The 42,077-nt window shown below is 61.5% G+C and carries 35 protein-coding genes; 22 read left to right on the top strand and 13 right to left on the bottom strand.

Annotated elements, in window-relative coordinates; all coding sequences use genetic code 11:
• Positions 1-193: 193 nt before the first annotated feature.
• Genes cas2 through cas9 form a run of 3 tightly spaced genes read right to left on the bottom strand, consistent with a single transcriptional unit; the run spans position 194 to position 4,784 of the window.
• Positions 194-502, bottom strand: a complete 309-nt coding sequence (cas2, locus tag E6O51_RS14485) for a CRISPR-associated endonuclease Cas2 (protein ID WP_136385703.1) — start codon at positions 500-502, stop codon at positions 194-196.
• A 24-nt stretch (positions 503-526) separates the two neighbouring features.
• A complete protein-coding gene (gene cas1 / locus E6O51_RS14480) occupies positions 527-1,429 on the bottom strand; it encodes a type II CRISPR-associated endonuclease Cas1 (protein WP_211091416.1) in 903 nt (300 codons plus the stop codon).
• Positions 1,416-4,784: a type II CRISPR RNA-guided endonuclease Cas9 gene (cas9, locus tag E6O51_RS14475; protein WP_136385702.1), complete on the bottom strand. Its 3,369-nt coding sequence runs from the start codon at positions 4,782-4,784 to the stop codon at positions 1,416-1,418. The genes cas1 and cas9 overlap by 14 nt, the downstream gene beginning before the upstream one ends.
• A gap of 332 nt (positions 4,785-5,116) precedes the next feature.
• Here cas9 and E6O51_RS14470 point away from each other — a divergent pair, with 332 nt between their 5' ends.
• Positions 5,117-6,157 carry an IS630 family transposase gene (locus E6O51_RS14470; RefSeq protein WP_136385701.1) on the top strand — a complete coding sequence of 347 codons (1,041 nt, stop codon included), beginning with the start codon at positions 5,117-5,119 and terminating at the stop codon, positions 6,155-6,157.
• Positions 6,158-6,932: 775 nt separating this feature from the next.
• Here E6O51_RS14470 and E6O51_RS14465 read toward each other — a convergent pair.
• The 3 genes from E6O51_RS14465 to E6O51_RS14455 form a co-directional block, all read right to left on the bottom strand.
• Positions 6,933-7,151 (bottom strand): hypothetical protein, encoded by a 219-nt coding sequence (locus E6O51_RS14465; RefSeq protein ID WP_136385700.1) that lies wholly within the window; start codon positions 7,149-7,151, stop codon positions 6,933-6,935.
• Positions 7,152-7,248: 97 nt separating this feature from the next.
• Positions 7,249-8,217, bottom strand: a complete 969-nt coding sequence (locus tag E6O51_RS14460; RefSeq protein ID WP_136385699.1) for a helix-turn-helix transcriptional regulator — start codon at positions 8,215-8,217, stop codon at positions 7,249-7,251.
• 123 nt (positions 8,218-8,340) lie between these two features.
• Complete coding sequence (locus tag E6O51_RS14455; RefSeq protein ID WP_211091415.1) at positions 8,341-8,763, bottom strand: hypothetical protein; 423 nt, start codon at positions 8,761-8,763, stop codon at positions 8,341-8,343.
• A 112-nt stretch (positions 8,764-8,875) separates the two neighbouring features.
• On the opposite strand from E6O51_RS14455, the gene E6O51_RS14450 reads away from it, so the two are divergent.
• Positions 8,876-9,427: a hypothetical protein gene (locus tag E6O51_RS14450; protein WP_230976804.1), complete on the top strand. Its 552-nt coding sequence runs from the start codon at positions 8,876-8,878 to the stop codon at positions 9,425-9,427.
• A gap of 15 nt (positions 9,428-9,442) precedes the next feature.
• Here E6O51_RS14450 and hemW read toward each other — a convergent pair whose 3' ends face one another.
• Genes hemW through E6O51_RS14425 form a run of 5 tightly spaced genes read right to left on the bottom strand, consistent with a single transcriptional unit; the run spans position 9,443 to position 13,907 of the window.
• Positions 9,443-10,672, bottom strand: coding sequence for a radical SAM family heme chaperone HemW (hemW, locus tag E6O51_RS14445; protein ID WP_136385698.1), 1,230 nt, complete (start codon positions 10,670-10,672; stop codon positions 9,443-9,445).
• Positions 10,669-11,274 carry an RdgB/HAM1 family non-canonical purine NTP pyrophosphatase gene (gene rdgB, locus E6O51_RS14440; RefSeq protein ID WP_136385697.1) on the bottom strand — a complete coding sequence of 202 codons (606 nt, stop codon included), beginning with the start codon at positions 11,272-11,274 and terminating at the stop codon, positions 10,669-10,671. Before rdgB ends, hemW begins: the two co-directional genes overlap by 4 nt.
• A 29-nt stretch (positions 11,275-11,303) precedes the next feature.
• Positions 11,304-12,020 (bottom strand): ribonuclease PH, encoded by a 717-nt coding sequence (gene rph, locus E6O51_RS14435; protein ID WP_136385696.1) that lies wholly within the window; start codon positions 12,018-12,020, stop codon positions 11,304-11,306.
• A gap of 10 nt (positions 12,021-12,030) precedes the next feature.
• Complete coding sequence (locus E6O51_RS14430) at positions 12,031-12,948, bottom strand: PP2C family protein-serine/threonine phosphatase (protein WP_136385695.1); 918 nt, start codon at positions 12,946-12,948, stop codon at positions 12,031-12,033.
• Positions 12,949-12,959: 11 nt separating this feature from the next.
• Positions 12,960-13,907: a serine/threonine protein kinase gene (locus tag E6O51_RS14425; RefSeq protein ID WP_136385694.1), complete on the bottom strand. Its 948-nt coding sequence runs from the start codon at positions 13,905-13,907 to the stop codon at positions 12,960-12,962.
• A 92-nt stretch (positions 13,908-13,999) separates the two neighbouring features.
• Between E6O51_RS14425 and E6O51_RS14420 the strand changes: the two genes are divergently transcribed.
• From E6O51_RS14420 to E6O51_RS14400, 5 genes are all read left to right on the top strand, one after another.
• Positions 14,000-14,866 carry a YicC/YloC family endoribonuclease gene (locus E6O51_RS14420; protein ID WP_136385693.1) on the top strand — a complete coding sequence of 289 codons (867 nt, stop codon included), beginning with the start codon at positions 14,000-14,002 and terminating at the stop codon, positions 14,864-14,866.
• 210 nt (positions 14,867-15,076) lie between these two features.
• Positions 15,077-16,315 (top strand): tyrosine-type recombinase/integrase, encoded by a 1,239-nt coding sequence (locus E6O51_RS14415; protein ID WP_136385692.1) that lies wholly within the window; start codon positions 15,077-15,079, stop codon positions 16,313-16,315.
• 199 nt (positions 16,316-16,514) lie between these two features.
• Positions 16,515-16,712 (top strand): hypothetical protein, encoded by a 198-nt coding sequence (locus E6O51_RS14410; protein WP_136385691.1) that lies wholly within the window; start codon positions 16,515-16,517, stop codon positions 16,710-16,712.
• A 99-nt stretch (positions 16,713-16,811) separates the two neighbouring features.
• Positions 16,812-17,279: a helix-turn-helix domain-containing protein gene (locus tag E6O51_RS14405; RefSeq protein WP_136385690.1), complete on the top strand. Its 468-nt coding sequence runs from the start codon at positions 16,812-16,814 to the stop codon at positions 17,277-17,279.
• On the top strand, positions 17,276-17,851 hold the full coding sequence (locus tag E6O51_RS14400; protein WP_136385689.1) for a PIN domain-containing protein: 576 nt from the start codon (positions 17,276-17,278) through the stop codon (positions 17,849-17,851). Before E6O51_RS14405 ends, E6O51_RS14400 begins: the two co-directional genes overlap by 4 nt.
• On the opposite strand, the gene E6O51_RS14395 is transcribed toward E6O51_RS14400, so the two are convergent.
• Positions 17,792-18,976, bottom strand: coding sequence for an integrase domain-containing protein (locus tag E6O51_RS14395; protein WP_136385688.1), 1,185 nt, complete (start codon positions 18,974-18,976; stop codon positions 17,792-17,794). The two genes, E6O51_RS14400 and E6O51_RS14395, sit on opposite strands and share 60 nt — an antisense overlap.
• Before the next feature lie 1,137 nt (positions 18,977-20,113).
• On the opposite strand from E6O51_RS14395, the gene E6O51_RS14390 reads away from it, so the two are divergent.
• The 10 genes from E6O51_RS14390 (at position 20,114) to E6O51_RS14340 (ending at position 36,045) form a co-directional block, all read left to right on the top strand.
• Positions 20,114-20,629: a hypothetical protein gene (locus E6O51_RS14390; protein ID WP_136385687.1), complete on the top strand. Its 516-nt coding sequence runs from the start codon at positions 20,114-20,116 to the stop codon at positions 20,627-20,629.
• 841 nt (positions 20,630-21,470) lie between these two features.
• A complete protein-coding gene (locus E6O51_RS14380; RefSeq protein ID WP_136385686.1) occupies positions 21,471-23,312 on the top strand; it encodes a GNAT family N-acetyltransferase in 1,842 nt (613 codons plus the stop codon).
• Positions 23,287-24,687 carry an ATP-binding protein gene (locus tag E6O51_RS14375; protein WP_136385685.1) on the top strand — a complete coding sequence of 467 codons (1,401 nt, stop codon included), beginning with the start codon at positions 23,287-23,289 and terminating at the stop codon, positions 24,685-24,687. The genes E6O51_RS14380 and E6O51_RS14375 overlap by 26 nt, the downstream gene beginning before the upstream one ends.
• A complete protein-coding gene (locus E6O51_RS14370) occupies positions 24,665-25,840 on the top strand; it encodes a hypothetical protein (protein WP_136385684.1) in 1,176 nt (391 codons plus the stop codon). The genes E6O51_RS14375 and E6O51_RS14370 overlap by 23 nt, the downstream gene beginning before the upstream one ends.
• Before the next feature lie 3 nt (positions 25,841-25,843).
• A complete protein-coding gene (locus E6O51_RS14365; RefSeq protein WP_136385683.1) occupies positions 25,844-26,755 on the top strand; it encodes a phospholipase D-like domain-containing protein in 912 nt (303 codons plus the stop codon).
• Entirely contained in the window at positions 26,755-27,918 is a 1,164-nt protein-coding gene (locus E6O51_RS14360) for a hypothetical protein (protein WP_136385682.1), read from the top strand. Before E6O51_RS14365 ends, E6O51_RS14360 begins: the two co-directional genes overlap by 1 nt.
• A gap of 199 nt (positions 27,919-28,117) precedes the next feature.
• Positions 28,118-28,447 carry a winged helix-turn-helix domain-containing protein gene (locus tag E6O51_RS14355; RefSeq protein ID WP_136385681.1) on the top strand — a complete coding sequence of 110 codons (330 nt, stop codon included), beginning with the start codon at positions 28,118-28,120 and terminating at the stop codon, positions 28,445-28,447.
• A 212-nt stretch (positions 28,448-28,659) separates the two neighbouring features.
• Positions 28,660-35,103, top strand: a complete 6,444-nt coding sequence (locus E6O51_RS14350) for an ATP-binding protein (protein ID WP_136385680.1) — start codon at positions 28,660-28,662, stop codon at positions 35,101-35,103.
• 22 nt (positions 35,104-35,125) lie between these two features.
• A complete protein-coding gene (locus E6O51_RS14345) occupies positions 35,126-35,689 on the top strand; it encodes a hypothetical protein (protein ID WP_136385679.1) in 564 nt (187 codons plus the stop codon).
• Positions 35,690-35,865: 176 nt separating this feature from the next.
• Positions 35,866-36,045, top strand: coding sequence for a hypothetical protein (locus E6O51_RS14340; protein WP_136385678.1), 180 nt, complete (start codon positions 35,866-35,868; stop codon positions 36,043-36,045).
• A gap of 260 nt (positions 36,046-36,305) precedes the next feature.
• On the opposite strand, the gene E6O51_RS14335 is transcribed toward E6O51_RS14340, so the two are convergent.
• Positions 36,306-38,120 (bottom strand): sigma-54-dependent Fis family transcriptional regulator, encoded by a 1,815-nt coding sequence (locus E6O51_RS14335; RefSeq protein WP_136385677.1) that lies wholly within the window; start codon positions 38,118-38,120, stop codon positions 36,306-36,308.
• 294 nt (positions 38,121-38,414) lie between these two features.
• Between E6O51_RS14335 and E6O51_RS14330 the strand changes: the two genes are divergently transcribed.
• From E6O51_RS14330 to E6O51_RS14310, 5 genes are read left to right on the top strand one after another with little or no spacing between them, the layout of a single operon-like run.
• Positions 38,415-38,684, top strand: coding sequence for a phenol hydroxylase subunit (locus E6O51_RS14330; RefSeq protein ID WP_230976802.1), 270 nt, complete (start codon positions 38,415-38,417; stop codon positions 38,682-38,684).
• A 20-nt stretch (positions 38,685-38,704) separates the two neighbouring features.
• A complete protein-coding gene (locus tag E6O51_RS14325; RefSeq protein ID WP_136385676.1) occupies positions 38,705-39,700 on the top strand; it encodes a ferritin family protein in 996 nt (331 codons plus the stop codon).
• Between the two features lie 3 nt (positions 39,701-39,703).
• The gene (locus E6O51_RS14320; RefSeq protein ID WP_136385675.1) at positions 39,704-39,973 is read left to right on the top strand and encodes an MmoB/DmpM family protein; all 270 of its coding nucleotides are present in this window, start codon (positions 39,704-39,706) and stop codon (positions 39,971-39,973) included.
• 24 nt (positions 39,974-39,997) lie between these two features.
• Positions 39,998-41,524 carry a YHS domain-containing protein gene (locus E6O51_RS14315; protein ID WP_136385674.1) on the top strand — a complete coding sequence of 509 codons (1,527 nt, stop codon included), beginning with the start codon at positions 39,998-40,000 and terminating at the stop codon, positions 41,522-41,524.
• Between the two features lie 32 nt (positions 41,525-41,556).
• Positions 41,557-41,916 (top strand): phenol hydroxylase subunit P4, encoded by a 360-nt coding sequence (locus E6O51_RS14310; protein ID WP_136385673.1) that lies wholly within the window; start codon positions 41,557-41,559, stop codon positions 41,914-41,916.
• The last annotated feature ends 161 nt before the right edge of the window (positions 41,917-42,077 follow it).

Genomic DNA, 42,077 nt, shown 5'->3' with positions numbered 1-42,077 from the left:
AAGGAGCAAAAACGGAGGGCAACAGCCCGAGGACGACCCGATCGGAAGCGAAAAACGCCATCAAAGTCGAAAGCCCGTCACTGATACGCGCTCGAAATCGGTCCGCGGGCATTTGTTCAGCACTTCCCTAGACCTCGCCTTAACCCCCACCCGGCTTCGGTCGGGGCGGGGGCTTCTCTTTTTCATTCCTTGCTCAGAAGAGCAGCATCTGAGCCGCCGCGACCTTTTTTTCCTGAAAAAGGGGCATGCCCACCATGAGGCGCATCCCGGCATACTGCTTCTCGGTCACTGTCATGCAACGCACAGAACCTTCCGGCGGTAGGTTGTCGGCCAACCTTGCCAAGTGCTTCTTTTCGGCGTCGCTGCCGTTGAGGATGCGTCCATAGACCGACCACTGGATCATGTCGTAGCCATCGTTGAGCAGGAACTTGCGGAATTGCGCGTAGGCGCGTTTTTCCGCCTTAGTGACCATCGGCAGATCGAAGAAGACGAGCAAGCGCATGTATCGCCTCGTCTCGTGGCTCACTCAGTACTCCAGTCGGTGTGCCCGCAAGCCGACGAGAGTGGGTAGCTCAAGAGCAGATTCGCCATCTTCATAAACCCGTACGAGACTTTCGACGGCGTACTCGATGGCTGAAAGTACCGACATCTTTCCTTGTGGCATGGCGACGTCTACGTTGAGCAACGCTATCAGCGCCTGTTTGTCTGCGGGGATCAGATCGCCCTCGGTGGAGGCTGTATGCTTAACGACATGCAGGTCGACCAGCGGACGAAACGGCTCTATCAGGTCATCCGCGAGATTGAATGCGTTCTGTTCGCTGCCGTGAAACAGGCCGATGGTCGGATGCAGGCCGTGGGCTATCAGTCCGCGGGCGATGGCGCCGCGCAACACAGCATAGCCATAGTCCAAGGCCGCATTCATCCAGCGTTCGTCTGACCGATGGAAATCCGAGCCGAACAACTGCACAAAATAGAACGCTGCGGCTTGGGCCTCCAGGTTATCGGGGTCGCCCGAACGTATCCGCCGGGCGTAGGAGGCGAGCCTATCTTCGCCTGGCTTGCCGCACAGCCGCAAGCAAGTGGCTTGGTTCTCGATCTTGCGGCGGACGATACTGGCCCACGCACGTTTTGCTGTGGGACGAGTGATGTCCAACTGCTTGCGCAGCATGCGTGTGGTGCGCGAGTGGGACAGAAAGGGCAGGAATACTCCGGCGGGCTGGTGATTTCGACCAGTGGCGTAAAGTCCGATGCCGTACTCCGCACAGGCCGAGAGCACCGGATGGGTCAAGGTGATCTCTTGGTGGTTGAGTACGATGACCGCGATGTCCTCAAGAGGCACAAACGCTGTTTCCTCCTGATCGATCGCCAAGGAGAAATGCTCCCGCCGCAGCCGGGCGGGACGGGAGATCATCACGCTACGCCAGACCACGGCGGGTCTCCGGTTGGGCGGGGTAGATGTTGCCGAGCACGTCGACGTGAAACTTCTCAACCGCTACGGCAGTCTTGATACCGATGCTTTCAATCATTCCTCCTTTGCCCTCCCGCGAGTTGCGATCGTGCAACCAAAGATTGAAGGCGCCAGTAGAACGATTGCAGCTTGCAAAATATCCGAGATGCTTCTCTTTCTTGAGGGTGATTCGCAGCATGTCGTTAGGATGAACGGAAAAATGGAAGTCGAAATCCCCATTCATCACTGTCCATTCATCTTCGTCCTTGAACGCCACGATTGCCCGGTTTGGCAGCGCTCTCGCCACCGCATGATGTACATACACCGGCACGAGATGAAACTTCCCGTCCTTCCTGCTGCGGAAGACGTCCACCCTCAGCATGGAGTCGTTCTTGGCGATCCCGCTTCGAATCTGAATTCCCGATAGCTTGTCGATGACCATCGTCACCGTTCGAACGATGGGTCCAGTCGGGTTGCCATCCCGATCGGGTTTGCATAACGGATTGTCTGGCGGGAAGGCTCTGTCACCCTTGCCGCCGTGAGCTTCGAGCCGGGCACGGATCGCGGCGTAGAGTTTTTCGTTGCGATGAGGGTCGATCAGCTTTTCCATGTCTTTCAGCGCCAAGCTGCTCAGGGGCACCTTCTGCGTCACACTGCCTTGGGGCTTGAGCCGTTCGGGTTGCGCGTAGATGGTGTCCTTGTGTGCCGCGCCGCCGTTACGCCGTTGCGGTGCGCGGGAGACGAACAACGGGCGTACGGCGGCCAACGCCTCCGGTGGGTAGGTATCGAACATGGCCAGCCGTTCGCGCAATTCGTTTTCATCGTCGACGCCGAGGCGTATCTTCAGTTCGGAGCGGAAATGGGGCCAAGGATCGGGGAAATGGGTATGCAACTGCTGATACTTGGCGGGGTCGACGATCTCACCGGTTTCCGGGTCTGGGAATCCGTCGCGGACCTTTTCGAGCTCCCTCGTGCGGGCATAGTCACCAAGGCGTTTGATCATGCCGTGGCTGCAGGCTGCAACTACGGCGGAGTCGAGCGCGTGGTGGCGGTCACTGCCTCCGCGTACTTTGGACAGACCCCAGCGGGCGCGCAAGAAAGCGGTGGCCTGGCCGTTGAGCACTACGCAGCGCTTTGCCGCCGTCCCGTCATCCCCGGCGGCCATTTTCAGATGGCGCTCAACGTAGTTCGTGAAGAAGCGGCAGATGTAGCGGGTGTCATTGAGGTTGCGCTCGCGGAATTCCTCGGCCGCCTTGTCCCCGAAATCCTTGCGTAGCAAGCGCGTCTTCTTGGCCTGCCGGTACGACTTGTTGCTCTCGACCCAAATCTTGAAGTTGTGCCAGCGCTCGCCATCTTCACCGCCAGGGAAAGACGATAGATATTCGTAAGCCGTGCGGTTGCCCTTGTTGCGGTTCTCCTCCGTCAGCACGAGTACCTTGTTGTTCTTGCTGTCGTCGTAACTGCGTGAATAAGGCAGGGCGTGGTCGACTTCGGCGTAGCCGATGTCGCGTAGCACACGGTTCAGATCGAGTGGTTTCAACGAATAGGCACACTTGCCTTGCTGTTCCCGGTAAAGCTGGAAACGTTCGAATTCACGGCTCTTGGCTGGCATGTCGAATTCGGCGGCGAAGGCAGCCTTGTCCTTTTCGTTGCGCTCGCGATACTCGTCCTGAGCTTTCTTGACCTTGTTGCGTTCATCGAGAGGCCGGGAGAGGTCGCGGGCCATTTCGATGTGTACCGCAGCGGGCGAACCATAGGCGCGCACCAAGGCATTCAGTACTTTGCGAGCCTGGTTGAGGGAGCGCAGTACCACCGGGTTTCGAGGTATGTCGAGGTCTTCCTTGAAGACCATGCGCCCGTCCTTGTCCCGGCCGGAGTAGAGCGGTGGCAGATAGGTCTGTTCGCCACCGCCCGCTGCATGCAACTGGCTGTGGTGGTAGCCCGCCGCTGCACAGGCTTCGTCGTAACGCAGTCCCGCTTCCATGTGCGGGACGATCCTGCGTAGTGCTTTCAGAGAAAGGGCGTGGAACTTGTCGAAGCTGATTTCGGACAGTGCGTCGATCATCCTTTCACCGCCGGGCAGCGGGAGTTTTCGCAATTCCGCCGTTACTTCGTCTCCGTCCTTGTACACGGACAGTACCCGCGCGACTTCATCGAGAAGTGTGGGGTCGCCACCAGTCGCCGCGCCGGCCATGCCTTCCCACTCGGTTTCTAGCCCCTTGTCCTTGAGCGTCTTGCGCAGTTCCTGCCAGGCGGGAAGCTTGATGAGCTTTTCCGTTTCCGGGTCTTTGACCTTGGCTTCGTCAGGCTGCTTTCCGTATGGGTAGTTCAGGCCAGCGAACCGGAAACTGTCCGGCAACAGTCCCGCCTTGGTAAGGGCGACGCGCAACTGCTTGTACGTAAGATCGCTTGCCTGCTTGTAGGGGAGCGGTAGCGCGGCACGGCGCTCTTCCTCATCGAGCGGGCGCGTTGCGCCGTCAATGATGATGCGCAGGTTGCTCAGGCGGGTGAGCCAGACATGCCGTTCAGCGGTGAAGCTGGCTTTGGGGGCGCGGTACTCGTCCTTCTCGAACGTGCATTTGCCGAGCATCTTGAGCAGGTCGACGCCGGCCAGAGGCGGCTTCTGCTCCCAGAAAAGGCCACTCTTGCGGTCGCCGACGCCCAGAATCTTCGCTTCCAGTCCGGCGTCGGCGTGGGTGTTGCCAAGTTCGTGTTGCCGCTTGAAGAGCCGGGCAAGCTCCTCTCCGAGCAGGATGCGCGACAGTGCCTTGCTGTAGTCACCCTGCTTGTTGCGCTGGGTATCGGGAAATTCGGCCAGCACCATTTCTGCAGCGCTGCGGTATCCCTTCTCCTGCATGCGCCGCTGGGTGTCGGCAAGCCCCTTCTTGACCCGTCCGCCTTCGCCCTTGGCATCGCCTTCGGCTTTCCGTTCTTCGGCACGGCTGATCCAGTGGAAGCCGCGATGCTTGCAGATGTGGTAGATGACACACGCCCATTCGCCATCGGTCAGGCGGCGGTCGAGCCCCTCGACCCGCAGCCGCCACGGTGAGACAGCGGACGGTTGGTGCAGTTGATCGGTGTCGGCAACCAGTCCGGTGTGCCTGAGTAGTCGTGCGAGTTTGATCAGTCGCCAAGCGCGACGTCGCAGACGGCGGCGCATCAGCCTTGCGGTGCGTCGTGCAAGATTGAGAGATTCGCCCTCTTTGGCAGTTTCCGCCTTGTCAAAACAGCGCACTCCCAGATCGATGATGCGGTTTTCCGCAAGCACACACCAACCGACCGAGGCAATGCCAATGTCGAAGCCGAAGGTCAGTGGGCCAAGCGTCTTGTCAACCATCCCATCCTTCCCCATAATCTGCCCCGTTGTGGCTATCCGGGGTGAGAGCCGTTGCTACAATAAAGGTGAATAACCTGTACCCAGCCCGGCGGTGACCCCGCCGGGCTTTTCATTGTATGTCCATAAAGTCCCCTTGCCTACGCGAGTAGCATCCAACGTCAACCGAACTAGCTATTCATGGTGCAATCTCGGTGGATGCGGAAGAGCGACCCCAACGTTCGGCCCAAACTTAGTACTCTTCATAACCGAATGGGATCGAGTATTTCACGGTTTGTAGTATAGAAGACGTACTATTAACCCGGCAATCAAACAGCTGACGCTATAATGCCGGCATGGAGAAGATCGACGCTAGGAAGCTCCCTCCGGAAGCACTCGAACACATTCGCCGGCAAGCGTTCGTGCTGCGCAAGCAGGGTTACACGTGGGCGCATATCGCTGAGGTTTGTGGGGTTCATGTCGGCACGGTTCTCAAGTGGTCACGCCGAGCTGCCGAAGGCGGTTTCGATGGAGCGGTCAAGGGCGGCCAGCGCGGCCGTCGGCACGGCTCGGGGCGTACGCTGACGCTGGTTCAGGAAGAGCAACTTCGACTGGCGATCGTGGGATCGAACCCGGCGCAGCTGAAGTTGGAGTTCGCACTGTGGAACCGTCGTGCAGTGATGATGGCGATCAAGACGATGTTCGGTATCGAGATGCCGATCCGCACGGTCGGCCAGTACCTGTTGCGCTGGGGCTTCACACCGCAGCGGCCGGTCAAACGAGCCCTTGAGCAAGACGAGGGGAAACTGCGTCAGTGGCTCGAGATCGACTATCCCGCAATCGCCCTGCGGGCCAAGGCCGAGGGGGGCGAGATCTACTGGGCCGACGAGACGGCGATTCGCCAGGACACGCACTGGGTGCGCGGCTATGCGCCGGCGGGCGTGACGCCCGAGATGCGCATCCCGGCTGGCCGCCACGCTGCCACAACGATGATCTCGGCGATCACCAACCAGGGCCTGGTCCGCTTCACCTTCTTCGACGGCGCACTCGACACCGACCGCTTCATCGCCTTTCTGAGCGATCTCATCAAGGACGCGGGCCGCAAGGTGTTTCTGATCGTCGACAACCTCAAGGTGCATCGGGCCAAGCGCGTCACCGAGTGGGCGGCCGAGCGCACCGACAAGATCGAACTCTTTTACCTGCCGCCCTACGCGCCCGAGCACAACCCCGACGAGTACCTGAACCGCGATCTCAAGACGACGTTGCGCTCCGGGCCGATCGCCCGCACGGCACACGCCCTCACCGAAAAGGCAAAGCGATGCATGGTGCGGATTGCCGCGCTGCCTGAGCGCGTGCGGTCGTACTTCAAGCATGAGGCTGTTCGCTATGCTCAATAAAGCTTCTATTTGGTTGCCGGGTTAATAGACGTTCCAGACCAAGGTTGCAGAGCAGGCCGAATTGCGCAGCCGTTCGCGATTTGCGCGAGCGCTTCATGACGGAGTTGGTTGCCGAAACCCGGGCGGCTCACGCCAGGGGGCGTGCACGCGAGGCACGAGCATTGGCGGACGAGGCCATCGAAAGCGGCAATGAGGCGCTTGATATCGCCGAAGGTCGCTGGCCCGGAGAATCGTGGCCGGAACGAGTTGGCAGCCATTGGAAGCAGCACGGTCCACTATGCTGCCTCTGATGATTCACGTATGCCTGTCCTTCGTCGCTGGTACATCGTGCTTGCCTCGCGAGAGGCTTATCAAGGGGTGCCAGGTAGTCATCTGGCCCGGTTCGTTGGATTGCAGCTATATTGGTGACGGCACGCTGACAACGTCCGGCTTTATCGAGCGGGGCGGCGGCCGACGATACCAGTACCTGCGACTCTACCCGTGACGCTACCTGCGCTCCGTCCGGAACCTGCCACTTCCACGGGAGCCGAGCTACGCACCGCATCGTGGAAAAAGCAAAGTTGCTCTCCCGGCAGCGCATGACGATATCCATATAGGTGCTCGTGATCCAGCGCTTGGAGTCCTGTGGAGCAGCGGTACGGCACGTTTGGGCATTCTCACCACGGTGAGCTGCAGGCGCTCTGCAGACCCCATGCGCTGTCGCTACAACGTAAGGGTGCGGTGGCGGCCTGTCCCCATCGCCCGTGCTCCTTGAGGTGTTTGAATGCGACCGGGCTCAAGTACCCGATGCCGGGTACTGTCCGCGTTCGGGAGTCGCATTTGAACCAAACCAGTGAGGCATGGCCTGCAACCCTTCCGATAGCCGACTCAGCTCATCCATCGCTTCCAGCCTCTGCCGTACGGTCATCGCCAGCGCCCTGCGCAACTGCTCCTGGCGGCTGCCTTCAAAACTCGTACTGTCCCAACCTACGGGGGCTTCTTGCGTTTCGTTCATTGCATCTGTTTTCCGTGCTATCCGGCCTCGCTGTGGTGCCGGTTGTCCCGGCAAGCCTCTTGCCTTCCAGGATGGCATGGGGATGAACCTGCGGGTGTCACGTCATGGTCTGGTAACGTGCCGCCGCTGCGCGCAGGCGCTCCGCGGTTTCCCGCCGCAGTTCCCTGGGGGCGAGGACTTCCACCTCCGGCCCATACTTCAGGATGTCCATCAGCAGTTCGCGGGGGTCGGAGTAGGGCACCTGCAGTTCGTAGCTGTCGCCGTGCCATTGGCCGATCTGGTCGGGGTGCCAGGTTTCGTTTTCTATCCAGCGCGCGGCGTGGGCGGTGAAGCGCAGCACGGCCCAGGCGCGGGCTTCGCCAGAGAAGATGCCGAAGCTTGCGTTCATGAAGCGGTCGAGCCCGTCGGCCGGCAGGTCTCTCGCCGGTTCGTCCGTCGGGTGGGCGGTTTCGATGCGGTCCAGGGAGAAGATGCGCGGGTTGCCGGCGGTTTCGCACCAGGCGACCAGATACCAGTTGTCGCGGTAGCGCACGAGGCGCTGCGGATGGACCGTGCGCGTGGTGGTCTCCTCGCGCTCGCGGCCGGTGTAGTCGATGCGGATTTGGCGCTGGCCGAGCACGGCCGAGGCGACGGTGCCGAAGCTCTCGGCATTGACGCCGCGGCGCGCGATGCTGCGCAGGAGCACGCGGGCCCGGACGGTTTCGGCCGAGGCGCCGCCTTGTCCGAGCAGCTTGCGGATGCGCGCACGCAGCGGGCCGATGTAGGGCGAGAGCAGGCCGGGCTGGACTTCTTCGAGCAGTTGTTCGCAGGCCAGCAGCGCATGCAGTTCGGAGTGGTTGAACCACAGACCGGGGAGTTCGAACTCCGGCGCGGCCGGGTCGTAGCGGTAACCGTTGGTGTTGCGGTCGTAGACGATGGGTGCGCCCATGAAGAGGCGCATGTATTCCAGGTCGCGGTTGATGGTGGCGCGGGAAGCGTTCAGTTCTTCCATCAGCCGGGAGAGGGAAGGCGGCTGTCTGGCCTTGAGCAGGCGATGCAGGTGGAAAATACGTTCGGCGCGGTTCATGCGGGACGGTTGCCTGCAATCCTGGATGGATAATGCGCGGATCATCGCCGAGGCGACGGTGAACGGCAAGCGGTTCCCTGAATGTGACGGATCTGCAGCAGCAGATCCATGGCCGGGTGTCCGTCATCGGCCGTTCTGTGCCGGCTGCAGGCTTCTACCCGCTTCCAGAATCGGCAAGCCCGCTTCGGTGGGCACGTAGATGATCTGGTTGGGGGCCTGTTTGAGGGAGTCGATGTACAGGTAGCGCAGGTAGGCCTCGTTGTTCTTGAGGCTGTCGCCGATGATGCGGTTGGCTTCGGCTACACCGCGAGCGCGTTCGATTTCGGCCGCCGCGAGGGCCAGGGCGGCGTCCCTTGTGGCTTCGGCTTCCAGCACGGCCACGCGGCGGCTGGATTCGGCTTCGATCAGTATGGCTTTGCCGCGCAGTTCCTCGGAGTAAACCCGGTAGTGAGGTGCGAGCACGAGGATGACGGCAAATAGTATTCCTGCACCTGCCAACGGCACCACGATGCTCATTTCCATTCTGCCGGCCTGGTGTTCTTTCATGATGTCTTTCCTCCCATCGACGGCGCCAGTTTGGCAAGGGCGGTGCCTCACTGGCTGAGCCTGGGGTTTGGGCGGAAAGGTGTAGCACCATGTTTCCAAGTCGCTGTTCGTCATGCCAGAATCGGCCCATGACAACTACAAACCGGAGACAAACATGGCTGTGGTGTTCACCAAGACCGCCAAGGGGCAGGAAGAGATCAACGGCCGGGCCGGCGCACTGACGCCGCGGCAGCGGCGGGTGCTGATCTTCGTCGATGGCAAGCGCACCGTCGAGGAGCTGCGCGGCATGCTGCAGTCCGATGATCTTCAGCACACGCTGGGCCTGCTGGAGGAGTCCGGATATATCGAAGTGGGTGCCGTGATCGACGCGCAGGGCAAGGCCGGCGCGGCGGCCGGGCCGCTGCCGTCGATCACCGCGTTCAGGAAATTGCCCGCCGCGGGCGATTCGCTGCGCCTGAAGCAGGCGCGCAATTTCATGGCCAACACCGTCAGCGCCTTCGTCGGCCGCGTGGGGGCAAGTTCCCTGCTGGAGCGCATCGAGCAGGCGGCCGATCATGGCGAGCTGCGCGCATTGTTCGACGAGTGGTATCACTCGCTGGTCGGCAGCCGCGAAGGCCGGCGCGAGGCCGAGGCGCTGCGCGCCAAGCTGCTCGAAGTGATCTGAGCCGCGCGTCGGCGGTCAGGGCTCGTCGCGCAGGAAGATCTGCAGCAGGTCGTTGAGGAAGCGGCGGCCATGTTCGGTCGGCCGTATCGTTTCGGCATCGATTTCCAGCAGGCCGCGGTTGCGTGCGTCCCGCAGTCCGGCCTCGACCGCACCCAGGGGCAGGCCGGTGCGGGCCGCGAACAGGCCGCGGGGGAATCCGTCCGTGAGGCGCAGGGCGTTCATCATGAATTCGAAGGGCAGTTCATCCACCCCCACTTCGCGCCGTTCCTGGACGAAGTCGCTGCGCGCGGCGGCGGCGAGGTAATGCTCCGGGTACTTGTGGCGCATCTCGCGCACCATGCCTTCATGGCTGGAGAGCTTGCCGTGGGCGCCGGCACCGATCCCCAGGTAGTCTCCGAAGGTCCAGTAGTTGAGGTTGTGGCGGCACTGCTGGCCCGGGCGGGCAAAGGCCGAAGTTTCGTAGTGCATGAAGCCGGCGGCGGCCAGTTCCGCTTCGATGGCATCCTGCATGTCGGCGGCGAGGTCGGCGTCGGGCAGGGGCGGCGGGTGGTGGGCGAAGGGGGTGTTGGGCTCCAGCGTCAGGTGGTAGCAGGAGAGATGCCCGGCGCCGCTGGCGATGGCGGTACGCAGGTCGGCGAGGGCCTGATCCAGCGTCTGGCCGGGCAGGGCGTACATCAGGTCCAAGTTCACGCGATCGAAGGTTTCCAGCGCCAGATCGGCCGCGGCGCGCGCCTCGCGTCCGCCGTGGATGCGGCCGATGGCGGCCAGCATGCGGTCGTCGAAGCTCTGGATGCCCAGCGACAGGCGGGTGACGCCGGCGGCACGGTAGTCGCGGAAGCGGGCGGCTTCCACCGTACCGGGGTTGGCTTCCAGCGTGATCTCGGCCTGGGGGTCGAGGGGCAGCAGGGTGCGTACCGCGGTGAGCAGGCGATTGAGCGCCGCGGCCGGCAGCAGGCTGGGGGTGCCGCCGCCGATGAACACCGTGTGGACGCGTCGGCCCCAGACCTGGGGCAGTGCGGCCTGCAGGTCGGCGATCAGGGCGTCCACGTAGGCTTCGTGGGGCGGTTCGGCGGCACGCGCGGTGTGGGAGTTGAAATCGCAGTAGGGGCACTTCCTGACGCACCACGGGTAGTGGATGTAGAGCGCCAGCGGCGGTGGGGCCGTGAGCTGTGGATGTTGCGGCAGGGGCTGGGTGCTGGGGGGAAGCGGCGCGGGGATGAGCGGAATGGTGCGGCGTGCGCTCACAGCGGTTCGATCTTCAGGCGGGCGAGCAGGTGGCGCATGGCGGCGCCGCGGTGGCTCAGGGTGTTCTTGAGCGTGGCGTCGACTTCGGCTGCGGTCTGGCCGAGTTCCGGCAGCCAGAACAGCGGGTCGTAGCCGAAACCGCCCTCGCCGCGGGGCGCTTCGAGGATCTGGCCGTGCCATTCGCCGTCGGCGATCAGCGGCTGCGGGTCGTCGGCGGAACGCACCAGCACCACCACGGAGTAGAAATGCGCGCGCCGGTCGGCGACGCCGGCCAGGCGCTGGAGCAGCAGCGCGTTGTTGCGGGCGTCGGACTTGGATTCGCCGGCATAGCGGGCCGATTGCACGCCCGGCGCGCCGCCCAGCGCGGCCACGCACAGCCCCGAGTCGTCGGCGACGGCCGGCAGCCCGGTGGCCATGGCAGCGTGGCGCGCCTTGGCGAGCGCATTCTCGACAAAGGTGGCATGTGGTTCGTCCGCCTCGCCCACGCCCAGCTCGCCCTGGGGAATCACCTGCACGCCGAGCGGGGCGAGCAGGGCCTGCATTTCTGCGGCCTTCTTGGCGTTGTTGCTGGCGAGGACGAGGCGGGCAGCGGGGGTGCTCATGGCTCGGGTTCCGGCGATTTCAGGCGAACTCAGGCGGCGATCGCGGCCTTCTGGATTTCGATCAGGCGGGCGATGCCGCGTTCCGCGAGGCCGAGCAGGGCGTCGAGTTCGGCGCGGGTGAAGGGAGCGCCTTCGGCCGTGCCCTGCACTTCGACGAAGCCGCCGGCGCCGGTCATCACCACGTTCATGTCGGTGTCGCAGTCCGAGTCTTCATCGTAGTCGAGATCGAGCACCGGTGTGCCGCGATACACGCCCACCGAGACGGCGGCCACGAAGTCGCGCAGCGGGTTCGCGGCGAGCTTGCCGTCGGCCACGAGCTTCGCCAGTGCGTCATGCACCGCCACGCAGGCGCCGGTGATGGCCGCGGTGCGGGTGCCGCCGTCGGCCTGCAGCACGTCGCAATCCACGGTGATCTGGCGTTCCCCCAGGGCGGCCAGATCGACGACCGAGCGCAGGCTGCGGCCGATCAGGCGCTGGATTTCCTGGGTGCGCCCGCTCTGCTTGCCCTTGGCCGCCTCGCGCGCGTTGCGGGTGTGGGTGGCACGGGGCAGCATGCCGTATTCGGCGGTCAGCCAGCCCTGGCCCTTGCCGCGCAGGAAGGGTGGCACGCTGTCCTCCACGCTGGCGGTGACGAGCACGCGGGTGTGGCCGAATTCGACCAGCACCGAGCCTTCGGCGTGGCGGCTGTAATGGCGGGTGAGGCGGACCGGACGCAGTTCGTCCGGCCGGCGCTGGCTGGGGCGCATGGGGCGGGTCCTACTTGCTGAATTTCTGGATCGCGGCGTTGATCTCGGCGATCGCGCGTTCGATCTCGTCGTCGGTGAGGTCCGGCGCGGTGGTCGGACTGCGGCTCTGGTCGAAGGTTTCGAGCTGGGTGGTGAAGTCGTTCAGGGTCATGGTCTGGGTGGACACCCCGTCCGCCGACAGGGGCGCGCTGTCGTCGTGCCAGCGCACCGCGATGAGGGAGAGGTTGTCGCAGCTCGGACCGCCCAGTTCCTCGGCCTTGTCCATCAGGCGCGGCACCGCTTCCTGGACGAACTGGTCGGTGAGGCCGAGCAGCACGCCGGTGTCGCCCAGCGGCCCCCACAGCCCGTCGCTGCACAGGGCGATGGTGTCGTTGTCACGCAGCGGGATGCGGGCGGAGAACTCGACCTGCGGCGGGTGATTGCCGCCCAGGCAGGAGTAGATGCGGTTGCGCCCCGGGTGGCGGGCCGCGCTCTGGGCGTCGAGCAGGCCCTGGTCCATCATTAGTTGCACGCGGGAGTGGTCGCGGGTCTGGGAGACGATCTTGCCGCCGCGCAGCAGGTAGAGGCGTGAATCGCCGGCATGGGCCCAATGGGCGTGGCCTTCCTGCAGCACGCAGGCCACCACCGTGGTGCGCGGCGCCTCCGGCAGGTCCTTGTCGAAGGCATAGTCGAGGATCGCGTTGTGCGCGTTGGTCAGCGCGCGCGACAGGAACATGGACGGGTCCTGCAGCATGGGCTGGGCTTCGCGCTGGAAGGCCTGGGCGACGAACTGCACCGTGATCTGCGCGGCGATCTCGCCGTGCAGGTGTCCGCCCATGCCGTCGGCCAGCACCAGCAGCAGCGCGTCGCGCGTGTAGCAGTAGGCGATGCGGTCCTGGTTCGATTTGCGCCGCCCGATGCGGCTTTCCTGGTAGATGGTGAATTTCAACGCGATGTCCCTCAGCTACGGCCGATGAACGACCGGAGTCGGCTGCCCAGATCCGAGAACCAACCCGCCGGCATTGCATCGCCGGGTTCCTTGCGCATCAGCGCCTTCTGCAGCGAATAAACGCTCTGCGGGCGCTCCAGCGGGTCCAGTTTCAGGCACCAGTCTATGGTTTCCAACAGTTGGCTTGAATATCGTCCGGCATGGCTGCGGGTGGCGGGCTGCAGCGTCTCCTTCTGCTGCCGCTCGTCCGAGCGCGGCGGCGCGCAGCCCTCGATGCAGGCGTAGAGGCTGGCGCCCACGCTGTAGATGTCGCTCCAGGGGCCCAGCGCGTCGCGGTTGTTGAGCTGCTCCGGCGAGGCAAAGCCCGGAGTGTACATCGGCTTGAGCATGGGCTGGTCGGTCATCAACGTCTGCCGCGCGGCGCCGAAATCCAGCAGCACCGGCGTGCCGTCGTTGCGCAGGTAGATGTTGGAGGGCTTGATGTCCAGGTGCAGCAGCTTGTGCGCGTGCACCTCGCGCAGGCCGTTGAGCATCCGGGTGAACACGCCGCGGATGAAGCGTTCGCTCACCTGCCCGCGATGGCGCTGGATGTAGTCGTGCAGCGTGCGGCCACGCTCGAACTGCATCACCATGTAAACAGTGCCGTTGGCGCGGAAGAAATTCATCACCCGCACCACGTTGGGATGCATCAGGCGGGCCAGCGAGCGCCCTTCCTCGAAGAAACACTTCATGCCGTAACGGAAGGCCGGCATGCTCTCCTCGGGCACCTGGGGCTCCAGTTCGCCATCCTTGCGCACGGCAAGCGAATTGGGCAGGTATTCCTTGATCGCCACCGGCGTGTCGTCCTCGTCGTAGGCGAGGTACACGATGGAGAAGCCGCCGAGGGAAAGCTGCCGGTCGATGCGGTACTGATCGAGCTGGAAGCCGGTCGGCAGAGGAGCGTTCGCTTGAGGCGGCATCTGCGGGCGGGTTAGGATGGGCGTTTCGTCGCACGGGGTCGGGCAGAAGTTGCAAAGTGTAAACGATCCCGACATTTCCCGGAGATTTACCCATGGTTCATAGCATGACCGGCTTTGCGGCGCAGACCCGGGATCTGGGGCGCGTCAGCCTCCATCTGGAGCTGCGCAGCGTCAATTCGCGCTACCTCGACCTCGCCTTCCGCATCACCGACGACCTGCGCCAGGCCGAGCCGGCGATCCGCGAGCTGATCTCCGTGCGCCTGGGGCGCGGCAAGGTGGAATGCCGCCTGAACCTGCAGACCACCGAAGCCGCGCCGCGCAGCCTGGCGCTCAACGCCAGCCTGCTGGAACAGTTGCGCGAGGCCGAAGCCGCAGTGCGCGAGCGTCTGCCCGAGGCCGCCCGCCTGACGGTGGGCGAGGTGCTGCGCTGGCCCGGCATGCTGGCCGACGACAGTCCGGCCTTCGACGAGCTGCAGCCGGCCATCGTCGAACTGGCGCGCGCCGCGCTGGACGAACTCGCCGCCGCGCGCCGGCGCGAGGGCGACAAGCTCGCCGACATGATCCGCGAACGCACCGTGCGCATGCGCGAACTGGTCGATCAGGCCGCACCGCGCATCCCCGCCATCGTCGCCGAGCACCAGGAAAAGCTCGCTACCCGCCTGCGCGACGCGGTCGCCAGCCTGGACGAAGACCGCATCCGCCAGGAGGTAGCCCTCTTCGCCCAGCGCGTCGACGTGGCCGAGGAGCTGTCCCGCCTGGCCACCCACCTGGACGAGGTGGACCGCATCCTCAAGGCCGGCGGTGCGGCCGGCAAGCGCCTGGACTTCCTGATGCAGGAACTCAACCGCGAGGCCAACACGCTGGCGTCGAAATCCGCCGCCACTGACGTCACCGGCGTGGCGATGGAGATGAAGGTGTTGATCGAGCAGATGCGGGAACAGGTGCAGAACATCGAGTGAGGTTTCTGGGGGTCTCACGCCATCCCAAAGACTCCTTGAAAATCAGTTGATTAGGGTGGTTTTTCGGGTCATGACGTAGCAGGCGGTTTCAGTGTAGCGCACGATTTCTGTGGGGTAAATTGTGGGGTAAATCTATGCCCTGCGATTTCCGGGCTCCGGCCCGAATTTTTACCCCACAGTTTCTTCGTGAATCGCTGTGGAGACCGCGCCATGACTGAGATTGAGCACATCACCGACAAGACGCTACGGGCCTGGCTGAGCAGGGGGCCGACGGACCGCGGCATCGGTGGCGGGCTGACTTTTGTAGCCACCGCCGTCGGTGCCCCAAAAGGGTATGCATCCTGGATTTTGCGGTACCGCTTCGGTGGCATGAGCCGGGAGAAGGTGCTCGGCCGCTATCCCGACCTGTCGCTCAAGGATGCCCGCGAACTGGCTCGCCAGGACCGGGCGCGCATCCAGCAGGGGGTGGATGTCGCCGCCGAGAAACGCGCCGAACGGCTCAAGGCCCGGGAGCGGACCGACGTGGCGGCCCTGGCCCAGGCCTGGTACGACCGCCATATCGCCAGAGCCTACAAGCATCCCGAGGTCGTGCTGCGCGTCATCCGCCGGCACATCAACCCGGTGATCGGAAAACTGGCTGTGGAAGAAGTACGGCCGTTGCACATCGACAGGGTGCTCACCCGCATCCTCGATGCCGGCGCGCCCACGGTAGCCAACGATGCACTGCGCTACCTCTTCCGCATGTTTCACTTCGCCGTGAAGCGCCGGTGGATCGAAGCCAATCCGGCCTCCGGCTTCGAGATCTCCGATGCGGGCGGCACCGAGCCTGCCCGGCAACGCTGGTTGAACCGCGACGAACTCGCGGCGCTGGCCAAGGCTATGCGCGACACCCCGAACTTCGGCCGGGAAAACGAACTAGCGGTCTGGCTGTTGCTTGCGCTGTGCGTGCGCAAGATGGAACTGCTGTCGGCCAGGTGGGCGGAGTTCGACCTGGGGCGCGGCGTGTGGTCACTGCATCCTTCCCGCACCAAGACGAACCAGCCCATCGACATCCCGCTGGTGCCCCAGGTGCTGAAGTGGCTGGGGGAGGTGAAGGTGTTCGCGTGCAACAGCGAATACCTGTTTCCCGCCCGCCGGCGGATCCACAGGAAGGGCGGTGTGGCGAGGCGGAACCGCTTCGGCCACGTCAGCCCCGACACGCTGAACGTCGCGTTGCGCCGCCTGCCGCTGGACGGCGTGGCGCACTTCACCGTGCATGACATGCGGCGCACCGCGCGCACCCACATGGCGGCGCTCGGCGTGGATCGCTTCGTCGCCGAACGGGCGCTGAACCACAAGCTGCGCGATGTGGAGGGCGTGTACAACCAGTACGACTACTTCGAGGAACGCAAGGTGGCCTTGGAACGATGGGCGCAACTGCTTGATGCGACGGTACGCGCGGAACAGTGACGGCACCGCCTTCAATCAAGAGCCAGAGTAATGGCACTTATCGGCCAAGAACCGCCCTAAAGACCAGAAAAGCGACCCTGGGCCTGGCTATCGCCGACAAAATCCTTTAGACCTTGGGCCAGCGCCGACATCTGCCCAAGGTCGACGCCCGCCGCAAGCGGTCGGCATGAGGCTGATGGGGACGTCAAGGAGGACCTCCATGCTTCGCACTGCTCAAGGAACGCTGCGTTTCACCCGGCACGAAGTCGATGAGTTCCGCTCGCTCGGCATCGACGTGAGCCACGTGCGTACGGAGGACGAGTTTGCGGATGTCGTGCGTGGCTGGCTCGATCTCATTGCCGAAGAACGTCCAGAACTGTTCGACAAGATCACCCAGGCCATCATTTCGCGCGATTGACGTGACTGTGAAGACCGCTACTGATTCGTTTCGTTTATTGCGATTTACGTTTGTTTCGAATATGGTGTAGGCACCATTCATCAAACGCAGGAAAGCCACATGTCTACCGTTGCCCTGTCCAACGTGTCGCTGCCAGTCGAGCGCGAGGTTCAGGCTGCCGTGGAAGGCCAGCGTGCCTTGGCCGCCTTTCTGGCCACACGCCTCGAAACGCAGCAGATTCAGATCTTCGATGACAAGAACCAAGCCCACCGGGTGGAATTGCCCACGTCCGCGCTACGCCTGCTGGTGGACATCCTGGCCGAACTCGCCGAGGGCAATGCCGTCAAGGTGGTGCCGGTCCATGCCGAACTCACGACGCAAGAGGCCGCCGACATGCTCAATGTCTCCCGGCCGCACCTGGTCAAGCTGCTCGAAGAAGGCGCGCTGCCTTTCCACAAGGCCGGCAAGCACCGCCGTGTCCGCTTTGCCGACCTGATGCGGTTCAAGGCCCGGCGGGAGCAGTCCAGCGAAGACGCGATGGCGGCGCTGGCGAAGCAGGCCCAGGCGTTGGGCATGGGCTACGAATGAGGCAGTCGCCGTTCACAGCCGTCTATGACGCATGCGTGCTATACCCGGCGCCATTGCGGGATTTCCTCATGTGGCCCGGCCTGTCAGGCCGCTTCCGGGCGCGGTGGAGTCTGCAGATCCACGAAGAATGGAAGCGCAACCTGCTGGCCAAGCGGCCGGACCTGACCCGTGAACAGATCGACCGCACATCGGCCCTGATGGATCAGGCGATCCCGGATGGCCTGGTCACGGATCACGAAGACCTCGTTGCCGGGCTGACCCTGCCGGATCCCGGCGACCGCCACGTGCTTGCCGCAGCGATCCGCTGCAGCGCCAGCGTCATCGTGACCTTCAACGAGAAGGATTTCCCGCAAGCCGCTCTTGCGCCCTATGGCATCGAGGCGCAGCACCCCGACCTGTTTGTCGACAACCTGTTCGACCTCGACCCGGCGGCGGTTGTCGCGGCAGCACAGAAACAGCGGGCGCAGTTGAGGCACCCGCCGCTCGACGTGGACCGCTACCTCGACGTGCTTCTACGCCAGGGGTTGGTTCAGACCGTCAAGGCCCTCTCGACCTATCGAGCCATTCTCTGACGGCATCGGTTGCGCCGGTGAGCGCGCCGCGGCGGGCCTGCGGGAGCCGCAATAGGCATTCGTGATTTGCACGCGCCCATGCCCGAGGTGGTCCGCGATGCGTTGCCGGGCCTGGCGGTCGAGTGCGCTATCGACAGGCGTACCGCCGGCCACCGGTGGCCGCTTCCCGGTCATCGCCTCGTAGTCCTCGGCCGCCCCCTGGTGCCGCAGGCCGTGCGGCGTCACGCCGAGCGCGGCGCGGGTGATGCCGTGGCGCTCCATCACGTAGCGCAAGCGGCGCAGCGCCTGCTTCAGGTCCAGGCGCGGGTCGCTGACACTGTCGTTGACACCCACGGCGACCTTGCGCGCGTAGTCGATGGCGGCTGCGCGCAGGGCGTTGTCGATGGGGATCAGCCGTCCGCGTCCGCCCTTCGTGCCGCGATGCGTATCCAGGTAGAACGCCGCGCCGTCCTCCGGCTGGCCGGCCTGCGCGGCGGTGAGCACATCGACGTGCGGCCGGAGCATCGTGCTTTCCTTGAAGCGCAGGTGGAAGGCCTGCATCAGCTTGAGCGATGCGGCGGCATGCACGTCGTAGGCCTCGACCTCGCGGATCACCGCTGCCACCTCCACGCCCCGGGCCCGCCAGGACTTGTCGATGCCGCTCGCCAGCGACCGGCGGTAGAGCTGCGGGTCGTCGAAATAGCTCGCGATGGGCTTGAGCAACTGTGGCTTGCCGATCCAGCCCACGAAGGTCTTCATGAAGCTGAAATAGGTCTGGATCGTTGCTGGGCTCATCCGTCCGGCGTGGGCTTCCGTCTGCCAGTGCCGGGTGACGGCTTCCACGTGGCGCCCGCTGAAGGAGCGCGGATCGAGCTTGAAGCGCCGGGGGTGGTCGCGCAGGAAGTCGAACAGCCAGAAGCAGAAGCGCGCCCGCTCCGCCATCGTCTTGTGGCTCACCCCCTTGTGCTTGCCGCTGTGCCGCCAGTTGTGCCGTCGCAGGATGAGGTGCAGCACCAGGCGGCAGCGTTTTGGGTTGGGAGGCAAGTCGTCCAGCGCTAGCGCCTCGTAGGTGCGTGCGCGGCCCCGGCTGTTGCGGTGCCGTGGATGAGGTGCGGTCTGGTGCGAGTCGTCGTTGCGTTGATTCATGATCTTCCCTCGTGTCGGGAATGGAGAACCCGTTCAGTCGTATATCGGTGGGTTCGAAAGGCCGATGCGGTGCCAGTGCTTTGCCGCTTCTCTCAGGCAGGGGCGGCGCGGAGGTGCGTAAAAGTGATCGCCAGCCAGCACACGTCGGGCGTGATGTGGCGTTCGCCGTGGCGAACCAGGTCCTCAAGGAACCCGAGGCAACCCCGGAGGCGTGACCTCCGGCGCGGTGCCTGGGCTGCACCGTGAACTCATCCTTCCCGCCGGCTCGACTGGCAACGCCCGTTCCGCGACGGGCACGCGAGACCGTTTCACACGGGCCGTGCGGCCGCACGCAGCGGCGCGGCACGGCTGACCGAGGTCAGTGCGTGAGTGCGGGGAGGAAAAACTCGAACGCCGGCCCCGCAGGGCAGGCGTCATTCGTGGCTTGAAGAAACACGAGGGAAGGACATCCCTGGATTGCCTCGGGGACAACCGGGGGACGGACGTGCTCCAGGCACTGGCGGTCGGGCCGCCATCCGGGGAGGTCGCTGCTCAGGGCAGACGACCTCCGGGGCGCATGACCGCACCGGCGCATCTGGTACGCCGATACGACTGGATGCCATGGTCAGGCCATGGCGCCGCGCTTGGGAAGGGTACTCAGGATGCCAGAGCATCCGGATCAACGGCGCGCGAAGCGCACTGCGATGACGATCACCGCGACTTGAAAGGCTTGCATGTTCGCGTGCTCGATGCACGCACCGGAATGCCAGCTGGACCGGGGAGTAGCGTTTTCAGTGTGGGGCGGGATGCGCGCCCTTGCAAGCGCAAAAAGTGCCGATTAGGCAGACGCTAGCCCCAATCGGCCGCGTTTCGCCGGGCCTTGACTGGACATCGTTCTACCTCTGGTTCCGAACCGATGCGGAACCCCGGCCCGCCCATGAGCCGGGCTCGGACTACCACGCGACGCCAGTCACACGTGGGTACAAGGGCTTGAACAAAGAACCATCGTCTTGCCGGCCCATTCGAACTACAGTCCGGATGCAGTGCGACCACAGGTCGACAACATGCAGGCCTCCGCCGTAGCGTGCCGTCGCCGGGCTTGAAACAGGCGCCTTCCGCGCGACGCTGGACAGGTCTTCCACTCCCTGGAGCATGACCATGTCCGATCTGCAAACGATCCATGGGCGCATCGTCGACCTGCGCCGCCACGTCAACGTGCATCTCTACCACCTGCGTCCGTTCGCGCCGAGCGACCGCTACGAGTTGTGGATCCGGTGCCAGGACGGCAGCGAACGGAAGTTCACCCTGCACACCCGTACCATGCCGGCCCGGCGCGGGCACGAGGTAAGCCTGATCGTCACGCCCGGCAAGACGCCCCAGGTCCTGGGGCTGGCCAACTGGACGGCCCTGGACGGTGCCAACTACGTCCGCACCGATCCGCCCGCGCTGCTGCGGCCGTGGGATTCGCTGGCCGTGCTGGCGCTGGGGGCACCTTTGGTGATCACATGGGGTGCGGCCGGTGCCGTGTTATCCGTGCCGGTAGCGCTCGCCTACCTGCTGGTGGCCGGGGTTCTGCGGACGGGCGCCCGGATCCGGCGGGCCGCGCAGGTGGATGTGGCGATCGACCGGGAGGCCGGGCGGATCGCCGGGTCATGGAGGAGGCCGCTGCATTGATGGTTACTTGTTTCGTCCCCGATGTGCTGTTGACGATTGCGATCTCTGGCTCGCTCGCGGAGCAGAAAAGGTAAAAGCCTGACCCGTCGAGGTGCCGCGCCTTCATCGTGCCGTGGCAGGGCCCACAGATCGCCCAGCGAGTTGGTGGCGATGGTGAGTGTATGCGCCTCGGCATAGCGGTGCTCGATCCCGCACATGGCGGGGTCGTCGAAGAAGTAGTGCGGGAACCGGCAGTAGTGCCGCCACTGCCGGTAGGCATCGGCCGGCAGGTCCTCGCCCATGCCCAGCATCTTCTAGGGGCAGCAGCCTTTCCAGTAGGTCAGTACCACCTTCCGCATGGCCAGCACGCGCAAGCGTGCCTCCGGCGGTATGTAGCCGTGCCAGCCGGCGCCGGTGCCGAAGACGTAGCAGCCGGTGACCCTGACATGGTTGGGTAGCAGGCCCCAGATCGGGTGTTGGCCGGTGGAACTGCTCGAATGCAGGGCTCGTCCTCAGGGAACGTCCGGCAGGGGGACTGCCGGCAATGCCTTACGTTGCGCTACGGGTTGAACAGTTCCGGGCACGGACTTGGGAGAATGCCGAGCCCGATTGGGGGCGGGGCTTGAAGAGGCGGGTAACGACCACAACGCCTTTCGTTCCGCGCTAGTCGGTCCTCGAAGGCGCCGCCGATCCGCAGTCGCTGCTTGAGGCCGCAGAATGTGCTGGCGGTCCTGACGCTAAGTGGGGTCTTGATGGTGACGTGGGTCGAGGTCGGTGCCGTGTTGTCCGTCTAGGATAGAATAAACACAATGAACAGATGCGAGTGCTGGCTCGCTGAGGGGACTGTGTGCGGAAATTGAAATTGTATCGTGTCGAGAGCTCAAGTATTCGTGAGCATGAGCGACGCATTGCTCTCAGGGATGACAACGATAAAACCTTCACCATTCGCCTGCACCGATTTGCCTTGGTGGGCAAGGGAGATGCCATCGCCATCGATCCTGAGCATCCTCGGAACGTGTTCACGGTGTCCAAAGAAAATCCGGAAGACTTGATCCGCGTCTCACCGGCCTTCAGCGACGAAAACGAAGCTCGGTTAGGTGCGAGGCGTTACAAGCTGCAATTCAGCGAGATTCTAAGCCGCGAAGATAATGAGGATCTTCTCTACTTAGAACAATTTCACTACAAATCTCTCGGTGTCGATCTTGATGTGGAGGATCGCAAACTCTCTTCAGCGGGGGGGCGCCGAGCGGTTCTCCTGATGCATTTGATAGATGGCCGAAGCCGCACGCCTGCCGGCTATATCGAGCTTCAAATGCCACTGCTGATGGTTAAGCCAAGACATGAGCTTTTTTCGGCGGGATTTGAGCATCCAGAACGCCCTATCGCATGGACTGATTGGGACCAGAATGCGATGCGTAAATATGTAAACGCAATAGTACGGATCGCGCGTGTCGTCGTGCATCCTGAATATCGCGGATTGGGGGTATCCCGCACGCTGATCGAAACAGCCAAGCGATTTGCTACCGAACGTTGGCAAGTCGGTGGCGTTCGCCCGCTCTTCATGGAAATCTCTGCCGAGATGCTAAACTATATCGACTTCGTCAGTCGAGCTGGTTTCGTGCTTGCAGGAAAGACTGAGGGTAATCTGACGCGGATCGTAAAAGATCTCGTCAGCATGACCAAAGGCTATGAGGTCACCTCAGGCATTATGAGTTTGCAGAAGAAATATCTGACTCATCTTGAACGCTATTGCGCAGAAACAGGCAAGGATTTCGCTGCCGTCTTGAAACGACTTGAGGATGTGACCCGCGCTGACGATCCGATGAGTGCGTTGAGCCCAAGCGAATGGCTCCATCTGCGCCAAGTGCTCCGCTTCCCCATTCCCTATTACATAGCGGGTCTCGATGAACCAACAAGGGGCTTTCTCAAGCAGCATGTCAAGTGTGGCACGACCCCGAAGTCCAAGCGCTTTTCTCCAGGAAATGTGAGCATCTCCATCTCAGGATTGAAAGCGGTCAGCAATTACGAGATTCCCCGCACGAACAACGTGCGGCTTATCTTGAATTGCTTCGGCATCCAAGCAACCCACCTCAATAACCGAGTGGTCGGTCCCCTCGATATACGTGCTTCCAGTGGCAACATTATCTTCATTGCTGGAGCGAGCGGTACTGGCAAGAGTGTGTTGCTGCGCGCACTCGACCCACAACAATGGGAGCAGACAGGGTCGCTGGTGATTGAGGCGAAGAGCAGGTCACGATATAGCGCAAGCTGGCTGAGGCCACTGCCAGAAGATATTCCCATCTTTGATCTTTTTGCCGAGCGCCATTCGGCTGCGATGGCGCTCTCAGCGCTCAGTAACGTCGGGTTGTCCGAAGCATTCGCTTTCATCAAGCCATTTAATCTGTTGAGCCGGGGGCAGCGCTACCGTGCAATGCTGGCGGACCTGTTGCTTCGCAACGATCCTGTCTGGCTTATCGACGAATTTTGCGCCGACCTAGATCCCATGTCGGCAAGGATTGTGGCCCACAATGTGCGAAAGCATGTTTCGCGCACAGGAAGGATTGCCTTTATCGCCGCGGCGAACCATGGACATTTCATCGATGCCCTCAATCCAACCCAAATCATCCGGCTCCGCTTAGGGGGCGAGGCTACTGCAATGACGTTCCGGGACTATTGCGATGAATTCCAAACAATCGCTTCCTAGCCAGCTTGGGAAAAGCGTCGACAAGTCTCCATTCAATGCGCAGGAGGCGTTGCTCAAGGTGATGCAGCCTCCCAAGGGCAGCGGCATTATCCTGGGTCGGTCAAATCGATCAAAGGATTCGCTTTCCAATCTCGCCTATGTCGGCCAAGTCATTGAGAGCACAGTTGGCCGAAGCTATCTGGGCACCGGCTTGTGGCTCGACATCGACTTCCCGCATGTGATTTACATCTCCGGCACTCGGGGGTCTGGCAAGAGCTTCGACCTTGGTGTCTTAATCGAGGGTATCAGCGCCCTCGTTGAGCCGAGCGTAATTCAGCATTCAGTCACACCGCAATGCTCTATATTGCTTGATATGCAAAACCAGTTCTGGACGTTGGCTTATGAGCCGCGCGCCAACATCCCGGAAAACGCGCAGCAGCTCGACGAACTCAAGGCTTGGAAGCTAGCAGCCAACCGGCTTGCCGACTGCCAAGTGTTTATACCCAAGGTGACGGAGCCCTTCACTAACACCGAACATGTCTTTTCCCTAAGCGCTAGCGACGTCTTGCCTGAGGAGTGGTGTGCACTCATCGACCAGTCGCTCTACAGCCCGCAGGGCCATGTCATTGCTGCCTGTGTCGAACGGTTTGGCGACGATCGCTATAGTTTGGGCGACATGATCCGTTTCATCGAAAGCGATGCTAACTTGCAGGGAACGGCGGAAGCTACGCGCAATGCAGTGGTGTATAAACTCCGAGACATCGACCGAACCCAGCTCTTCAGTCGGGACGGGCTCAACGTCCAATCGCTGCTTCACCCCGGCCGCTGCAACATCTTCATGATTCGGGATCTTCGCAACGAGGACAAAGCAATAGTTGCTTCGATCATTGCGCGGCAGCTTTTCAGGATCATGGGGCAACACCATGCTCGGCGTAAGGTGAAGGCTTTTTTCGACGAGGATGGTGACGAGAGCACATTGCCCAACAAGGTTTGGCTCTTTATCGATGAAGCGCACATTGTCGCACCTAATGATCGGCCCTCTCCTGCGCGCGAAGCTTTGGTGGAGTATGTCAAACGTGGCCGTGACGCGGGATTGTCGCTCGTGCTTGCGACCCAGCAACCTTCAGCAATTGACGACCGCATTCTTAGCCAAGTTAACCTGAGCTTCAACCATCGCCTGACGTTCCAGAGCGACATATCGGCAGCAGTGAACCGAGTACCAACCAAGACGCTCTCGAGCCTCAAGCTTGCCGGTGCCACGATCAGTGATTTTGGCGATATGCTCCGACTGCTCGATGCCGGCGAATGTTTCATCGGCGACCATTCGACGAGCCGGGCTATCATATCAGCGATCAGACCAAGGATAACCTCACATGGTGGCTACAATCCATCGTGACCCCTACCGTCTGCTTATCCGCAAGATTGGTTATTCCGTGGGCTTGGAGCACACGCTCGAACGAGTTCGCGATCTTGCCGACTTGTATGCAGGGGAGGGATCCGTTACCAGCTCCAACATTTCCGAACTGCTGCGTACAAAGTGGGGCTTGAAGACTAACAATATCCTCGATTTCTTCAATGAGCTAGATCTCGTTCGTTCCGAAGCTAACACGATATTTGTACTTCCGACGCTTGACGCGCTCGCGATACTGCGCCGGGAGCTCACAGAAACCGATTTTGAACTAGCTCTCCGGGCCGTTTTGCTTTGCTCCATGCTGTCGAGTGATGGCGACATATTTCTTAATTGCTTGAGTGCGCATTTCGATCGCGATGCGGTGCGTGCGCGGTTGATTAGCATGGTCGAGCTTAAGAGGGCTCGTGTTAAGGCCGTGATCCGTACACCGCAAGCGGCCCGAAAAATTGACCGATTCATTGCGATTGAAACCCAGAAGACCAACAAAGGCGGAGCGGTGGCGGGCCAGGGGATCAATGCATTGCACAGGCGCGAAATGCTGGAGATCAAACGTGGCCCGCTTGCGGCCGAATCATCCATGCCAGCAGCCGTCAGCGATGACTATCTTCGCAAAGTTCCAGGGCGCAGGCGTGACTGGGCGATCACGCTCGGCCTTATCGATGACGAAGGTTCGCTCACAGGCTCGGGTGAGCGCCTAATGGCGCTTTTTGCACGGCTCGAACAGGAGGGCACTGGAACATTTACGTTCTGGCCCTATCCGGACGAACTTCGTCAGCTGAATCTTAAAGACAGCGATGTTCTCTGGGTAACGCCAGATCGTGAGAGCATCATCTATGGTCTGAAGGAGGTGATGACGAGCGAGGCGTTTGGTGCTGCGCTCTGTCCACACGAAGCAACTGTTGAATGGCTTATAGCAATTTTTGCGAGCTATCGTGCCCTTAATCCAGCCCGCTCAATGGTGCGCGTTGAACTTCCCTTACGGGTCGCTCGCCTTGTGGCACTGGGATTCTCCTGCGCTAACAGCCCCAAGGACTATGATGTACTGGCAACGGTTATGGAGGCTCAGAGCCGCGACCAAACTATCGAACTTCGACCCTCTCGTCAGCATGAGGGCTCGATAGTGTTTCGGAGTAGATGATCGATGGGGCTATACGTCTGCGACACCTTTCTCGCGGATCTTAGAAATCACGGTGATAATGGCTTCGCAAAGCGTGCGCTTTCCAAGATATTGGCGAGCAATGGGGGCTTTCGGCTTGCGGATGACGATCATCGTTACAATGGTATAGACGATGCTTGGATTCGGGTCATCAGTCGTGGCAATACTGCCTGGCGCGCTATTTACATTCGCCGTGGCGATGACATTTTCCTGTATCGTGTCGGCGAGCACAGTATTGAAGACAATCTATCTGCGCCTTCCGCGAATTTGGAGTTCCGGCCGCTCCAATCCGCGATCGAGGAAGTTCGTGCAGGGGCGACAGCTTGGCAAGCCGCGCCGCTGCCCTCTGACCACTTCGGCAACCGCTTTCTCCAAAACAATCGCGGTAGGCTACTCCGTAGCTTCATGCTCGGGCGGCGCCTAATCCCTCATAAGGAAATTGTTATTATTAGTCCAACCTTGTCATTTGCCGTAATGAGTCGCACGCATCGGCTCGGCATGGTTTTGGATGATCTCATGGCGGAAGGAACGACCGTCACTTTGATCACTCGCCCACCGACTACGAAGGACGAGTTGCAGCCCTTTGTCGATTTGGAGACGAGAGGGTTCAAGCTCTCGTTCCACGAGCGTCTCCATGCCAAACTCTATTTGTTCGAGGTCACCGAAGACGCATCTTCATGTGTGGGCGGGCAAACAGCCTCTAATGTTGCGATGCTGGGTTCTGCCAACTTGACCGAAGAAGGAATGGGTTTCGTCGATCCAAGCCAGGAAGAGCTATGCTACGAGCTACCGGATGTGGCTTATGACCACGCGCTCGAATTCGCTTTGCAAATCGTACAGGATTCTGACGATCTGCGAATAATACGTGACAAAGTAATTAAGGGAAATCGTAGATAATGACTATCTTGCAGCCAGAAGAATTTTATAAGGCATCTAATCTGACTGACAATCCCTTTCGCTCACAGCCCATTTACGGGGGCGATCCGCGCATGGGTATCTGGGTAGGTTACGACAAGCAGCGTCGTCAGATGATGAAATTTTTGACTCGTTCACGAGCTGATCAGGTTGGAAACGTGAATTTTGTCATGCTCTATGGGCAATATGGAACTGGGAAATCCCATGCATTGCTTTGGGCGATCAATGAGATTCTCCATAAGAGAAGTGATGAATTCAATTCCCTTGCTTACTATATTCCAAGCTTGAAAAAAGACAAGGGTGGACTGACCTTTGCTGGTGCCTATCGATCAGACTTGGTCAATAAGTCAAGTTATGTTAATGATATTTGGGGATATCGTGCGCATCTTCAATCGACGATGACTCGATTCCGGGATGCCAACAGTGATGCGGCTACATTGACAGATGAAGAGCTATTGAAGCGCATTTATTCGCAAGTCGACCTTTATCGGCTGGCAAATAAAATCCATATTTGCGCCTCGCCAGACGATCTCCGCAAGCTCCTTTGTCCAGAAAAAATGACAGACTATGAGGCGATGATCTTATTCACTACGATCGTCAATCTCGTGGTTGCAGATGTGAGGATAAATGACGATGTGCGGCGATATAAGAATGCCGTATACCTCATGATTGACGAAATGGACGATCTGATCCGTGCTAGCGCGAAGGAGGCGAGAGATATAAACGATATCCTTCGTCATATGTATGACCTTTGTCCCAACCGTTTCGGAATAGCGATTGGTCTCTCGGCCGAAATTGCTGATTTGACTTCTATTTTTTACGAGTATTTGCTGGATCGAATTCAGAAGAGAATTCATCTCGATACGATGGGGCGTGACGACGCCGTTGAATTCGTTCAGAAAATTCTAGATGAGTGGCGCGTTGATCCGTCGGGAGAGACAGGGTTTTTTCCTTTTGAAGAGGATGCGGTCGCCGCTATTGCCGGGCGCCTTAATAGAATTACGCCACGTAAAATTATTGATGTCATGCAGCAAACCCTTGAGGAAGTGCGGCTGGCTGGACTGGATCCTCAGCAAAGGATAGCGGACGAGACGTTTCTTGAAGATAATGAAATCATTGAAGAGGTGCTTGGCGATTTTTCTTAAGAATTTAGTTCCTCCAGTCGTGCAAGTATTATTAATCCGGCAAAAATATAATATGATTGAAGAGTGAAGATCGGTGTCCGCCGACCCGCTCGCTTTCTGTTGAATCGCTAAAACTGCGTCGTTGTCAGTCGTTGAGGCCGCGTCGGGGGACGTCGCTGACTAGGGCCGAAATTGCGAAGATGTCGGCGTATCCATCTCGATGGTGATGAAGTGGTCGCGGGGGTTTCCCGACCAGGGCAAAGCAGCGCTCGTCTCCAAGCGCCCCGGGCGCAAGCGCGGTTCGGGGCGCACGCTCACGCTCCTCCAGGAGTTGAAGCTGCGCGAGATGATCCTTGAAGGTGCGCCCAGTCAACTGAAGTTGCCCTTCGCATTGTGGAATCGTCGTTTCGACCAGGAGGCAGTGTGCCGGCTTTTCGGCCTCGTTAGCGGGTACCTGCTGCGCTCGGGTTTCACTCCGCAGCGCCCGACGCGCCAAGCCATCAAGCGCAACGAGGCCGTACTGTGCGCCTGGATGGACTTGCACTTTTGATTGAGCGCGCTAAGCGCGAAGGCGGTGAGATTTGTTAGGTCGACGAGACTGCGGTCAAACCATTAAGAAGCGATCAACAGCGACCGGTTCATCGTGTTCCTTGAGGCGCTCATTGCCGATGCGGGATGCAAAGTGCCTCTGATCGCCGGGTTAGCCAAGACTTGCCTATGTAATACTTAGGTATCGACAGCCAGAAACCGGGCCTCATTCAATTGAGTAGAGCCAAAACGCAAACCCTGGGCACCCCGGGCGCGATCGAATCCAATGCCGGCGACGACTACCACATCCTTTGGGCCTGCCGCCGCGCGTTGCGCCTGCTGGAGCCGGATCGTAGTTTGAGCCTAGTGTGCATTGAAGGGGTGTCTCGCGAAGACGAGATCACCGTGGCCGATCCGGATGCCTTCCTTGGCGTGGACCTCACCGAATACTACGGTGGCGCCGCTAGCGCCGATGCGACTCGTGTGGTGTTCTCACAGCTCAAATACAGTCAACGCCACCCGGAGCGGCCATGGACGGCCGCGCGCTTGTGCGAGAGGCCGAAGGGCGCGCGGGAGCGTTCCATCATCGCACGGCTGGCACAGGCGTTTTCCGGTTTTCACGAAGGGCGTGCGCGCACCCTCGTCATCGAGCGCCTGCGCATCAAGCTGGTCAGCAACCGGCCGGCGGACGAGGCGCTTGTCCACGCCCTGGATGCCGCTCAGGCGTGGCTGAAGGATCGCCCGGAAACCCAGGCTGCGCGGCTGCTTGCGGCCCTGCCGGTATCGAGTCGGGATGTCGTGCACCGTCTGCAGCAGGCTAGCGGTCTCGCCAGTACCGCCTTCTGCGACTTTCTCCGCTGCCTCGATCTTTCCGACTGCAATTCCGATGGCCGTCTGTGGCAACGCTTGCGCTTGATTGAGGAAATCGGGCGAATTGCACCGGCTTCTCCAGCGGAGCGTGCCCGTGATCTCTATGAACGAGTGGCATCGGAAGCATTGCCCAGGGTTGGTGAACTCGGATTGCGGCGCAATGATGTCCTGGCCGCGCTGGGATGCCATGGCAAGGGCAGCCTTTTTCCTGCCCCGCCAAGTTTTGAATGCCTCTCGAATCCGATTCCCACCCCGGACGCCGATCGCATTCTTGAAGCCCTGCGGACCAGCCCATTTCGCAGTCTCCTCGCCCATGGTGCAGGTGGCGTGGGTAAGACCAGCACCGTACTCTCCTTGCCGGACCATTGGCCGCATGGGCGCTGGGTCTTCTACGATTGCTTCGGCGCGGGCACCTACAAGGACAGTCCCGGCGACGAACGGCATTCGGTCCGCCGCGCTTTGCTCCAACTCAGTAACGAATTGGCGGTGCAGTGCGGTTCCCCTTTTCTGATCCGTCCACCGGACGGCAAGGATGACCTCTGGCGGGCATTCCGTACCCGGCTTGATGCCGCCGCCGACATACTGCAGAAGCAGGGGGCAGCGTTGGTGCTGGTGATCGACGCGGCGGACAATGCTATCCAGGCCGCCGATACCCCGGAAGACAGCTTCGTGGTCGATCTGTGGAAAGTCCCTCGGCCGGAAAATGTCTTTCTGTTGATGACTGCCCGTTCCGGCGGTCGTGCTCAATCCCTGCAAGCCCCCTCGGGCACCCCCCAACTTGAACTGACCGGTTTCAATCTGGAAGCCTCGGCCCAGCATCTGCGCCGGAGTTATCCCTTGGCGACGGACGAGGACACGGCGGCATTTCACCTCCATTCCCACGGTAACCCCCGCGTGCAGAACTATGCGCTGAACACCGGGGTCGCCGCGGAGATTCCGACCGTACTTAGCCATGCCCGTCGAAATCTGGACGATATATTCAAGGATTACGTTGAGGGTGCGCTCACTCTCCGCTTCAGCTGGGGACGGGCAAGTGACCATCTGGATGATCTGAGCTGTTTTCCCCGACCACTCCGCCTCGATCATCTGACAGAAGTCTCTGGCTTGCCAGCGGCAGAGCTTGAAGCCCTGTGTAATGCGCTGAGTCCTGGACTCACGCGGGATGCGGATGGCTGGCGTTTCCGGGACGAGGATTTCGACACCTTCCTGCGTGTGCGGCTGGAAGAGGCCGCCGGGGCGCCATCCGCCCATCGCCGCCTCGCACAACGCATGGCGGCCTTGCCGGACAGCGATTTCGCGGCACGCCATCGCGCCGACCATTTGTTCAAGGCGGAAGATGACGCCGCCATGATCGCCCTTGCTTTGGCAGGGCATGCCGCCATTCCCAGGCACATGGACGAGGTCGCGCAAGTCCAGGTCTTGCGTCGGCGGCTGGTACTGGGCGTCAAGGCGGCAGCCCGCGCCGGACAGGCCGAAGCCTTGGTCCGGCTGACCGTACAGGCTGCCGATGTGGCACGTTCGGACTACGCCATCCTCAAGCTCATCGAAGAGCACCCGGATCTCGCCGCCCTTTATGCCGATCCGCAGACCATCGCTAAGCATTACCTTACAGCTGAGAACCAAGCTTGGTTCGGCGGGGTGCAACTGCGTTGCGCGGCACTATTCTCTCGTGATCCGGAAAACCACGTTCGCGCCCGTGAACATATGAACATGGCGCGAGCGTGGTTACGCCGTCGGGCAGCTAAGCGGCAAGAGGAGCGAGGTCACTGGGAAATCAAACCGCACCACATTGCCGCCGGGGCAGAAGCGGTCTTTCGGTTCGCAGGTCCCGAGACCGCAAACCGCTGGTTGAGCGGTTGGCGCCCTCTCGATTTTGTTCTACACGTCTGCCGGGTACTGGCCGACGCCATCGCACGCGATGTTCCGCCTCCGCGCCAAACGGAATTATTCCATGCGCTGCGTCCTCACCCTCTCGCCGCCGTACTGTTTCTGGTGGCCTTCCATCGTGCGGGGGCGCAGCCTGAAGCGCCGCTGGTCGAAGCGGTCCTGTCGGCGATGGAGGCCTATTCCCGGCTCAAACGGCATCCGTTCTTGTATGAACGTCATGTTTTCAACGCCGACACCTTGGCCCTGCGGGCCGCCGTCGGAGTCGAATTCGCCGAACTGCTGGCAGCCTACGGTATTGCCCCGGAACGCATAAGCCGCCTGTTGGAGCGTCTCTCCCCGCTGGAAACCAATTTCGCACCGCGGGACGGTCATGACGCCAGCCGTTTCATTCCCCAACTCCGGGTGTTGGCACTGCTTGCCGAACTCAACGGCAAGGCGCCGGACGAGCAGGCACTGGCGCAGCGGCTGCTCAAATTCCACGAAGAGACGCCCGAATACGAGCGAGGTGAAGAACGCCAGCGCTTTCACACCATGGTGGGGGCGCGGTTTCAGCTCTACCGCCTGCGTGCCGAGGCGGTCATCGATCGCCCCGCCAGCACCGATCTGCTGCCCCGGCTGACCGAGGCACTCAATCGTGGCACGGCAGAGCGCTGGCGCTATGGCCGGGACTTCGATTTTTACCTGAGCGATGCTCTGCCCCCGCTGGCGGAAGCCGCGCTGGCCTGCACCGGGGAAATCGGCGTGTTTCTGGATACCCTGGCCGAGGCCATGGCCAGCAAATTCGGGGATGGCGCGCCGACCTACTGGATCAGCCTAGCCGCCCGTCTGCTGACCCGCCACGACCAGATTCGGCGCGGCCTGGCCTTGCTCGACCGTGCGGCCGGGTATCTGGCCGAGCATCCCACCAACGGCCAGGAACACTGCGAAGCATTGCTGCGCGCCGCCGCGTTGGCTCAGCCCCACGATCCGGCCATGGGGGCCGACTTCTTTCATCAGGCGGTCAATGTGGCCAGGGAGTTGAACGATGATCTTTGCGATCGGCTCCGATATCTGGCGGGCAGCGCCGAAGGTCTGAAGAACGATCTGGACGAAAGCGAGGCCCGCGATCTGTCCGCCCGCCTTGTGCGGCTGGCCGAAGAAACGCACATTTATGTCACCAATGAGGATGCCTATCCTTGGGAGCGCGTATTTCGTGCCGTGCTCGGCCTCCATACGCCCAGCGGCTACGCTTTATTTGTACGATGGGCCGATCTGGGCCATCTGGGCATCCGCAGCAGTACGGGCGAGCTCAGCCAGACCGCCCTGGACGAGGGCCGGCTTCAGCCCGGCCAGGCTCTGGGACTCCTTCGCTTGGGATGGAGCGGGCGTGGTACGGCCGATGCCTTTGTCTCCATGCTCGATGTCACGCTGGCGCAGCGTGGCGTGTCCTCCGACACCTTCCGCAACCTGCTGGGGTGCGTCGTGCACTGGGTGCTGCGCGACATCTCGCGCGATGAACGTGCCGCCTGCGCCCGACGCCTCCAGGCCTGGCTAAGCACAAACCACTGCGGCCACCTGCCGGAAGGCCAGCCTTTGCGGGAATACCTGGCCTTCGTGGCCGCCCATCCCCGCCAAGAGACGGCTTACAGCCACCCGCAACAGAGCCACTGGTCTGAGCAATCTCCAAGCGAGCAGGTCGACTGGGATCTATTTTTTGGCCAAGCTCCTATTCCTGCACGCTTGCCAGCGTTGCTGGCAGGGTTACGCGAGTTGCCGGGTTACCAAGGCCACGGCACATTCTACGAGCAGGTGCGACAGCGACTCAGTCCCTCGGAACGTCCCGCCTATCTGCAGGCCTTGCTGGAACTGCCTGACACGCGCCTGTATTCGGACGAATACCTGAACGAGTGGGAAATCTGTCTGAACAGTTGGCGGCATGCCTATCCGGTGCAACGCTGGGCGGTGTCAGGCATGCCCGAGCTGGTACGCCGGCATCTGCCGGGCCTGCTCGGCTACCCCTACCATGTGGATGAACATCTCGCCCGCTTGTCGCGCCTGCCTTTCGTCAAGCTGGAACGCTGGCTCGATCTGCTGGCCCCTGCCCTGGCGGATTGGGTGGAGCGGCTGGGGGCATGGCAGCTTTATCCCCTGGCGGGGGTGCTGGCGGCGGGGCTCGGAGCGGAACAACGCAAAACCCTGCTTGAGGAGGCGATTGTTCACGGCGAGCGTGCCCTTGAAGAACGCCAACAGAAACCCCTACCGCCCCTGCCGGCCTGGCAAGTTTACGGTGAAGACCGTGCCGCACCGTTCGCCACCTTGCTCCATACCTTGCTCGGCCATCCGGATACCCGCATTCGCTGGTCCTGCCTCCATGCGCTGCGCGACATGGACTTGCAGCATGCGCCTGCACTGCTTGCTGCACTGATTGGGCGGCTGGACGCCGAGCATGTCGATGGTTTTCTCCCTGCGGACAGCTACTTCCTGTGGATGTCCGCCCGCGCCTATCTGATGATCTTCCTCGCCCGCTTTGCGCTGGATCACCCGGCCGCACTGCGACCCCACGTGGAAACGCTGCTGCGCCACGCCCTGTCGCGGGATTTCCCGCACGTGCAGATACGGGAATTGGCCAAGCGTACCCTGTTGGCCGTAGAGGATGTCCTGCCCGGAACACTGGATGCCGAGACCCGGCTGCAGATCGAAGCGGTAAACCAGCCGGTCGCGGTACACGTCATCGAAGGCATGCGCCGGCATCTATCAGATGCACGCAACTACGAAGGGCGGTTCGATTTCAATTCACTGGATACCTTGCCGTACTGGTATGCCCCTTTGGGGCGACGTTTCAATCTGGGTGGCGACGAGGTCGCCGTCCTGGCGGAGAAATGGATTTGCGACCGATGGGGTGTCTTCGGGCACACCGTTCCGCAGCCTGGAAACAGGGGGCATGACCGGGATTGGCACTTGACCCGCAATGACCACGGCAGCCTGCCCATCATCGAAGAAGGGCGAACCTATCTGGAATACCATGCCATGCTTCTCGTGGCGGGTGAATTGATCGACAGCCGGCCGAACACGCTTAGATCTCCCGATTCCAGCTACGATCGGTGGGAATACTGGCTGCAAAGCCATCTGCCCACGCATTCCCGCTGCTGGCTGTCTGAACTGCGTGCCCCGGTTCCGCTGGAGGCGCAACTCCATGGCCTTGCCACCCCGCAGGAAGACTGGCTCAAGCCCACCGTCCCCAGTGCCTTCGACCACTGCCTTGGCCTGCGGTCATCCGGAAACAATGACTGTCTGATTGTGGCGGCCGCGGTCGACATCCATGAGTCGGGACGGCGGGAGCGCCATCGCATCGAGTCCGCACTGGTCAGTCCGCAATCCGCGCACGCTCTGTTGCGCGCACTCCAGGCGATCGGCGACCCGACGCCTTACCGCATTCCCCCGGCGGGTCATGATCTGGAAATCGATGAACCGGGGTTCAGCCTGCGCGGCTGGATAGCAGAAACTTCGGTGGAAAAAGAACTGGACGGCCACGACCCGCTGCTGTACGGCATGGATACCGACCTTCCTCGCTTTCCTCAAACCGTACAAGAAGCACTCCACGTACAGCCGGATCCGACGGGAAAACGCTATCTGGACCGCTCCGATCCGCATCGGCTCATCGCCGAGATCACCGCCTGGAGCGACCCCCATGAGGACAGGGAAGGGGCCGAATACTCCGCGGGATGGCGATTGCAGATCAGGCTCGACCGGCTGCTTGGCTATCTGCAAGCACAGCAACGCTGTCTGATGCTCGAAGTTCAAATCGACCGGAAAGAACGCCGCCATGGCCAGGAAAAAAACATCGACTACCAGCCCCCCGCCGTCCTCCTCTACCTCCTCCACCCCAGCGGACACCTCGAAACCCTGGAGCACCACCATCGCCTTGGGCCAACGGATACTTGAGGAGCTGAAGCTCGACCGTGAGATGGATACCCTGGGCCGCTGGCTGGCCCACTATCTTGCGGAGAAAATGGAAAGTGCTGCCTCCGCCCCCGAAGGTGCGGCGGGGGAGTCGGCGCGGCGCGAATGCGTGGATCTCATCCTGCGCCTGTGGGAACGCCGCCAGACTTGGCCCCTATCTGCCCCGCTCAAAGATGTCGCCGACCGGCTGGAGGAACTGCTCAGGCCGAAGCCGCGCTTCCTGCGTACAGCCACCCAGACATCGGACCCGCTCCTGGATTTGCTCCGTGGTTTGGAAGACCTGCATTACCGCGAGACCCAGGTCTGCCTGATGGCCTGGGCCACCGGCCTGGATCTGAGCAAGACGCGCGCATACCTGCACGACCATCCCGAACACCTGGACGACGACGAGCACCGACTCTCCCAACACCTGATCGAACTGCAAGGCCACATGTTCGGTCCAGAAGCACGGCTCGACGGTGAGCCCTGCCCGGATTTCGCTACGTTGCCAAAGCCCGAGCAAAGAAAAATCGTCCGCGCCCGGCTGCGCGCTATCGCCAAGTCTCGAACGCAATTACTGGGTCGGTAGTCAGGCCGGATATTTTCGAATGGAACTGTTGCGAAAATGGCTTTCGAGCCGAATTGCACTTGATCCGATGCGGATCGATGCCGTGCGCCTAGTCACGGATGGACCGAGGACAGTGAAGCGATTGCCCCTGTGCCCTCTGGTTGAAAACGGAGGGTCACCTGGGAGGAACGTTGCTGGTGACCGTCACACCCGATTATCACGTCAAGGTCAGCCCGCGCATCAGTGAGGAGTGGTTCAACGGCAAGGCCTACTATCGCCTGCATGGTCAGCCCCTGCCGAGGCTGCCGGAACATCCGGATCATCGTCCTGGTGCGGTCTATCTGCGCTGGCACAACGAGAATTGCTACGTAGGCTAGCGGTGCCTCATCGTCACTCAAGCGCTTTTTGGTAGATGGTGGCCGTGGGGGGCACCGACTTCATCGACACCAGCCGCTCCCGCGCTGTTGCAGGTGTGGGGCAAGCCATAGGCTGCCGGATTTCGGCTGATGCCATGGGCGATGGGTTGGTCTGTGATATGGCCGCGCTTCCAGAAGGGGACGCACCACCTTGTTTTCTGTGTGTTGGTTTCGTATGGATGGAACCGAAGCAAGTATCGAGTTCTTCATGAGATTCGGGGTCACAGACGGGAGTCCTCCTCCCTCCATTTCTTTAACCGATAATCGAGCCGTGCTCGTGTGACGCCCAGGCGTTTGGCCGCTCGCGCGACGTTGTTGTCTGCTGCCTCTATTGCCGCCTCGATGAGCCTGCGCTCCATGCCGTCCAGTGTTTCGGACTGGCCTTCGAGCGCTTCCTTCGCCCAGTTGCCGTCCTGACCGTTCGTCGACTGCTCGTTGTCGTTTTCACCGCCAATCAGCGTCCCGAGTTCACTCAGCCATTGGAGGCCCTTGCCCTTTGGTGAGTGATTGCTGCTGAAAAGATGGGAAATGTCGATCGGCTCTCCCTTGGGGCAGAGGATGACTGCGCGTTCGAGGATGTTTTCCAACTCGCGGATGTTTCCCGGCCAGTCATGAACGAGAAGCGCGCGGTAGGCACGCGGGGTCAGTCCGGCGACCTGACGTGTGTGCCTTTGCTCGTAGATCGCCGTGAAATGGCTGATCAATGCCGGGAGGTCTTCCTTTCTTTCTCGCAGTGGTGGAACGTGAATTGGGAAGACGTTCAGTCGGTAGTACAGATCCAGCCGGAATCGCCCCGCCTTGACCGCGCCCTCGAGATCCTCGTTTGTCGCAGTAACCAGTCGAACATTGGCGCGAAGAGACCTGCTGCTGCCCAGTCGTTCGAACTCCCCGCTCTGGAGCACCCGAAGCAGTTTGCCCTGGGCCGACAGGGAAAGCGTGCCGATCTCGTCGAGAAACAGGGTGCCGCCCTCCGCGGCTTCGAACCTTCCCGGGCGCGAGGCGCTGGCCCCGGTGTAGGCGCCTTTCTCGACCCCGAAAAGTTCGGACTCCAGCAGCGACTCCGGCATGGCTGCGCAGTTGACTTCGATGAAGGGGAAGTCGGCACGCCTGCTCGACAGATGAACCTCCCGCGCGAAGGCGCTCTTGCCGACGCCGCTTTCGCCCAACAGCAGGACTGTCGCGTTCGTGTCCGCAACCTGATTCACCTGGTGCAGGACGGCGTTGAAGGCCGCGGAGCGGCCGATGACACTGCTGCCCCGTGTGCCTGCCTGGCCGTATCCTCCGGTGGCGTCTGCGGGGCGCTCTTCCTCGTGTCTGGCCGAGGTGGCTGGGGTTTCCCGGGGGGCGATTCGAGGCAATGCCGTCATGAACTTCATGTCTTCCTCGGCATCCTCCCATTCGTGTGCGAAGCGTGCGATGCCCCGGCAGCAGGCGTGGCCCCGCGCCCGGCACTCGATCTCCCGAACGAGGACGGGGGTACCCAGGCACGTCGTGATGAAGCCCGACGCATACCCGACTTCCATCCAGCAGACCGAGTCGGTGCCTATGCTGTGCCGATCGACGTGGCTCTGCCCCTCGATGGAGTTCTTCCATATGAACTCGGCGTGTAGATGCCCTCCGTTGGGGTCGATGTCGATCATCAACGGCATGGGGGCCACCATGCCGTGAAGCGCATGGAGCCGCCCGCCAGTGAAGATCAGGTCGCGCGAGGCGTTCGGGCCGTACAGGTCGAGCGCCACCGTGGCATCCCGGCAGCCCGCCGCGTAACCCAGGCGTGTCAAGAGGCCACGCGCCTGCTGATGGCCCAGCAGTGTGCACAGTTCCTCCCGAAGGTCGGCGAACCACTCTTTCTGCAGCAGCAGCATCCGTTGGGTGCCAAGCCAGATCATGCCCTCCTTCAGATCGAAGTGAAGGCGCTCGGTCAGGTTCTTCAATTCAGGACGGGCCTCGGTGAGGTCGAGGCCGTCGTCCCAGTGCCCGAACTTCTGCGGGTCTCTGGATGCGTGCGTGTGCGCTGATCGCTTCTTGGCGTTCATTCGAAAATTCAAACAATCTGAGCTGCGTGGTCGGAAATTTATGAGTTCCGCCCTCCCTTGGCAAGCACTTGCCTTGGGGTATGAGCGCTCTCCTGGCCTGACTTAGAAAGAAAGGCCGGAAAAAACTCAATGAATGCAAGTGCTTGGATTCAAGGTCGGTTCTCCCTCATGTGCCTGAAGGGTGGTTGGCACGATGGCTGCTATAGAGCCTTGCCATCCAAATGGCCATGAAAAGCGAGCATGCGGCGTAGCGGGCCATCCCTTCGTCCGATGCTTCGAGAAAGAGGAGACGTCGTGCAACAGCTATCAGGGCTGATTCACAGCCGCAGGTACGTCCGCGTCACGGGCAACAGGCCGGGCGGCTTCATCGAGTTCGACTTCGCGATCGGCGACCCCGAGTTGTTCGTTGAGTTGATCCTTCCACAGAACGCGTTCGAAGAGTTCTGCGCCCGGAATCGGGCTGTCGTTCTCACCTCTTCCAGCGAACATTGCGCCGATGGCGAAATGGGCTGGAGGCTGAGAGATGTCGTCGACCGCGTCGCAGGTGGACCGCACGAGGCTTAGAAATCAATCAGGAGACATAGATGCAAATTGACTTGCGAACCGTCGAAATCAAACCGTTGCGCCAGACCTTCGATCACTTGGCGGAGCGGTTCGGCGACAAGCCCGCGACGCGCTATCAGGAGGGCACTTACGACATTCAGCAGACCTGGCTCTATCACTACCGCCCGACATGGGAGCCGGATCTCGAAATCTTCGATGAGCGCCGCACCCGAATCCGAATGAAGGATTGGTACGACTTCAAGGATCCGCGCCAGTATTACTACGGCGCCTACACCATCGCCCGCGCCAAGCAGCAGGAGGCGGCGGATTCGGCCTTCGCGTTTGCGGTGGAGAACGGCATGGTCGAGGCGCTGCCGGAGCGCTCCCGCGAGCTGATGCTGCAGTTCCTGGTGCCCGCGCGGCATGCGGAATGGGGGGCCAACATGAACAACATGTTCATGTCGGCATACGGGTACGGGACTGCGTTCGAGGCGGCGTGCAACTACGCGGCCATGGACCGGCTCGGGATCGCGCAGCAGATCAGCCGTATCGGGTTGGCGCTCGGCGGTGAGGAGGCGCTGCACGCAGCGAAGGAACTCTGGCTGCGCGGAGCATCGTGGCAGCCCCTGCGCCGCTATCTCGAGGACAGCTTCGTCGTGAAGGACTGGTTCGAACTCTTCGTCGCGCAGAACCTCGTGCTCGACGGTCTTCTTTATCCCTTCCTGTATCGCCACCTTCGCACGCTGATCTCCGCAGACGGCAATGCCTTCCATGGCCTGGCGACCAAGTTCATGAGCGACTGGGACAGCGAGGCCACGCGCTGGGTCGATGCCATCGTCAAGACGGCCGTCGCCGAGTCGGCGGAGAACAAGCTTCTCGTGTCGGAATGGGCATTCGACTACTTCGGCCGCGGTACCGAAGCCCTGGCCGCCCTGGCGGTTGCCGCCTTCGGCTCGGATGCCGAAGCCGTTGTCGGCGTGATCACCGATGAGCTCAAGGCTCGTCTGCAGAAGCTCGGAATCTGGGAAGGGGAGTGATAAATGTCGATCGTATTCATTGCGTTTCAGGCAAACGAGGAAACCCGCCCGATCGTCGACGCGATCGTCGCGGACAACCCGGCGGCCACCGTCCAGCATAGTCCAGGGCTGGTGAAGATCGATGCCGAGGGCTGTTTAACAGTGAAGCGCGCTTCGATCGAAGAACGCATCGGCCGTCCCTACGATCTGCAGGAACTCAACGTCAATCTCATCACGATCTCCGGCCATCTGGATGAAGACGATGACGAATTCACCCTGGCATGGAAAGACTGAATACCGACAACGGAGGGGCAGGAAATGGATATGAAAGCTACGCAGAAGAAGATGTCGCTCAAGGACCGCTATCGTCATCTGACGCGCGGTCTCGACTGGGAGACCACCTATCAGCCGATGGACGTGGTGTTTCCCTATGACAAATACGAGGGAATCAAGGTCCACGACTGGGATAAGTGGGAAGACCCTTTCCGCCTGACGATGGACGCGTACTGGAAGTACCAGGCCGAAAAGGAGCGCAAGCTGTACGCGATTCTGGACTCGTTCAACCAGTCCAATGGCCACCTGAACGTGACCGACGCGCGCTACATCAATGCGATCAAGATCTTCTTCACCGCGGTGCCGCAGGTGGAATACATGGCGCACCGGGGGTTCTCGATCGCTGGCCGCCAGTTCCGCGGCGTCGGGCCGCGGGTCGCCTGCCAGATGCAGGCGATCGACGAGATCCGCCACGCCCAGACCCAGATCCACACGGCGAGCAATTACAACAAGTACTACAACGGCATCAACGCCTTCGTGCATCAGTACCCGCGCATGTGGTACCAGTCCGTCGGCAAATCCTTCATCGACGACGCCATCACCGGCGGGCCGTTCGAGTGGATGGTGGCGATCGGCTTCTCATTCGAATACGTGCTGACCAACCTGGTGTTCGTGCCGTTCGTTTCCGGTGCAGCCTACAACGGCGACGTCGGTACGATGACGTTCGGCTTTTCCGCGCAGTCGGACGAAGCGCGCCACATGACGCTGGGGCTCGAGTGCATCAAGTTCATGCTGGAGCAGGATCCCGACAACCTGCCGATCGTCCAGGGCTGGATCGACAAGTGGACCTGGCGTGGTACCCGCTTCCTGTCGCTGATCGGCGCGATGATGGACTACATGCTGCCCAAGCGCGTGATGAGCTGGAGGGAAGCCTGGGATATCTACTTCGAGCAGAACGGCGGCGCCCTGTTCAGGGATCTCGCGCGCTACGGTATCAAGGTGCCCGATTGCGTCGCGCAGGCTGCCGAGGCGAAGGAGCACGTGTCGCATCAGCTGTGGGCCGCGTTGTACCAGTGGAACTTCGGCACCATGTTCCACACCTGGATCCCCTCACCGGAGGAACTGGACTGGCTGTCGGCCAAATACCCGGACACCTTCGACAAGTATTACCGGCCGCGGTGGGAAATGTGGGCGCAGATGGAGAAAGAGGGAAAGCGCTACGTGAATGCGGGTGGCCTGGGGGCGAACTGCCAAGTCTGCCAGTTCCCCATGATCTTCACCGAACCCGGCGACCCGACAAAGCTGTGCCATCGCCAGACCGTGTACAAGAAGGAGAAGTACCACTTCTGTTCCGATCATTGCCAGCACATCTTCGAGAACGAACCGGAGAAGTACATCCAGTCCTGGCTGCCGGTGAATCAGATGCTGCAGGGCAATATGGGCGGCGGCGGTCTCGAGGAATTCTTCAAGTGGGTGCATCTGCGGCCCGGCATCGACAACATGGGCTTCGAAGGGTCGGAAGATCAGCGCAACTTTGCCCAATGGCGAGGCATGGCAACCACCAATAGCTGAGCAATCCGGTTCAACAAAGGAGGAAAAGAGACATGCCAGTTGCTGCAGTCAAGGAGTATGTGGGCGTCGCCCGCGACACGGTGGCCAACTACCACGGCAACCAGATTCTGTACATGTGCTGGGACGGGCACCTGATGCTGGCGGCGCCATTCAGCCTGCTGGTCTCGCCGGAGATGAAGTTCGGCGATGTCCTGACCGGAATGGTCGCCCCCATCCTGCAAGTTCATCCCGATGCGGCCCATATCAATTGGGCGGAGGCGCGTTGGGAGAAGGACGACGAACCCTGGACGCCCGACCCGGAAAAGTCCATCCGGGACAACGGCCTTCATCACAAGGATTTTCTGCGCTTCTCCACGCCCGGACTGAAGGGGTACAGGGGCCTGGGAATCTGAACCTTGCCGCGGGCCGGCACCTTGGCAACCGGCTTGAGGGCTCCTGGCCGGTAGCCGAGGTGTCGGCTCACGGAACACCGGCCATCGCCGGAATCAAGACCCCTTCGCCGTGGGTGTCTGTGGACACGTCCGGGAGCCCATCTTCCTGGCGTTGTCCGGTC

This window comes from Pseudothauera rhizosphaerae (genome assembly GCF_004801305.1).
Classification (GTDB): Bacteria; Pseudomonadota; Gammaproteobacteria; order Burkholderiales; family Rhodocyclaceae; genus Pseudothauera; species Pseudothauera rhizosphaerae.
The sequence above is the reverse complement of the archived record's forward strand: the minus strand, read 5'-3'. Positions and strand labels throughout refer to the sequence as shown.

Excerpts from the sequence above, each read along its gene's own strand:
- E6O51_RS14415 (WP_136385692.1), top strand. The coding sequence starts at position 15,077 with ATGACTGAGATTGAGCACATCACCGACAAGACGCTACGGGCCTGGCTG.
- E6O51_RS14335 (WP_136385677.1), bottom strand. The coding sequence starts at position 38,120 with ATGAACGCCAAGAAGCGATCAGCGCACACGCACGCATCCAGAGACCCG.
- E6O51_RS14400 (WP_136385689.1), top strand. The coding sequence starts at position 17,276 with ATGAGGCAGTCGCCGTTCACAGCCGTCTATGACGCATGCGTGCTATAC.
- rph (WP_136385696.1), bottom strand. The coding sequence starts at position 12,020 with ATGCGCCCCAGCCAGCGCCGGCCGGACGAACTGCGTCCGGTCCGCCTC.
- E6O51_RS14395 (WP_136385688.1), bottom strand. The coding sequence starts at position 18,976 with ATGAATCAACGCAACGACGACTCGCACCAGACCGCACCTCATCCACGG.
- E6O51_RS14455 (WP_211091415.1), bottom strand. The coding sequence starts at position 8,763 with ATGAAAGAACACCAGGCCGGCAGAATGGAAATGAGCATCGTGGTGCCG.
- E6O51_RS14425 (WP_136385694.1), bottom strand. The coding sequence starts at position 13,907 with ATGCCGCCTCAAGCGAACGCTCCTCTGCCGACCGGCTTCCAGCTCGAT.
- E6O51_RS14465 (WP_136385700.1), bottom strand. The coding sequence starts at position 7,151 with ATGAACGAAACGCAAGAAGCCCCCGTAGGTTGGGACAGTACGAGTTTT.
- E6O51_RS14450 (WP_230976804.1), top strand. The coding sequence starts at position 8,876 with ATGCCAGAATCGGCCCATGACAACTACAAACCGGAGACAAACATGGCT.
- rdgB (WP_136385697.1), bottom strand. The coding sequence starts at position 11,274 with ATGAGCACCCCCGCTGCCCGCCTCGTCCTCGCCAGCAACAACGCCAAG.
- E6O51_RS14310 (WP_136385673.1), top strand. The coding sequence starts at position 41,557 with ATGCCAGTTGCTGCAGTCAAGGAGTATGTGGGCGTCGCCCGCGACACG.
- E6O51_RS14320 (WP_136385675.1), top strand. The coding sequence starts at position 39,704 with ATGTCGATCGTATTCATTGCGTTTCAGGCAAACGAGGAAACCCGCCCG.
- E6O51_RS14315 (WP_136385674.1), top strand. The coding sequence starts at position 39,998 with ATGGATATGAAAGCTACGCAGAAGAAGATGTCGCTCAAGGACCGCTAT.
- E6O51_RS14460 (WP_136385699.1), bottom strand. The coding sequence starts at position 8,217 with ATGAACCGCGCCGAACGTATTTTCCACCTGCATCGCCTGCTCAAGGCC.
- E6O51_RS14360 (WP_136385682.1), top strand. The coding sequence starts at position 26,755 with ATGACTATCTTGCAGCCAGAAGAATTTTATAAGGCATCTAATCTGACT.
- E6O51_RS14375 (WP_136385685.1), top strand. The coding sequence starts at position 23,287 with ATGAATTCCAAACAATCGCTTCCTAGCCAGCTTGGGAAAAGCGTCGAC.
- cas9 (WP_136385702.1), bottom strand. The coding sequence starts at position 4,784 with ATGGTTGACAAGACGCTTGGCCCACTGACCTTCGGCTTCGACATTGGC.
- cas2 (WP_136385703.1), bottom strand. The coding sequence starts at position 502 with ATGCGCTTGCTCGTCTTCTTCGATCTGCCGATGGTCACTAAGGCGGAA.
- E6O51_RS14365 (WP_136385683.1), top strand. The coding sequence starts at position 25,844 with ATGGGGCTATACGTCTGCGACACCTTTCTCGCGGATCTTAGAAATCAC.
- E6O51_RS14410 (WP_136385691.1), top strand. The coding sequence starts at position 16,515 with ATGCTTCGCACTGCTCAAGGAACGCTGCGTTTCACCCGGCACGAAGTC.
- E6O51_RS14345 (WP_136385679.1), top strand. The coding sequence starts at position 35,126 with ATGGATACCCTGGGCCGCTGGCTGGCCCACTATCTTGCGGAGAAAATG.
- E6O51_RS14420 (WP_136385693.1), top strand. The coding sequence starts at position 14,000 with ATGGTTCATAGCATGACCGGCTTTGCGGCGCAGACCCGGGATCTGGGG.
- E6O51_RS14325 (WP_136385676.1), top strand. The coding sequence starts at position 38,705 with ATGCAAATTGACTTGCGAACCGTCGAAATCAAACCGTTGCGCCAGACC.
- E6O51_RS14355 (WP_136385681.1), top strand. The coding sequence starts at position 28,118 with ATGGTGATGAAGTGGTCGCGGGGGTTTCCCGACCAGGGCAAAGCAGCG.
- E6O51_RS14390 (WP_136385687.1), top strand. The coding sequence starts at position 20,114 with ATGTCCGATCTGCAAACGATCCATGGGCGCATCGTCGACCTGCGCCGC.
- E6O51_RS14470 (WP_136385701.1), top strand. The coding sequence starts at position 5,117 with ATGGAGAAGATCGACGCTAGGAAGCTCCCTCCGGAAGCACTCGAACAC.
- E6O51_RS14405 (WP_136385690.1), top strand. The coding sequence starts at position 16,812 with ATGTCTACCGTTGCCCTGTCCAACGTGTCGCTGCCAGTCGAGCGCGAG.
- E6O51_RS14370 (WP_136385684.1), top strand. The coding sequence starts at position 24,665 with ATGGTGGCTACAATCCATCGTGACCCCTACCGTCTGCTTATCCGCAAG.